The organism is Lentibacillus sediminis (assembly GCF_002763455.1).
GTDB lineage: Bacteria > Bacillota > Bacilli > Bacillales > Amphibacillaceae > Lentibacillus_D > Lentibacillus_D sediminis_A.
Genome location: NZ_NIXK01000005.1, coordinates 57672 through 115342 on the forward strand (window position 1 = coordinate 57672; position 57671 = coordinate 115342).

Sequence of the window (57671 nt, forward strand, 5' to 3'; positions counted from 1 at the left end):
TCTGATCATGATGAAAGTAAACCTTCTCCCCATTTTAAAAGCGCTTACATTTATAGTTCTTCGGAGGAAGAAACATGCTCTGCCCAAGCACCTCTCTCCTCCTATTGGTAACTGTGCCATATATGCCCCTACGGCACAGGTTCAACGAATCAGTTCTATACGTGATCTCTTCCTAAGAACTTGCAGCAATCCGATTCACAAGCCGCCCGACTTTTTCTATCTCGCATACAATTTCATCGCCTGGTTTCAGCCAATTTTTTTCTTCCATTCCGACAATTACACCCTCCGGCGTCCCAGTGAAGAGCACATCTCCTGGCTCCAGGGTCATGATCTTAGACAAATCACTGATCATCTCGGCAACGGTAAAGATCATCTTGCTTGTATTCGAGTTTTGCCGCAACTCCCCATTTACCGAGCATTTTAAGTCTAAGGTTTGCGGATCACCCACTTCATCTGCTGTAACAAGATAAGGCCCAAGTGGTGCGAATTTATCAATTGCTTTGCCGTACATCCATTGACTATTCCGAAATTGAAGATCCCGTGCTGATAAGTCATTGCCGACAGCATAGCCGAACACATAGTCCAATGCCTCTTCCTGTGGGATATTGTATGCCTGTTTGCCAACCACCACCGCCAGTTCCACCTCATAATCAACTTCTGTGGTCACCTCAGGTGGGATGACATCCTCCTGATGAGCTGCCAAACTGTTTCGGAACTTTGGAAAATAAATTGGATTATCCGGTACATTTAATTTTGCTTCGGCCACATGGGCTCGGTAATTTGCACCAGAACAAAGGATTTTTCCTGGTGTCTGCACAGCCGGTGCATAAGTTACCTCTTCCTCCGGGATCGTCTCATTGGCCGTTTCTATCACTTGCCGCAATTGTTCAATGCCTTCTGCTCCCCTTGTAATCACTTCATCCACTGAATTCGCTGCAGACACCCCGGCTTTAGCCGCTGTCTTCTGCACATCCACAATCCCATTATCCGTTTTTACTCCTAAGCGGACCCCATCTGACGCCAAAAAAGAAACTAATTGCATCTGCTTCACCATCCTAAAAAAGTAATAAATTTTTAAGTATCGCCAAGTTTTCCTAATAAAAATACTCAATTTTGTAAGGGTTTTCAATAAAGTTATTACATAGTTTTCCTCCCTCTTTGATATTAACTTTTTGGTATCATTGTTCTATGGTCTTACCATACACTTTAGCATGAATTTTATAATAGTCAAGAATTTTTTTATAAATATCGATCGCTTTTTAAGCGAGGTCTTCTTGGTAAACTGAGAATTGATAAGGAAAGCGTTTACGTGTACAATATTCAAAATGAAAATATTCAAGGGGAGATGCCATGATGAACTACGGATTTCGAATTTTGCCTTCTCCAAGCCGCCCGGACCTTGCTCTTGTGGAAAAATTCCAGCATATATCCACCCCACTAATCAGTGACAGCATGAACCGGCTTTCCGGTGTTGATGCGTCCATTCGTTCATATCATCAGGCGGGAAAACTGGCAGGAACAGCTTTAACTGTGAAGACTCGTCCAGGAGATAACTTAATGGTTCATAAAGCAATTGATCTGACGAAACCCGGCGATGTCCTCATTGTCGATGCTGGTGGTGAATTGTCTCATGCCATTATTGGTGAAATCATGATGCGGCTGGCTGAGAAAAATGGTGCTGCAGGAATTGTGATTGACGGAGCGATTCGTGATGCCGGGATCATCAGCAAGGGGAATTTCCCCGTCTATGCAAAAGGAGTAACCCACCGCGGGCCATATAAAGACGGACCTGGTGAAATTAACGTTCCTGTGTCAATTGGCGGCATGCTAATAAACCCAGGCGATATTATTGTCGGGGATGAGGATGGCTTGGCGGTTGTTCCTGCAGGTATTGCTGAGGAGGTATACTACCTAGCCAAAGAGCGGCAGTCTGATGAAACTCGCATGCTTCAAGAGATTGAAGATGGCACACTGGATCGCAGGTGGGTTGATGAGGTTCTAAAGGAAAGAGACTGTGGCGGGTTGGGCAATTAGGCGGAGAGTGGTATTAACTAAGGGCTTGGAAAATCGGGTTAAATAAAAGAACAGAAAGACCACCCGGTCTTTCTGTTCCATCAAACACTATTATCACCTCTCCGGTGCCAACTCCACCGCCTGCCACAGCGCCTCAAGCATACTCCGCTCATCCACTACACCCTTACCAGCAATGTCAAACGCAGTACCATGATCCACACTTGTCCTAATAATTGGTAATCCTACCGTGATATTCACGCCGGCTTCCAGACCTAATACCTTGATTGGCCCGTGTCCCTGATCATGATACATGGCCACTACAATATCGAAGTCGCCCCGCTGGGCACGGAAAAATAGTGTATCTGCAGGCAGTGGGCCTTCCACATGGACCCCTTCTCCTGCTGCGTGTTCAACGGCGGGGATGATTTTTTCCTCTTCCTCTCCGTAGCCGAACAATCCATTTTCTCCAGCATGAGGATTAATACCGCACACGCCTATTTTTGGCTCCTTGATGCCTGAGCTGTGAAGCGTATCGTGAGCAAGCTGAATTACTTTGTGAACCCGCTCCGGATTTATCATATTGATGGCATCGATAATTCCTACGTGAGTAGTGACATGAATCACTTTCAGCTTAGGCGATGACAGCATCATGGAGAAGTCTTTTGTCCCTGTTAATTCAGCAAGGATTTCCGTATGCCCCGGATAGACATGGCCACCCTTGTGCAATGCTTCTTTATTTAAAGGAGCCGTACAGATCGCGTCAATCCGGTTATTGTTTGCCAGTTCTATCGCTTTGCTTAAAAATTCAAATGCTGCATGACCTGCTTTTGACGATACCTCACCAAATGGCAGGTCCTCCGGCAGCAGATCCAGATCATAACAAGCTACTTCACCATAAGTTGTCGTGAAATCCGATTCAGGATCAATTGGTTTTATCGTCAGATCGGCATTCAGAAGTTTTGCTGCACGTTTAAGGATTTTGGCATCACCAATGACCACGGGATGTGACTCTTCATACACACGCTCATTCTGGAGACTTTTTATAATTATTTCTGGCCCTACTCCTGATGCGTCCCCCATTGTAATGCCAATAATTGGTTTTTTGCTCATTATTTCTGAACTCCTTTCAATTCCTGCATCGCTTGATAAATAGAATTCTCTTTTCCAAATGCCCCCGCTTTTGTAACTACGGTATATTCGACATCTGAACCGATCAACGCGCCTAATGGAATGCCCGCTTCCACTTGTTTAATTAGACTAAACCCGATTCCACCCAGATGATACGATGCAGCTTTTGCCGTATCCCCACCTGTGAGAACCAAACCAGTCAGCTCTTTATTCTTCGCAGAAATTTCAGCAACTGCTTCCCCAATCGCATCCGAAATTCTTTTTCCAATCTCATAGCTAGTTAAGCTTAGCTTTTCCCCGACATGCTTGACTTTCTCACGGATTTCCCGATTGGAAGGGACATAAAGGACAACATCCTTCCCTTCATCAAATCCTTCAAGCACATTGGCAATAACATCCTGGCTGTACATTTTCCAGTCATTACCGAAAACCTTCATCGTATCAAGTTCTACCGCTTTAACATTCGGTTGACCAATGGCAAAACCCACCTGATTCTGTGTAATTTCCGATAAACTTCCGCAGACTGTCATAACCTGTCCAGAGGCAGGAAATGCTCGTTCCACCTTATCTTGTGTAATAACAAGAACTTCTGGAACTTCCAGAGCTAACCCGGCAGAACCCGCCCAGATCACATCTTTCGTAACGGCAGCCATTTTCTGCGCTGCCTTTTGAAGGTCTTCTTGAACCTCGGCATCGCAAACAATATAATTTATATTATTACCCTTAAATTCATTTATTTTACGTTTGAAACCAGGTAGATCTGCTTCGATGTCTTCCTTTTTCAACAGGCCGACTGGTTGGCCAATTTCTTTTTCCAGCATGGCAGGTATAAATGATTCGGTAACCGGATGATTCGGGTCTTGGGAAATTTCCGTCTTAGCAATTTCCACTCCATTAACAAAATGGACGCCATCCCTGGTTGTCCTTCCCACCTGAGGAAAAGCCGGAGCAATAAAGACGAACTCCGGTTTAAACACATGATATAGTGCCTGCAATTCCGTGCCGATATGGCCTCTCAGCGTAGAATCCATTTTTTTATACACATATGAATAACCAGCTTCTTTTAAAAATCGGCCTGCCTTCTCCGTGATTAACGCTGCTTCTTCCTGAGTCAGTGCTCGTGAATTCGTGTCGATGACGATGCCGCTATCCAGGTTTTTCTGGCTGTTCGGAATATCAAATAGTACTGATGTGTTAATTCCTTTTTCTATAAGCTGGACGCCACTGTCGTTGGCTCCAGTTAAATCATCCGCAATAATCCCAATACATTGTTCCATAGTTACTCCCCATTTATATAAATTATTCTGCTACATAATCATCCGGTACTTTGACGCCTTTTTTCTCCAGGCGTTTTACCAGGAATCCAATATAAAGTGGGAGCAGAATCGCCGTTGTAACGGTTGAAGCCGCAACCTGTACTGTTGCCAGGTCAACGTGGGCTGCAAAACTTGCACTGGCAGCAGCAATGGCAGCAGGTGTAGCTACCGCATTACCAGCAGTTGAACCTTCAGCTGCTCCCGCAATAGGATTCCATTTGAATGCTTTAAACACAAAGTATCCAGCTGTACCTGTTAAGAATACCGTTGCCAATCCAAGAATAATTCCTGAAAGACCACCATTAATAATCGCGTTAAAATCTATTCCCATACCTAATGCAAAAGCAAAGAATGGAATGAGCATAGCACTTCCTTTATCAAGGAACGCCCTCATTTCTTCATCCAGATTACCTAATACCATACCAACAATAATTGGCAGTAAAACAGCAACGAATGAAACAAAGGAGAACAACCCGTCAACAAATCCCATTGCACCAAAAATAGACAAGGCTACCATGGTAAAGAAAGGACCATCATTCAATGCAAGCAATGAATAGGCTGCACGGTCTGTTTTATCCCCATATTGACCAACAAGCGCAACATATAGACCACCATTACTGTTCGTCATGGCAGCAATAATTGCAATCGGTGCCAATCCCAGCCAAAGGCCACTTTCACCTGCCATCATATAAGCAATCAGACCAAATCCGGCACCTACAAACCATTTTGTTGCAAGCAATGTTGCACCTTTTCCAAGACTTACCCCAACATTACGGAGATTGATCTGGGCTCCGGTACATAATAGAAATAGTGCAATAAGCGTATTTGCTCCATCTACAAATAAGGCCTGAGTTAAGTTGCCAATTCTTAATAGGTCAGGTGCAAAGGTATTCAATATTGCAGCAAGCAACAATGGTACGACCATCATACCCCCAGGAATTCTCTCCAACGTCGCTTTTATTTTCATGTTTTCTCCCCCTCATATAAATTTTGTTTCAATATAAAACACCAGGAAAAATATAAAGCGTTTTCAGCTATTATATTAAAACATATCAACATAAATTGCAACACTTTTTTATTATTAATTTATGGAAATACCATTAATTCTATTCATTTGTTGCAAAATAAAACAAAAAAGAGATCCTTTCATAGGATCCCTCTTTCTGTTTTATCTATTCTTTTAACTTTCGCCATAGTGTTGATCGGTTTATACCTAATCTTTTTGCTGCATTTGACTGGTTGTTTCCTTCATCTGCAAGAACCTGCTTGATGACTCGTTTTTCTATATCTTTTAATGTACCTTCAAGAGACACAGGTGCGGATCTGCCTTCTATTGCTGCAGCTGACTTGGCGTCATGTTTGTCCATCAATTCCTTGACATGTGAAGCCTCAATATAATTTGCTGAAGTGCTCATGCTTAATTCCCTGATTACCTTTTTAAGTTCTGTTAAATTTGCCGGCCAGTCATAGTGCTTAAGGGAGTCAATGGCTTCCGGTTTCATTCCAACCGTTTCATTACCTTCCTCCGCATGAAATTCAGCCAGAAAATAATCAACAAAACTTCCGATGTCCTCTTTTCTTTCCCGTAGTGGGAAAAGATGCAAGGTGGGGACGAAAAATTCCTTGTAAAGTCTTTGATTTTTTAAGTCATCTGTCATTCTTGCATTGGCAACTATTTTAATTGTTTCTGGTAAAACGTGAAATATATCTAATAATGTGTCTTGCATCTCCTCAGATAAGGATTCCATATTTTTTATGATGACGGTCCCTTGCTGAATAGCCTGAAGTGTAGCTGACAAAAAATCAGTTTCCTCACCTTTTAAAAGAGACCCTTCAATTACGATAATCGGCGCTTTTTGGCCATACCTTTCAAAATGAATTTGTTTTGCTGCTGTATATTTTCCGGTCCCAGCTTCACCGATGATACACAGGGTTTCTTTGGTAGTTGCAAATTGTTCGATATTCATCCTTAGCTGACTTGCTTTAGTACTCTCACCTATAATTGGTATATGCCCCGGACTGCCGATAACACGGACAATTCTCTGCTTTGTTTTTCCCTTGGATTTATGAAATAGAATCCCGACGATAGACTCAGACTCACTCCCTAAAAAGGCAAGTACCTCATATATCGTATTTTCATCCTCTATTTCATCCACCTGGTTTATTTTGTATTGAAGAACTTTTTTGGCTATCCTTGGAAGGTGAGGTGATTCTGCAACCTCCTTTTGCGAGATCTCCCGGTCGAACGTCAAGTTTTTTTCGACGATTGTATCATTCTGCATTAAAATAACTGGGAATGGGAGGGAGTTGAAGGTTTCTTGAAAATAATAAAATTGACTATTTACTCTTCTAAAGAAGTTATAAGACCGCCTTCCTTCCTCAAAAGCATCCATAATCGCTTCTTTTCCCGAGGTGATCAATACTCCTCTGAGTCCAACCTGTTCGGCAACTTGGACAGTAATCACATCGCCGATCACAACCGAATATCCCTGCTCTTTTAGATTAATAAGGTGTCCTCGCACTTCACCTCTTGACTCGATCGTGACCATTTTAACGTCAAATTCCAGGATATTGCATATGGTAGCCGCTCCCTGAGAAATATTAGCATAACCTACCAATGCTACACCCTGTTTAATCCCACGCAGGAGAGTGAAAACACGCAGCATATCATAACCAGTTATATCAATATGAACAACAGGTATGGAGACAGCATTCTGAATCATCGTTGCCGTACCACCACGGCTGATAATTAACTCATAACCCTGTTTCTCCGCCGCTGTTGCTGCCTTGACCCCTTCATCCAGGTTTGCAACTGTTACATCCAGCTCGATATCTTCCGGTACATTTATTTTTTTGACAGTCTCTGCAAGCCCCTGATACGGAGCAATCATAAGTGTCTTGATCATTTACGGTCCTCACTTGTTGCATTTTTCAACAGGTTTATTATTACATATTTGGGTGGGGATGTCTATTGGGGGTGCCTGTCACTCCCCGAATTTTGTCGATTATTAGAAATAAAAAAGGCTTACATATAGGTTAGTAAAAATTAACCAGCCCGGGCACGGATATTTTCATATTCTCTAAGAATTTTCTCCCTTTGAAGTTGGGATATTATTCTCATCTCTTTTGGATCTGGACCGTATTATTACTATTAAATGAAAGAGGCAATGAGAGGGAGATACATCTACCCCAACATAAACCCATAAACACTCTCTCCAATCTCCGCCAACCCCCGTCTAGACTCCAAATCATCCGCCCCGCAGGAAAGAACCGAAACAGCTATACACTCATCCCCCACAGAAAAGATCCCCACATCATGCCTCACACCAGGAACCCAGCCAGTTTTATTTGCAAGTTCCCATCTTGCACCTTCCTCGAAGTGTTCTAATTCTTGGTATGGGAGATCACCAGCCAGACAGTCTCTAATTTGCTGTCTTTTCATAATATCGATCATTTGATTAGAAGCTTCAGCAGAAACCACTCCCCCTTTATGGAGTTTTTTCAAGAACACTCCCACATCCCGTGATGTAAGCTCATTTTTTACTTTGCGATCACCAATCATCATCTTATGATAAAACGAACTCTTCTCCATACCTATTTCCTGCATGGTTTTTTGAATGTTATCCACACCGACCAGATCGATCAAGACATTCGTTGCGGTATTATCACTTTGAATGATCATGAGCATCATCAGGTCATAGATTGCCAGATTTGGATTTTGCGTCATATGCTGCAAAACACCAGACCCTCCAACCATATCTTCTTTTCGAAGTGACAGCGTACCGTGAATATCGATATTACCTTTCTCCGATTCAGCGAAAACCGCAGCCATTATTGGGAGCTTGATAACACTTGCAGCATAGAATAGATTGTCCGCATGGTGCTCCCACTTTTCGCCGGTATTTAAGTCTTCAAGTACAATCCCCCATTCGCCGCCAGTCGCCTGAATGGTTGATTGAACCTTTTCGATTAGTTTTTGCATATGGCATGCCTCCCATAATTTAGGTTCACTTGTACCTACTTTCGACAACCATCCTTGGACTTCCTGCCCGAACAGCTATCTTTTCTAATCCAGCTGACTCTATTAAACCTAACAATCAACGTTCAGACATCTCTTCATGGTATGTTTCATTATTTGTATAATTCACTGCATTGGTATATTATGTATATGAGGTGGTTATCCATGGACGATAATTCCACGACAAATAACGAAGTGGACAATAAAGACCCGTTACATCAACTTATTGGCCTGGTAAAAGACACCTCCAAGCAGGGTTCCACAAAACATGATCTTGATATTTATTTAAGTGACCAAGCGTAAAGCTCAGAGCATATCAAACACTCTGAGCTTTTTTGTAAGTAATTTTATGATCAAGCACTCCGAGCATGCACCGCTACCGAACAACCTGCTCATACCTGTAATAATCCCTCGCCATCATCACAGCCTCATTCGCATCAACATACCCCCACTGATCATCAAACATCGCCGGAGCCGTAGTCTGCAAAATGCTTTTCACATCATTCGGACTCAAGGCGGGATTGGCTTCAAGCATCAATGCAACGACTCCTGCACAAATGGGAGTTGCCATGGACGTGCCGGATAATTGGATATAATGCTCATCGATAATTTGTTCTGGCAATTGGGTTTCCAATGCGGATCCTGGTGCTAGAAGCGAAATAATATCCGTACCTGGTGCATAAATGTCCGGCTTTACAAGTGAGTCAATCGTTGGCCCGCGACTAGAGTATTCCGCAATTTCATCATCAGACCGTTCCTCGGTATTTTGATCCACCGCTGATCCAACCGTGATGATGAACGGATTAATGGCCGGCGTACTGATTGTCATTGCCGCTGGGCCGTCGTTTCCTGCAGCTGCACAAACAACGATTCCTTGATGCCATGCTTCCTGAACAGCTTGTGACAACGGATCGTCCCGATAAGATTCATAAGCTGGCGCTCCTAAGGAAAGGGAGATAATCCGGATATTGTAGTCCTCTTTGTGCTCTATACACCAGGTAATGCCTTGTATGATGGTGGACAGCCTTCCACCGCCATTTTGATCCAGCGCTTTGACCCCGATAAGCGAGGCTTCTGGTGCCGGACCGGCATATTCTCCCTCTGCTTGATAGCCATCACCAGCCGCGTCCCCGGCGCAATGTGTTCCGTGCCCATTATCATCATAGGCTTCCTCGTTATCATTGATAAAATCTTTAAACGCCACGATTCGATTCGCCTGCTCTGTTAAATCTGCATGCGGATAAATTCCCGTATCAATTACCGCAATACCGACATTCTTCCCGGTAAAGCCAAGCTGTTCCTGTACGTTATTAGCGCCAATATGTCTTGTGGCAATGTCAAGAAACGCTGAAACTGGACGATCGTAATAAATCCGGTCAACCGCCTCATGATCTTTAATGTTTCTTATCATCTTTGGTGTCAGGTGGCCACTGACATTATTCCTGATCCCTATCGCACTATCAATCTTGTTGTTTGCTTCCTTACGACAGATCGCCTGCACATCATCCATCTTATTTTTCTCAGTACCCTCAGCAAAATAGACAATGACAGGGATGCTCTCCTCACTTGTTTCGTACGGATCTTGCTTTCGTCTGTGATGCAGCTGCTCCCTTAATCCCTGATCCAATTTCCGGCCGGCTTCTTCATACCATACCCTTTTTCGGCTACTCATTTTTGTTTCCTCCCCGTGATTTTTTAAAAATCTACTTCCTGAGACAACATAGTAGAGTATTCCGTTTATGGAAGCATAGCAGGGTTGTGTAGATTTTACAATATGCCAAATTGACTAAAAATATAGGCTGGTATTGGCAGGCGATTACATACATTGAAAAAGGCCATGTTACCTGTAACTAACACTTTAGAAGCCACCTGACCATTTTCATTACACACAGCACCTCTTCTCCTATATAATAAATATACGATTATTTTACATGGAGGTCCCCCAATGCGCTCAATCCTGGATCAAATCCAATTAAATTACCCGACACTAAGCAAAACGGAGAAAAAAGTTGCTGATTATGTCAGCCAGCACAATGAGGATTTGCTAAATATACATATTCAAGAATTAGCTGACAGGATTGATGTATCCGTGGCTGCTATTACACGCTTCTGCAAAAAAATTGGTGCAGCCAGCTTTGTTGAATTTAAAATCCTACTGCGTGATGCGGTAGAACAAATTGATGAAACGCACGATGCGATCCATACTGTTAATCATATTTATCAAAATGTCATTAAGTCGACCAATTCACTTACCAACATCGATGTATATGAAAAAGCCTGTGAATGGATTATCAAAGCCGATCGGATCCATGTTTTCGGAATTGGAAGCTCCGGTTTATCCGCTGAGGAATTAAAGCTGCGTTTATCCAGAATGGGCTTTCCCGTTGATACGCACACCGATTCTCATGCCATGATCATTGCTGCTTCCATTCTTAAAACAAATGATATCGTCATTGCCATTTCCAGTTCCGGTCAAACAAAAGAAATTATCGATGGGATTGAAGTTGCAAAACAAAAGGGATCTAAAGTCATTTCCATTACAAGCTATTCTTCAACACCACTGGCCGATAATTCCGATCTTATGTTATATACATCAAGCATAATCCCTCACCAGTTAAAAGGATTTTTGAACAGCCAACTATCGATTTTATATTCTGTGGATATCCTGAGTATGCTGCTGCTGCAGAATCAGGAACTGAATAGAAAACACACACAAACACTCAGCGCCTTAAATGAATACAAAAAAATTTAGGACTGGCGATGATAGCCAGTCCTATCTGTTATTTGATTGCTTCTGCAAATCCTTCTGTAATATTTTTTGGACGTGTAATCGCACTGCCCACCACAATAAAGTGTGCACCCAGTTCAAGCGCTCTTGCTGCCTTTGCAGGTGTATCCAATTTTCCTTCCGCAACCACTGGTATCGATATTTTGCCCACCAGTTGTTTTAAAATCGAAAAATCGTTATCAGCAAGGCTGGTCCCTTCCGTTTCAGAAGTATAACCAATTAATGTGGTCGAAACACAGTCAAATCCTAATTCCTCCGCATTGATCGCTTCCTCCATCGTCGACACATCCGCCATCAGCGAAACTTCTGAGGCATGCTCCCGTACGTAAGCAACGAGATCTTCCAGTTGCTCACCGTCGGGCCGCTTTCGCCTGGTCGCATCCATGGCAATCATATCGACTTCTGCATCAAGCAATTCCTTTACTTCCTTTATTTTGGGTGTAATATAAATAGGACTGTCAGCATAATCCTGCTTGACAATGCCGATGACCGGCAAGTCCACTTGTTGTTTAATCTCCATAATGTCCACTGCCGAATTGGCCCGAATGCCAGCCGCTCCTCCTTGAAAAGTAGCCAGTGCCATACGTCCCATAATAAACGAGGAGTGTAATGGCTCATCCTTGAGAGCCTGACAAGACACAACGAGTTGTTTTTCCAATTGGTTTAATACATTCATCTTTTAATTATCCCCTAACGCTTCTTCCACTTCATTTTTTATTCCGGAAACTTCAGGTCCGTAGACAACCTGAACACCATTTCCGCTTGCGATAACACCTTTTGCACCTGTTTTCTTTAAATCATCTTTATTCACGAGATCCGATTGGTGCACGCTGACACGTAAACGAGTGGCGCATGCATCAACATCTTTAATATTTCCTTCACCGCCTAGACCGTCAATAATGGCATTTGCGCGCTCTGTTTTGGTGAAAGTAAATTCTTCCATTTCCTCATCTTCACGGCCCGGTGTTTTGAAATTGAATTTCTTAATCATGAACCGGAACGTGAAATAGTACAGGAAGAACCACACTACACCTATGATCGGTACAATATACCAGTTTGTTTTATCGGCTCCCTGCAGGACTCCAAACAACATTAAGTCAATAAACCCACCGGAAAATGTCTGGCCGATTGTGATTTCAAAAATGTGAGCCAGCATAAAGGCCAATCCATCATAAAATGCATGAATCACGTATAGTACAGGCGCGATAAACAGGAATGAAAATTCAAGTGGTTCGGTAATACCTGTCAGAAATGACGTTAAACCGGCTGACAGCATAAGACCTGCAACCTTCTTTTTGTTCTTCGGCTTGGCTGTATGATAGATGGCAAGCGCTGCACCAAGCAGGCCAAACATCATTGTAATATGACGCCCGGACATAAAGCGAGCCGTACCAATGAAAAATTGATCAACAGCTTCTGGATTTGCTAATTGTGCAAAGAAAATCCGCTGTGTACCTTCTATCAGTGCTCCATCGACAATCATCGAACCACCGAGGCTGGTTGTCCAAAATGGCAGATAAAAAATGTGATGCAGTCCAAATGGTCCCAGCAGTCTTAAAATAAATCCATAAATTAATGTACCAATATAGCCAGTCGCTTCTACCAGTCCGCCTAAAGAGAAAATACCTGATTGAATGATTGGCCACACGAAAAATAGGATAACCCCTAAAATAATAGCTGCAAACGACGTTACAATCGGTATAAAACGTGATCCGCCAAAGAACCCTAAAAACCTTGGGAGTTCAATTTTGTTGTAGCGCTGATGCATCCAATAAGCTACCAATCCTAAAACAACACCACCGAACACACCTGTCTCCAGTGATTGGATACCTAAGGTTACACCTTGACCGGCTTCTGCAATATTCTCCACAGCCAGATCCCCGGTTATCGTCAGCATCGCATTGATAGTAGCATGCATCACCAGAAAACCTAATACTGCCGCAAGACCGGCTGTACCTTTATCAGCCCTTGCCAACCCAATAGCTATCCCGACAGCAAATATGAGAGGCAGATTGGCAAAAACAATATTACCCGCCGAGCTCATAATGGTAAAAATAGCTTGCAGCCAGGCTACATCAAGAAATGGATAAGCCTCTATCGTAGCCGGATTGCTGAAAGCACCGCCAATCCCGAGCAATAACCCCGCTGCAGGCAGAGTTGCAACCGGTAACATAAAAGATTTACCGAAACGCTGCGCCTGTTCAAAAAACGCTTTTCTCTTCATTATTATTCCACCCCGCTTATTTTTGTAAATGGTTTACATATATATAATAATATTGTTAACCATTTTTATCAAGGGGTTCAGCTTTTATTTATTGAATTATTTTGGTTCTCGACGTGCCTTCCTATACAGGATCACTACCTTAACATATCAACAGCGTAAAATTAGCGTATGAATTGATATGTTAAAGTTGGTGAATGCAGAGGAGGAGATGCTACATCTGAAGAAATAAAGAGTTCTATTTACTTTCAGCTGTTTCAAATGCAATTCATAAATGCTCGAAAATCTCGAGGTTTTTAACAGGTTAAGTCTAAGAAGTCTCCCCACAACAAAAACACCTCCAGACTAAAAATTTGGGGTGTTTTTACTTCAGTCATTCTATCAGGAAATAGGATTTCATTCACCACTCGCCGTCACCGAACCAAAAGGAAACACAGAAATAATCACTTCCCCTTCTATATTCTCCCTATGTACATTACCAACCTCATCACTCCTGCTATCCAAACTCTCCCCAGGGGTACGGTTATCCCCCATGACAAAATATTCTCCTTTATCAACGGTTGTTTTCTCCATATCATCTGGCGTGCCTTCTATATAACGCTCATCAATTGGTGCACCATTGACCAGAACCTCTCCATCCGAAATCTCAACAGTTTCACCAGGCATCGCGATGACTCGTTTCATTACACCAAACCCCTGATCACTCTGAAAAATAATAATGTCGTTTCTCTCCGGCGTATAAAACAGATGACTGGTTATAAGAACATCATTACTCTCAAATGTTGGTTCCATCGAGTCGCCGTTGACCACAGTAACGCCAATGACAAAACGAAAGAAGAATAGAATTCCAGCTAACAGAAGTATAAAGTAAACCCAACTGAGAATTGCTGATTTTTTCTTTTTGTCTGGCTGTCTGGTATCCTCAACTGTATTTGCGGTCATATCGATAACCCCCTATTCATTTTCAGGCTGCTCTGTCTCACTTGCTTCTTCATTCGTTTCCAATGTAGCACGAACATGATCCATTTTATCCTTTGCCTCTTGAATGATCTGTTTGAATTCTGCTGCCACATTCTCCTTCTCCTCCGTGCCGTCCAACTCAATATTCGCGATTAATTGATCCGCATGCCCCTGTATTGCCTGGATACTTTTTGCTTTCTCCTGGTCCGTGAACGCATTTAATTGCTCATTCAATTTTTCAATTTCCGGTCGCAATGCTTCCTGCAATCGTTGAGTTTGCTTTTGCTGTTCTGCATCTACCGCTTCCTCAATTTCGCCAATCGACTCTGTTTTTTTCTGGTCAAACCAATTGGTTAGCAAGGATTGAATGTTCTGGTCGGCAAACACAACGTTCAAACTGCTGCCAAAGAAGACGATTAAAACAGCCGCTCCAAGCAGCCACTTTCTTTTCTTTCTATGTGTTTTTCTGTGCATTTCGTTCCTGCTCATTATTAACTCTCCTTGGGAAAATCAGGGCCTCAGACTTGAGGCCCTAACCATCCATTGTTAATTATTCACCAATTCCTGCTACTACTTCATCGAGCTTATTAATCGCTTCATTTTCAAGTGCATTAGCGGAAACAGTGATGATTGTTTGCTGTTCTTGGACGAGATCTTCAAGTAGTGTATCCAATGTGGCACGAAGATCACGAATGGCAAAGTCAATTTGTTGATTAAGATTATAAGTAAGATTGTCACCTCTACTATCCAACTCTGCTTCAATTTCACCCCGCGCATTCTCAATCGCATCTTCCAAATCGGAAACTGCTTGATCTCTAGCGGCGTTCAAATCCGCTGTTACTTTGTTGACAGCTTCTTGTCCTTTAGTTCCTGTATGTGCTGTTAAGTCACCTGTAGCATACGTTTGTGCTTGAACAGCTAATGCTTCAATTTCAGAAGATCCTTCCAAAAAGACATTATAGAACTGTAGTCCCATACCCTCTAATATTTCATCTCTCGTACTTTCTAAGTTTTCTATATGGCTGGTTTTAGCACTTTCAATCGCTGCTTGCGCGCTAGCCGTTTCACTGTCCCTGGTTTCATTAATATCTTCTGTGGCACCATCTTTCATCCCGTTATACTCCGCTGCTAATTCCGGAAGAAGACTTTCCCCATATGCCATGGATTGTTCTTCTGCTGATTCAACAGTTTCTCCAAACGCCTGGTCATACCACGCCTGCAACTGCTCCCCAGCATCCGTGTTCGCAAAAACCAATCCCCCGCTCGTTACAACGCCTACCGCTACTGTACCTGCAATAATTTTTCCTTTTAATGAATTCAATTTCATGTGATTAACTCCCATTCTTTGATTAATTTAGTTGGTTTCGGTTAATAGATCTTCCAGAAATAACCCTACATCCTCGGATATTTCTGCATTAATTTCTTCCTTTTTCGCCCGTTCAAACTCGCTGAAATCCTCATTCAGCAAGGTCTTCTTTGTTTCCTGCAAACGTGTCAAATAGCCGTTCTGGTACACCTCGATGTCTTCCCCGGTCTTCTGAAATGTTGCTAAGTAAAAATCTTCCAAGCCTTTTGCTGCCTTGTCTATCTGTGCATCCCACGATTCCTTCCATTCCTTCACGCTTTCCTGTACAATTATATGTACTTTCTCAGCGTACGCTTGATAGGAGGATTCCCTATTGAGGTTCTTTTCTGCTGAGACGTTTACAGCAAGAGTTGTGCAGATCAACAAAAGTGCAGCTGCGATAACGAATAATTTCCGCATAATCACCACCAGTCCTTTTACATTGTAAGAGCATCTAAAGCCATCCATTGCAGTAGGGTGTAGATGCCCCCTTTGTTCTTTATATAATATATTTTATTCTTTATAAAGAACAACTAACAAAAGTATAGATGGATATATTCAAAATGAAAACCCGCAAATATGCTTAAATTCTTTATATAGAACAAAATACCTTCCAATCCCTCAACAATCCTTTGTTTTACTTATAATTACGATTTTTTGACCATAATTTGTTTACTTTAAAGAACGATATGCACGTCTTCACAACTACAATCGCAGGAACGCCGGATTCGGTGGCATAGAATTTTTAATAAACCATGCCGCTTTTCTCCTCTTTATTTCGATTTATAGAAAAAAGGCTATGTTCCTTACCAGACTTTTGATAAAATAAAGAAAACAAAACGAAAGGGCGGATGAATTGATGCTCGATTTACTAAATAACTACTCATCATGCAACAAAACCAAATGAGGTAGATTATTTAGCATCGTTCGGTGAATCACCCTCATTTGGCATTTTTAAATAAAAGTGAGGGACATAATGAAATTACTATCGAACAGCGCGTTTCTGATGTTATTCGCGGGACGGATTTTAACCAATATGGCGGATAGCATTTACTATATCGCTGCCATGTGGATTGTTTACGATTTGACCGGAAACGCATTTTATACGGGGTTAGCCGGCTTTTTAACATCGCTGCCTTGGGCGTTGCAATTTTTCACGGGGCCACTTGTTGACAAGTGGGCCACGAAATCCGTTCTTGTGTGGACACAGTTCATCCAAGGGATATTGCTTGCCGTGATCCCTTTGTTGGCTATGCTGGATTGGCTAACCGTTACAGCGGTTTTGATCTTGCTGCCGATCATCTCGATGACTCAGCAATTTGTCTACCCGGCACAAACCAAAGCATTGCCGCAAATCGTGAAAAAAGATGAATTGGTGACAGCTAATTCCTATTTTTCTTTTGCTTACCAGGGTATTGATTTTATCCTAAATGCAGCAGCAGGGGTGTTTGTCGCTCTCATTGGCGTGATCGCGCTGTTTGCGGTGGATTCCTTGCTGTTTATCATCGCTGCCATGTTATTTATGATGCTTCGATTGCCAAAAAGGGCACAGAAGAAAGCCGAAAAAAATAGGTTAGCAGAAAGTTTGAAGCAATACAGGAAGGACTTGCAATCAGGCTTTCACTATGTCTTCCGCTCCGTACTCGGCTTATTTACACTCGGCGCCATCATTACCAACTTCGCCATTGGAGGCATTATGGCTTTGTTGCCAGCATTCGCCGATCTTCAAGGCGGGGCTGCACTTTATGGGTATTATCTGGCAGTCATGTCGGTTGGCGGCTTGCTTGGAGCGTTACTTGCCCCTCGGGTGCGTGGTATACGAATGGGTGCTTTTTATATTACCGCTTTTAGTTTGGCGGCCATGTGCTGGGCTGTTTCGGCGACAACCACTTCTCCAATGGTTAGTTTAATTTTCTTTGGGCTTGTCTGGGTTCCTGTCGGTGTATCCAATGTGATTGTTCCGACTGCCATTCAAACGGCAGTTCCCGGGACTTTTCTGGGCAGAGTGAATTCCGTATCCGTCAGCGTGAGCAATGTTTCCATGCCGCTGGGTTCCCTTATTGGCGGGTACATGGGCATGGTATTGGATATCCGAATTGCCTTTTTGCTTTTCGGGCTGGTGTTGGCGCTTGAGGTTGTGATTTGGCTAAGTCATCCGACGTTGCGCGGGTTGCCAAAGATGGAGGAGCTTTCTGCGGAGAGTTTGCGGTTGCCGGGGTTTGATGAGCGAGGATCTTGAAAAAAGTAAGAAAGCACCTGTTTATGATAGAAGACATTCATGAACAGGTGCTTTGATTATTAGACTTGAGAAAAGGCAACAGTACCACTTCCAGGAAAGGTACTCCTATCGGTACTTTCTCACTAAAATTATGTTGATCATGGATATGATAAGAGCAATACCTGATATGGTTAGAGCAAGTGCTATCATGAGAATCACCCCTTGCAGTTGATTTTTTTGAATAAAGAAGGTATGATGGACATAGAATGATGGATAGGAAAGGGAAATTAATCCCTTTCCAGTTGGTAGAGAACTCTAACGTTGATGGCGTTTAGAGTTCTTTTTCTTCTTACGCCTTTGCTCACCCGTAATCGCAATCAAATTGACGATTGCAACAAACAGATTCACAATAGACGCAATCAGAATTAAAACCTGTTCCATCTTCTATCACCCCCTTCCATAAAGGGAATGGAAGGCATCATACCTTCAACTTTTATTATATACAACTACACATAGACAATCAATCATAAAAATGGCATTTATCTGCAAATTCATTTTGATTTTTATAAAAAGCACCTTTCTTTGGGATTAATCGCGGAGAAAAACAGGGCTCAGCTTGGATGAAGTGAAAGAATTAGTTAAGGAGTCCCGAAAGAGAGCGTAGAGATACGCTTTCTTTTTTTGTGGATTGATGGCAGCTCTGTCCAATTGTCTTTTACTTCTGCTTATTGCAAATAAACGATCCATAAGGAATAATACGCTTACCTTCTTTCCATTGATTTTCTTTAATCGGAACAGAGCTGAACATCACTAAATTTCCATGAAATTAACTGCTTTAAAATAGAACGTATTTTCCTTTTATGCTATAATACAAGTATCCCCCAATTGAAAGGGGGTGTTAAATATGGAGATTGTGGCATTAGTCGCAGCTATTGTTGGTTTGTCCACAGCGTTGGTTAATCTAATAATCACGCTACTCAACATCAAGAGAAAAAAAGACCATCGCTCTAGCCAGCGATAGTCAGGACTGTCCTTGAGCGAGGGAATTAATTTCCCTTGCTCCTCCGTATTATACTTTTATTATAACTGGTTTATACATAAAAAACAAGAAAGATGGGATGTATTATGACAACCTGGGCAATTGTATTGTCATTTTCAGCCATTTTTATATCACTAGTATCTCTACTTATAACGCTCAAAATCAACGCGAATAAACATTAAATAGAGAGACAACCGACAAGAAATACATTGTCTGCCTCCATTGTAGGTTTTTATCAAAAGATAGAAAAGGACAGAGCTACACACCCTGCCCCTAAACCATTTAAACAAACATACTCAAAATCAATGCCACTCCAAATCCGACAAACCCGATAATGGTTTCCATTACTGTCCAGGTTTTCAGTGTGTCTTTCTCGGACAGGCCGAGGAATCGGTTGACCAGCCAGAAACCGGAATCGTTTACGTGTGAAGCAATCGTTGCACCGGAGGCGATCGTGATTACCATCAATGCAAGCATTGGACCTTCAATCCCGAGTGTGTCAATAACAGGTGAAACCAAACTTGCTGCGGTAACCATCGCAACTGTTGCCGACCCCTGTGCTATACGAACAGCTCCGGATACGATGAATGCAAATACTAGAATAGGCATGTTCAGGTTGGTCATAGTATCAGCTATAATATCTCCAATGCCAGTTTCAACCAGTACCTGACCAAAAACTCCACCAGCACCAGTAATGAGAATGATGATACCAGCTGGTTCCAAGGCTTTAGTTGCAATCTCCTGTATTTCATCTTTCGAATAGCCGCGGCGTGTACCAAGCAAATAGAATGTCAGTAATGCGGTGATCGTTAAAGCAACACCAGGGTTACCAACGAATGTCAGCGCTGACCGCAGTGTACTTCCTTCTGGAAGCGAAGCACTTGTAAACGTGTTCAGCAAAATCAGGAACAATGGCAAAAGAATCAATGAAGCAATCATCCTGAAGCTGGGCAAGTCTTTATCGTATACTTTGCCGCGCGCTTCATCAGCCATGTTCTTCAGCATTTCTTTCGGGACTTCTACATGAATTTTTTTGGATATATACGTCCCAAAAATCGGACCGGCAATGATTGCTGCTGGAATACCTGCAATTAAACCGAACAGGATAACCCAGCCAAGGTTCGCGCCCAAAAGCGACGATACTGCAATCGGTCCTGGGGTCGGTGGCACAAAACTGTGTGTTACCGCAAGACCGGCAAGCAGCGGAATTGCGAAGAACAGCAGTGATTTTTTCGTTTTCTGTGCCAGACTGTATAAAATAGGGATTAAGATAACAAATGCGACATCGAGAAATACCGGAATCGAAATAATAAAACCGGTCAGCATCAGCGCCCAGTTAACGCGCTTTTCGCCGAATTTGTCCATCAGTGTCATCGCCAGACGCTCGGCACCACCGGATGCTTTCAAAATTTCACCGAACATTGCGCCAACACCGATGATAATTGCAACTTCAGCGACTGTGCCTCCCATTCCATCACTGACAGCCTGTAACACTTCTTCCGGACTCATGCCGGACAATAACCCAATTAAATAACTGACAACAAGCAGTGCAATAAACGCCTGCAGTTTTGTTTTCATAACGAGGAATAGCAATAACGCTACTCCAAATACAGCAAGTAAAATCAGCCCTGTTGAGGACATGTCTCTTCTCCTCCATTTTCATTAATTTTTTCTATTCTCCTCAAGTTACCACTCTGCAACCGTACCATCGGTATTCCGCCAAATCGGATTCTTCCACTGGTGCCCTTTTTTGGCCGCTTCCATCACCCGTTCTTCATCTATCTCTACCCCAAGACCCGCGCCATTAGGAATTTTCACGGAACCCTTTTCATATTCAAATACGCTTGGGTTAATAAGATAATCCAACAGGTCGCTCCCCTGATTGTAGTGAATGCCAAGGCTTTGCTCCTGAATGATGCAATTTGGTGTACAAGCATCCAGCTGAAGCGATGCAGCAAGGTTGATCGGGCCAAGTGGTGCGTGTGGTGCAACCGCCACGTCAAACGTTTCTGCCATGGCAGCTATCTTTTTCGCTTCCAAAATTCCACCAGCATGCGATAAGTCCGGCTGGATAATATCGACCACTCCATCTGTCAGCATTTGCTTAAAGCCCCAGCGCGTATAGTTGCGCTCACCAGCAGCAATCGGTGTTGCCGTGTAGTTAGCAATATCCCGAAACGCTTCCACATTCTCTGCAAGGACTGGTTCTTCGATAAACATCGGCCGGTATGGCTCCAGTTCTTTCACGAGAATCTTGGCCATTGCCTTATGCACGCGCCCGTGAAAATCAATGCCGATGCCAAAGTCATTTCCGACTGCCTCACGAATCGCTGCAACACGATGGACCGCAGCATCCACCTTCGAATAGCTGTCGATATAATTCATTTCCTCGGTACCATTCATTTTGATTGCTGTAAAACCGGCACCCGCCTTTTCCTTAGCGGCAGCTCCGACATCCTGTGGCCGGTCCCCGCCAATCCATGAATAGACTTGGATACTGTCACGGACCGCTCCGCCAAGCATTTCATAGACCGGCATATGGTAATACTTCCCCTTAATATCCCAGAGTGCCTGCTCTATTCCGGAAATAGCACTCATCAAAATGGGGCCGCCACGATAAAAGCCACCGCGGTATAATACCTGAAAATGGTCTTCAATATTACGAGGATCCTTGCCGATGAGGTAATCCATCAATTCGGTCACAGCGGCACCAACCGTATGGGCACGGCCTTCGATAATCGGCTCTCCCCATCCGCTGACCCCTTCGTCTGTTTCGATTTTTAAAAACAACCACCGTGGTTCTATCTGGTACAGTTTAAAATCGGTAATTTTCATCGTTACACACCTTCAATCGCATCGATAAATTGCTTCGCTTTTGCTGTCAATTCTTTCAAACGCTCAGCTGTCTGCGGTGAACCGGTCTTAACCAGTGCACCGCCAAGTCCTGCTGCCACAGCACCTTTTTCAAAATACTGCCGGACATTGGAGAGGTCTACTCCCCCGGTCGGCATCAGCGGGATGTGAGGCAATGGACCATGGACATCTTTTATATATCCGGGACCCATGGCACCTGCCGGAAAAACTTTGACAAGATCTGCTCCATGCTCATATGCCGTCAGGATTTCCGTCGGTGTCATCGCGCCAGGTATACTGACCACCCCATACCGTTTCGTCATTTTAATGGTGTCGGTATTAACGGTCGGGGAAAAGATGAACTGAGAACCTGCCATAATGGCGGTTCTGGCTGACTCTGGATCCAAGACAGTACCAGCACCAACAATCATCTCCCCATCGAACGCATTCGCTACTTCACGGATGACCGTTTCCACTTTTGGTGTGTCCATCGTTATTTCCATGATGCGAATTCCGCCATCAAATAGTGCCTCAGCTATTGGTATCACCTCGTCCGGATCCGCACCGCGAACCACTGCAACCAGCTTTTCATCCATGATTTTTTGCAATGTATTTTTCATTAAAATCGGCTCCTTATCGTTCGACATCGCCATGTTCCCGGTTATCCATAAAGTCCAGGAGGCGTTCTTTTTCCGGTAATCCTTCCACATCACCAGCTGCCATCGTCACCATTGCTCCAACGGCATTCGCTCGTTGTACTGCTTCAGGTACATCCAATCCATCAAGCAATCCCGATAGAAAACCGGCAGAGAACCCGTCCCCGGCACCGACCGGATCGACAACCTCGGAAACGCTGAACCCTTCTGCATAACCATCCATATCCCGGTCCAGATAATAAGCACCTTCCTTGCCCAGTTTCATAATGACAACGGTTGGGCCATGTTCCTGAAATCGTTGCGCCAATTTTTCCGGCGAACCCTCTCCAAAGAGAAATTTCGCCTCATCCATTCCCGGCAGTACGATGTCGGCTTTTGAACTCAACTCAAGCAAAACGGTCCTTGCCCTTTCTTCCGGCCAAAGTTTTCGCCTTACATTCGGATCAAAAACGACAGTCACATTATGTCTTTTCGCATAGTCAATAGCAGTTAAAACGGATTCATAACAGCTATCACTCAGAGCTGGTGTAATTCCAGTCACATGCAAAAATTTCGCACCGGCAATGTAGGATTCATCGATATCTTCCGGCTTCATTTTGCTTGCCGCTGAACCTTTCCGGTAATACTTCACCCGCCATTCACCGGGGCTGAGTTTTTCCTTGAAAAAAAGACCGGTATCAGCCGTTTCATCAAAGGTTACCCGACTGACATCAACACCTTCCCCGCGAATAAACGCACGGATTTTTTTACCGAATTCGTCATTGCCAACTCGGCTGATCCACCCAGACTCAGACCCGAGACGTGAAAGGCCAATTGCCACGTTCGATTCGGCACCAGCAATCCGCGCTGAAAAACGATCAGCATACCGCATTGGACCGGGACTTTCCGGGCTGAAAAGCGCCATGGTTTCGCCAAGTGTCACAACATCCATCAACATCACCTCTTTCGCTGGCCGTCAATCCTCACCTAAATGTTTTTCCTGAAACGCTGCGATGCTTTCATATTCCTCGGTCAAGAGCCGGGAAAGCCGGATATAAATTGGCAGCAATTCCCGGTAAACATTTGTTGTTTCCGCCTCCGGATAATGTGTGTTCGTCTGACCAATCATTTCCGAAACAATGCTGAAATCGTCAATTTCACCGGTCGCGTACATGCCAAGGACAACAGCACCGAGACAGGAACTTTCAAAGCTTTCCGGAACAATGACGGGCTTGTCGAAAATATCGGCCATCATTTGCCGCCACGTTTCCGACCGGGCAAAACCGCCTGTAGCCTGAATACTTTTCGGCTCACCGGTCAATTCTTCAAGCGCCAAGAGCACCGAGTACAGGTTGTAAAGGGTACCTTCCAGCACCGCCCGGATCATGTGCTCTTTCTTATGATGAATGCTCAAGCCGAAAAACGATCCGCGCGCATTGGCATTCCAGATTGGCGCACGCTCTCCTTTTAAGTACGGGTGAAAAATCAGCCCATCCGCGCCGGGATTCACACCGGACGCAATTTTGGTCAGCACATCATACGGGTCAATCGCCAACCGCTTGGCTGTTTCCACTTCCGCGGCAGCGAACTCATCCCGGAGCCACCGTAAAATAATCCCGCCATTGTTGACCGGTCCGCCAATGACCCAATGTTTTTCCGTCAGCGCATAGCAGAAAATCCGTCCTTTTGGATCCGTTTTTGGCTCACTATAAACGGTCCGAATGGCTCCGCTCGTCCCAATGGTGACCGCAATGACACCTTCTTCCATCGCATTCACCCCGAGATTTGACAGAACGCCATCCGTTGCGCCGATAACGAACGGAACATCCGCATCAATCCCCATGTATGTACGGTATTCTTCATTCACTCCGCTCATCTGATGAACGGTCGGAACAATCTCCGACAACTGCTTTGGTGAAATACCCGCCAAGTCAAGTGCTGCCTCATCCCAGTCAAGCGTTTGCAAATGAAACAATCCGGTAGCAGATGCCATCGAATAATCGACCACATACTCTCCAAAAAGTTGATGAAAAACATATTCTTTAATCGAAATAAATTTCCGTGCCTTGCTGAAGATCTCGGGCTCCTCATGTCTCATCCAAACCAGTTTTGCCAGCGGAGACATGGGGTGAATGGGGGTTCCGGTCCGCAAATAGATCTCATGGCCATCATGTTCTTCTTTAATCTTCCGGGCATAGTCAGCTGCCCGTGTATCCGCCCATGTAATGCTGTTCGTCAACAATTCATCATTGTCACCAATCGCAATCAAACTGTGCATGGCCGAGCTGAATGAAATCAGACGAAGTTCACCGGCAGAAACATTGCCTTTCCAGACTGTCTCCCGGATCACTCCCAGCACCGCATGGAATATCTCTTCCGGATCCTGTTCAGCCACCAGCGTATCCGGTGTATGGAGCGGATAATTGATGGTATGGGACGCCTCCACTTCCCCGCTTTTCCGGTACAGAACCGCTTTTGTACTCGTGGTTCCAATGTCCACGCCCAGATATAAGTCTTGCTGCTTCATCGGTCTTCCTCCTTGCTACTTCTTCACAACTTCATGTCCGCCAAACTCATTGCGCAATGCTGCAACAACCTTTCCCGAAAATGTATCATTTTCCTGTGAGCGGTACCTCATCATCAGTGACAGCGCAATCACCGGGGCTGCCGCCTGTAAATCGAGTGCTGTTTCGACCGTCCACTTGCCTTCCCCGGAGGAATTCATCACACCACGAATGTCGTCCAGATTGGCATCTTTGGCAAAAGCGCTTTCCGTCAATTCCATCAGCCAGGACCGGATGACCGAACCATGGTTAAACACTCTGGCAACCTGTTCATAATCATAGTCAAATTCACTTTTTTCGAGGATGTCGAACCCTTCTCCAATTGCCTGCATCATGCCATATTCCATGCCATTATGCACCATCTTCAAAAAATGTCCGCTCCCGCATTTTCCGGTATAAAGATATCCATTCCCGATCGAAACGTCCTGAAACAGCGGCTCAATCTCCTTAAATTTTTCCGCATCGCCGCCAATCATGGTGCATGCTCCTTCTCTGGCACCGTCCACGCCGCCACTCGTCCCGCAATCAAAGAAATAAATTCCCCGTTCGCCTAAGATTTGAGCACGCTTCAATGTGTCCTTATAATTGGAATTTCCGCCGTCAATCAGCATATCGCCTTTTTCCAGCAGTGGCGTCAATTCATCGATGACTGCCGTGGTAACCTCTCCAGCCGGAACCATCAGCCATATTTTCCTGGGTGCTGGCAGGCTTTCCACCAATTCTGTCAGTGTCGCTGCCAGATGAAAATTATCATTGGTGACGCTTTCAGATGAAGCCGTATTCTTATCAAAACCGATCACCTTATGTTCGTGATCCAATAAATTCAATGTTAAATTAAGACCCATCTTGCCGAGGCCTATCATCCCTATTTCCATGATGTCCTCCAATATTTGTGAAATGAATTTCCGTATATGAACGATTATATCAAAAAAAATTCCGTATGCAAGGGTTTTAAAAAAATAATTTTCCTTTATAATGAAAGTAAATGTGAAACGTGAGGAGAAATTCTTATGGCAAACAATAACCAGCACTGTCTTGCAAGCATACGAAGCAATTATGGTAAATTCAGGGATAAGGAAAAATTAATTGCTGACTATATTTTAGAGAATCCCCAAAACATCATTCACCATACCATTAACCAGGTAGCCGAAGAATTGGGTGTGGCAGAGTCCACCGTTTTTCGTTTCTGCCAGCGTATTGGCTTCAAGGGGTTTCAGGCCATGAAGATTGCTCTTGCTGCAGAGGTAGTCACACCAATGAAAGATATTCATGAGAAAATAGATGAAGATGATAGTACCGGAACCGTCACGGAAAAAGTTTTCCGCTCCAATATCAAAACGATTGAGGATACGCTTCACATATCGGATGAAGCGATGATTGAAAAAACAGTCGAAGCCATTATTCGGGCCAGGAAAGTGGAATTCTTCGGCAGTGGCGGGTCTGCCCTTGTAGCAATGGATGGATATCATAAATTTATACGCAGCGGCATTCATGTCAATGCAACGCTCGATTCCCATATGCAAATTATGTCCGCATCCCAGCTGAAGGATGAGGATCTTGCCATTGTCATTTCACATACAGGTTCCACAAAAGACATGCTGGATGTCCTGCAAGTTTTAAAGGAAAATGAGGTAATGACCGTAGCAATAACAAATTTTGCAAAATCTCCTCTCACCGAGGAAGCAGACATATCATTATATACGGTTGCAGAAGAGACCGACTTTCGATCTGAAGCATTATCATCCAGAATCGGCCAGCTGTCCATCATCGATGCGCTTTACACCAATGTCATGATTGCGAATAAGGAAGTGGGGAAAAAGGCGCTACAGAATATGCGGAGCGGGATTAGTTTGAAGCGGTTGTGAGAAGACAAGCGAATATAGGTGGTAAGCAAAATTGATGAGCGAACTTCTTTCATTAAAATTTGCTTATTTTCCATTAAATATTTGCGGACGTAATTTACAGCGTTCAAAATAGAACATATTTTCCTTTTATGCTATAATAAACGCATCCCCCAACTGAAAGGGGGTGTTAAATATGGAGATTGTGGCATTGATCGCAGCTATTGTTGGATTGATCACAGCGTTGGTTAATTTAACAATCACGCTACTCAGCACCAAGAGAAAAAAGACCATCGCCCTGGACAGCGATAGTCTGCATCTTGCACGAGCAAGGGAATTAATTTCCCTCGTTCTCCATATTGTACTTTCATTATAACGGCTTTATACATAAAAAAACAAGAAAGATGGGATTAATGATGACAACCTGGATCATTGTATTGTCGGTTTCAGCCATTATTATTTCACTGGTTTCTCTGTTCATCACGCTCAGGAAACAACACAAATAAACATGATAGTTAACTTCATTAAACAAAAGATGGCTCTATTATGAGATTTGATATATTAACGTTACCCACCATGCCCTTTCTTAATTTCCTTCCGATCTTTTCAGTGCTGGATTATATAAATCTACCCAGTTAATATAAACCCAAAGATTATTCTGCTGCCGCTTAAAAATTCTTCAAACTTTTGATCAATTTCATCCGTTTTTCCTAATTTAAATAAGCTTTCTCCTTTCGCAATGATTGACTTCACAGGGAGCGATACATGTGAATCAGGAAAGTGTTTCTATCATAGAGAGGCGTAGATGACTTTAGAGTGTCACTCATTCGGGCATCCTCGCAGACCATAATCAGCACATTGAACGCTAGCCCACGATACTGCATATATTGCTATATAGGGAATGGGAAAAGAGGGATGTTTATGAACAATCAATTTAACGATGAGCCGCTTAATAATGAAACGCAGCAGCTAGTCTCTTATCAGCCGAATATGATTGATTGGAATGCACCTTATGGTTATTATCCAAGTTATCGTTTAGAGGATGGCGCCCCTGTTTACAACGATGAGCGCTTCTGGTTTGCGCCATTTGTTGGTGGTTTGGCCGGTGGATTATTAGGTGCTTATTTGTTTCCGGGACAGCCCGGGCCACCCGGGCCGCCCGGACCTCCTGGACCACCAGGTGGTTATTATGGGCCGTATCCAGGTTACTACTATTATGGGCCTGGGCCGTATTATGGTGGGCCGTATTATTATTATTGAATTGTCCAGAAAAATAATAGCGTTAAAAATATCCGACCATCGTAAGGATGATCGGATATTTCTATTATACTTCTTGTGCATAGTTGAACCGTGCCTTCTATTCATCCCCATGACAAACACACCATGTTCCTCCTCCAATAAACAACACATACAATAGTAACGAATCAATCATTTATTGGAGGTGGAAGGGTGTAATTTTTAAAACCTGTTTCTGATGAGGTTCGTTTATTCCAAAGTAAATTCAGTGTCCACAAAAGAACGATGAAGCTCATTTTAGTATCTATTTTTGCCTGTTTTGCTGCTGTTTTTCAGTCAGCTGGCGGCTTTTTGCCGGGGATCGGGTATTTTTTAAGTCCGCTTGCCACTGCGCCTATTCTGTTATGTGCTATGTTTTCCATTCCGTTTGGGGTCATGGCCTATTTCCTGACAATGATGCTGTTATTCATCCTGCAGCCGACGGAGCTGATTATATTTCCTTTTACAACGGGATTATTAGGGCTTGGCATCGGGGCCTCTTTTTCCTTTTTCAGGAAGAGAATAAGTATCATTGCTGCTGGCGCTATTGTTTTAGTATTGGGGATTATGAGTCTCTTGTATATTTTTCATTTTCCTATTTTAGGTCCAGTTGTTTCTGGGTCCTTTTCATTTCTTGCAGCTGGAAGTATTTTTTTATTTACTTTCCTTTACAGCTGGTTATGGGTTGAAATTTCTTTCATCCTCTTTCACAGGTTAAAAAGGATGATGATTTAGTCATGGTACAATTTCAAAAACAGTGCCTTGGTTAAAATCCGTCACATTCATCGATCCATAAACGCCTAAATATAATCGGCTCTGGTCCGGATTCGTTCCCAGACTGACAAAATAAGCTGATTCAGACCCAAAATCATATTCGGTATCAATCACATGAAAATCACTCTGTTTACCATCCGGACGCGCCTTAGTATAAGCTAAAACCCCTCTGGCAGGAGTTTGGGAGTTATCCGTCCGGAAAATATCGGTAAATACAACGCTTCCCGTTAAAGCGGTAATGTCTCTCCCCATATAGGCTTGAACCCCTGTAAGTGCAGTTCCCGCAAACTTGTCGGGTCGGGGGTCCTGATGATAATAGCTGGTTAACGGCTGAATCCGCTTCACTGACGTCTTAATTGCTTCATCGTAATAAGCAATGGTTTTCTCATCTAAATCCGGATTATGATTGCACTCCCTTAAAATCATCGTTGGCAAATCACCTTCCCATCCCCGCCAGCCAAGGTTGATAAATCCTTCCAGATCGAGTTCTGCGTTTATTCCCGAGGCTTGAACAATATGGGAAACAGGGATTGGTTGATAAGACGCGAATGAAAAAATGGACTCTACCAGCTCCTGTCCGACATTCCCCACATATTTCATATACTGATCATCATACCTTTGAAAAGAAATACCCGGTGAATTGCGCACCCCCTTGGCAATCACCGTAAGTGTCTCCTGAACCTGAGCAGGCAGTTCATGAAAACGTGTGACGATGGGTGGATGTTTGACAGATGTAAGCTGAGCTACATCAATTTCAATTATTTTTCCGCATATTTCCCTATCATCCTGGCTCAAATTGAATGGATCATAGCCTGATCCGCCATCCCCGGTTGTTAAAACAAGTTTTCCTGTCTCAGGTGAAAAGCTTAAACTATTAACACCATTATGATTAGCGAACGGTCTTCTTACGTTAAGTAATGTCCGTCGCATTTGCGGCTGACCATTTGATTGCAATCCCCATTCCTCAACGGTATCAATATGGTCATACTGCGCCTCTCTATTTGTCCACGTGTTGTGCAAGTTCTCGGGATCACACGGATCAGGAATAAAAGATGCAAGAGGCGCACCCGGACCTTGTGTTCCAGCGGCAGAATAATGAAGGTAAAACAAACCGTTATAATAAAATGCCGGATGAAACGCCATCCCGAGCAACCCCCGCTCATCATACCCGCCATTAGCTGTACCAAGTTCCAGGACCCGCTGCCTGATATCCAAAAACGTTCGGATTTCTCCGTTTCCTATGCAAAAGATTTCTCCTACCTGGGTAGCAATAAATAACCTTTCCATTGCGTCACCTGGAAGCATAGCTGACTTCATAACGGTGGGTAAATTTATATTGCTTACAATGGGCCGTAAGCTAACCTTCACGTTTTTCAAGAAGTTGACCTCCTTCTTATGGGCTCTTTATCAGAATATGATTGGGATTGTTTTGTAAGTACTGGATATTGGGTGGGGTGGGGGAAGGAGGAAATTTTGATGGGAGATGGATTGCGGTCAAAATATTTAAAAAAGACAACCGCTAAGACATATAATGGTATGCCTCAATAGGGGATTCTTGTTTCCCTGTATGTTAAAATGACTAATTAATCAACTTCAGCCAAAAAGTGGTAATACCCTTCTTAACTTTGTTTCAATTATAGTAGTGAAAGGGGATAGTAATATGGAAGCTTAATACCGCTGAGTAGAGTTAAAGTTATGGAAAGGAGTAAAAACCGTGGCTGACATTATGACCAAAGAACAAAGAAGAAAAAACATGAAGGCTATAAAATCTATTTCCAAGCTTGAAAACAAAGTCTCAAGTGAACTATGGAAAAAAAGATTTAGATTCAGAAGAAATACACAAAATCTTTTCGGAAAACCTGATATATCAATAAAAAAATACAAAGTAGTCATTTTTATAGACTCTTGTTTCTGGCATCAATGTCCTATTCACGGAAACATACCAAAAACAAATACCGTTTTCTGGAAAAATAAACTTGAAAGTAACGTGGATCGTGATAAGAAGATCAATAATTATTATGAAGAAAACAATTGGAATATAAAAAGAATATGGGAGCATGAAATAAAAAGTGATTTTGACAAAGTTATTGAAGAACTCTCTCAGTTTATAAAAAGGGCTCAAATATAAGCCCTTTATTTGCCAGGTGTTATTTCAAACCTGCGCATACTCCTTAAGTTCGCTCTTATCTTCTTTTATCATTTTCTTTAACTTCTTTGTCTCTAATATAGATTCGCCAATGACTGCCGCCAATTTTGGTGGTACAGCATTACCAATCTGCCGGTACTGATCATTGCGTCCACCGTGAAAAACGTAGTCATTCGGAAAAGATTGCAACAACTGTGCTTCGTACGGGGTAAGCGTCCTGGGTTGGTCTGGATGGATAAATTTAAGACCATCCTTTTCCATATGGGCCAAAATTGTATTAGATGGTTTATCCCAGCAATGCTTTACATAAGTATCCTTATGCTTACTTTTATCATAAGGGTAAAGATAGTCCAACAACTCATTATAATCATCGGACTTAGTATTCATAAAACGTGATGAATTACTTCCCGGCTTAGTTTCAATAAAGATTATAACATCACGAAAATTATGCACCCTTGACTGATGATTAGTTAACAATTGATCCTCTTCAAAATTATTAATCCCATATTCAATAATTAATTCGTTATATAAATTTAAAAACCTTTTCAAACCCTGTATTTTATAGTTTCGTTTCCCAACAATTGATACAAATTCCACATTTAGTCTTTGATACAGTTTTTCTAACCTCAGTTTATTATCTGCATCTGCCTCGTTTATTGCCAAGTCCCCTATTTTCTTCATAAACAATTCAAGGATCTTTTTGTAATTTGATTTGAGAACATCTATATTTTTAAGGTTTTTCGGGAGCGAAATTTCAGGCAAACGTAGGGGTAAATGCCTGATAGCCTTAACTGTATTGTACGGTACTCTTTTACCACCGTGAGTAGGTTTAATATTGGGATTATCCAAGCCTAATCTATTAGCAATTATTATTATCCTTTTTCTATGTTGGGGTACTCCAAAATCTGCCGCATTTAAAACTTGAAACCTGTCCAATATGCTATTTTCAATATTTGTTGTATAACCTTTGGATCCCAATTCATCACAGATTAACTCAATAACTTGTACCTGTTTACCTTTTAATCCAACTTCCTCAACTTTCTTTGATAACATGCCCTCTACATTCTCAAACACAACGAAATCTGGTTCTAGTTTATCAACTATCTCAAAAAAGTGTTTGTATAATGTATTCCTGGGGTCATTCTTCAATTTTTCCCTCATTTCCTTAGTACCAGACCTCGCCGGACCCGCTAACGAAAATGTCTGGCATGGAGGGCCACCAATAATAACGTCTATATCAGCGCAAGATTTATAGATTTCCTCCTTAACCGAAGAGCAAGTGATGTCGCCTTGAATGACTTTGTCAACGCCCAGATGCCCACGTAGAGTGTCACAGGCTGCAGGATCAATTTCAACAGCCTTCGTGATTTCAAATTTATAATCTGGCTGATTCTGATTTACTTGTAAAAAACCGGTGGAAAACCCGCCACCACCCGCAAATAAATCAAGTACCTTTAATGTTTTTTTCATAATTTTCTTCCTTTAATTTTACTTATTAATCCGCACTATACCTATCTTCTCCTATAATAACAGGTTTAACAAGAAAAGTCCTAATATCTAATATACTTTTTTAATTTGGTTATTCCTTAGTAATGAATGATATTGCATCCAAATTTCACGGATAACATCATGGTTTTCAATAACAATCCCGGTTTCAATATTTCTCATAAACCCGTGATAAGAAAAATTGGCTGAGGTAAGAAATAATTTTTTTTGATCGATAATTAAAAGCTTGGCATGCAGACTTGCATAATCATTCTGGTCCGTGCCCTTCCAGCTATAAATGTTTAGTAAATACTGCTCTTTACTCCAATTAAGCCTAATTTCATTATAATTTTCTTCTTTATCATTAACTATTATGTTGATTCGGCATTTTCTTTCAGCAGCACTTTCTAACTCTTTTAACAACGTTCGAATAATTTCTTGCTTGAATGAGAAGTTATAGCCTACAATAAATATCTCGTTCTTCGCAGAACCAATCAATTGTTTTACAGTTTCATATGTTTGAAATTGGATAAAACTCGTATCAAAAGTCGGACCTGTCCAAACTGGTGTAATCCCAGGCTGAGAATTCAACTGATAAACTGCTGCTTGATAGGCAATCTCTAAGCTGTTGACTAAATCTGAAGATTTCCACCCATTTTCATTAGCTTCCTCAAAGACTTCATATATTAAATAATCCAATTCAAAAGGAAAATTTAAGGCATAGCAAATCTGTTCATAACCTTTTGCCAGCTCATTCTCTTTCAGTTTTAGAACTAATGTGTCAAATAGTTGTTGATTATTATTTTTGACTAACACAGATACAAAATGAACTATTTTTTTCTGCAGTTTTTTACTCGTTCTCATTCTTAAAAAACTCTCTTTGATAATTTGCAACAGTCTCTACCATTATTGAACGATCCAAATACCTGTTTGAATTCTCACAGGAAGTTTCGGCTATAAGCATACAGCTATGGCATGCTGCACCATTTACATCTGTTAATGCCTGAGCATCGTGTTCAGCGCATTGAGGATCCCCTGAGCAATATCTAGCAGCAGCCAAAGCCCTTGCCATAATAGATTCAAACTTGTCAGTACTTCCCAACTCTACAAGGCCTCCAAGACTTCCTTCCGAGTCAACAGTAGATGTATATATCAATATACCAGCCATTCCGTTTTGGTTGTCTGAATATATTCTTTCTTTCAACGCAGATGAAGAATATCCCGAATGAAGAGTTAATTCTCTCATCAATGCATGTGAAAGAGTATGTAACAGTATATAACGTATCCCTTGAAATGGAGGAATTGCTTCTTCCGGCATATCCCGTTCCAAATAGATTTTTCTATGGGCACGCTCCACAGAATTCTCGTACTCCTCAAATTTTCGCTCCCAATCTTTCAATCTATCATTATTAAGCGTCAGGAAGATACCTTCTCCGTATGTTTCTACTCCCGGCAGCCAATTAAGCCTTTCAGCACTTAACGGTGCAAACTTTACTTGTTCATTTGATTCATCGTCTTTTTCATCATATTCCTTTGACAACCTTGCAGTTACGTCTGGAGCTGGGTGAATTCGTGTAAATCCTTTTAACACCATTACTTCCTTTAACCTTTTTACTTTTACCAAATTAGAAATTAAACCACTGTACCTGTATGGTACGTCTTCTTGTTTCGTTTCAAAATCAATACCTTCGTAATTATATTGTTCCATCAACAAGGCTTCGTACTCCGGTTTTTTTAAGTCTTCCTCTTCAGGGGAAGATACATTTTTAAGTCTCTGAACGATTCCCCAGACCTTTTCAAGACCAATCCTGTTAATGTCCGCGTTTCTCTTGTAATATTTATTAAAAAAGTCCCTGTCATTCATAAGTTCTTCATCATTAAAATCAATATTATCCTTCACAAATTGATCAAGATTTTCATCCGCCTTTGAAGAAGGAATAACAATGGAACTTTCCAAAGAAGAAAAATAAATATTTGATGCCCCGCGTAGTAGTAATTTTCTATTCTTCTCACAATCTGGTTCTTTATCTTTCAGCCATGGCCTTCTTCCTGTACATTTTCCCAAAATCTTATTATTAGACAGTGCTTCGCTAATCGATCTATCTTTCTCACAAGTTGTACACTGCACTATCAGGTCTTTCAAAGATCCTGTTTGACCACTATCTTCCAAATAGAGTTTACATTTCTTGGCATCGTAATTTGTTCCTTTGTGTACATAAAACTCCCAGGGAAAATCATCAACATGTCCATTCTCACATGCAGTTATAAAACGTACCGGATGTGTTTTAACCTTGGGACAGGGACCATTTTCCCTATCAGGGTTTTTACAATATAGCGCTCCGTCTTGCTCAAAAAAGTCATTTCCATTCCGCTTTCCCAACTTCCTGCAATTTGGGCAAACATGATATTCCGGGAAACGATAGGAAGGTATTGTTCCAACACTGTGCCCATCAGAACCGGTATTTGTTGGGATAGACTTTATTTGATTTATCTTTAACTTTCTTTTTATTCTCGGTTCATCTATATCCTTTGACTTGGAAACATCTATATTATCCCATTTATCAGTACCTGCAACCATAACGGAATAATCAGGCAAATCAACGATTGAACCCGGTCCAAAAGTAGTTATAAATTGGCTGGGTCTTAATTCACCTACTTTATTTCTCATACAATTCAGCCCCTTCTTTTATCCAAGATAAATGCCTGCTGTTGCTTCTACATCTCTCATCGAATTGGGTGTTTTAAAAGTTCCTTCCGTTTCTTTACCGCCAATTGGATACAACAGGTTGGATTCTCTCTCCGATTTAGAATTACTATATTTTAACTTACTTCTGGTTGCATCATCCTCCCATTTTCCAATAAGTTCTTCAAGGTGTTCCTGAATGGCATCTGTTGATAAGTTCATTTGGTCGGCTCTTTTTATAAACAGGTCCAAAATCTTATCAGAAACACTGTCTATTTTTTTAAATTCACCGGCTGATTTGTTTTCGGTCAATTCACTTTCACCAAGTCTTAACATGGAAACCAATACAGCCGCCAAACCTCTATCTCTGGCACGTGATGCAAAAGGGGTTACACTTATTGGTTCCACATACCTGTACAGGGCTGAATGGTAAGCATAAAACTCTTCATAATGCGATATATCCCGCGGTCTTGCCCAATTGTAGGTTGTTATAACTAATCCCGGATTTTGCCTCCCAACCCTACTTGTCGACTGAATATACTCAGCAGTTGCCTTAGGTTGCCCATTAACCACCATTAACCCAAGACGGGATACATCAACTCCAACTGATATCATATTACTGGCTAACAGAACATCAATCGGCTTCATTTTTGTTTCTTCTTTATTATAATAAACCTGTTGTAAACGTGATAACAATTTCGGTATATCCCCTGAATCAATACGACTCGTCAGTTCCGGTACATCACGTTCCAATGGTCTTTTGGAAAATTGATAACTGTTTTCAGGTCCAAACTGATTTTCAAGCGTATTCATTCTTGCAGGCACGTCATCTTCAATTAAGCGAACAGCTCCTCCAAGTTCTCTTAAACTGTTAAAATAGCCAACCAGCGTATAATAGGGATCTAAGTGTTCCGGTTTATATTTTTGGTCCATTTGGGTAACACTTGCCAGCATGTTTGCGTAGGCCCTCAGCAATATTGTCTTCATACTTCTCCCAGGGGCAAATAATCCAACATACAAACGGCCTGGCATCTCACCAATTGGTCTTTGCTTAGCGAAGAACGAATCCTTATGAGTAAGTCCCGGGCTGGGAAAAATCTGCGTTTCCCTGCAGTATAGGCCTTCTATTTGTTTATTAGCATTCCTGATGGTTGCCGTTGAAGCAACTATTTTTGGGCCAATTACATTATTACCCGATTCTACTGAACATAAATAATCAACTGCAGTTTCATATAGGCCAACCATAGTACCTAATGGCCCTGAAATTAAATGGAGTTCGTCTTGAATAATTAAATTCGGCGGATGGATCACCCTCTCATTTACTAAATCCAATGAACCTGCAACGTTTCTAGCATTATCTTTTTCATTTTTTGAATGTCCATTGGAAATAAAACCCCATTCCGGAATTTCTCCTTTTACCTTACCAAACAAATTCTGTATTTCCGGCTGCCAAGGCATTCTTGCAAATTTATCAACGGTCCCTATAACCAAATCGGGTAACAGACGATAGATTTCTTCATCCGTGACCAATACCGGCAACCCCTCATTATTTGAATTGAGCCTGTGGAAAGAACACTCTCTATTTGGGCAGCAGATAAAAATCCTTCTCTTTTTATCTTTATATTTGTATGTGCTCAAAAATGTTTTTGGCTTTTTGCCATTGATAAGTTCATATCCGCACCAAGGGCATGTTACAAGCTGTACCGGCGTTCCTTTTGACTGATCTACATAAAAGTCCTTCTGTCCTTTATTAATTGCATCTACCCTTGTACTTATCACCTTTTTTGCATCGTCAAAGTTATTGGGCACACTCTTTTGGCCTACCCATAAACCTATTCTAAATGGCGTTTCCCCCCATATTTCAGGAGACTTCCTCCGTATTTCTTCACAAGCACAAATCATTGCAGTAGCTCGTTGAAATTGCTGTACAGTCAACAGCCTTAGCGTGTATCTCATAATAACAGAAACACCAACATCTGTTCGATAATCATTTAACTTCATTAATCTTCTATATCCTAAGGTAAATGCTGCCAACCCCAGATATGCCTCTGTTTTACCACCACCAGTAGGAAACCATAGTAAATCAGCAATTTTCCTGTCCTCAGATTCAGGGGCAACAACTCCTTTTATATTTTGCAAAACAAACGCAATTTGAAAGGGACGCCATGTTGCAGAAACTTCGGATGGTTTAATACCTTGTTCTGCGGCAACAGTATGTGCACGCTGTGCGGCCATCACCTTATTTGCAAAAATAAAAGACGAAAATGCATCTTTATCATTCTTTAGTTCTGCGAGGCCTTTTTCCATTCTACTCAATGATAATTGACACTTTTTTATGTGTTCCCTTGCTGTTTGCCTGTGGACTTCTTTTATCTCTTTTACTTCCTTTGTTCTATCATCTATCCATTGCCCGTATGCATCTAATAACGGACGAAGGGCATTCACTATCTGCATGGGGGAAGTCTTTTCTGCAAGCAGTCTCATGTCCAAAGTTCCACCTAATTTCCACTTAGGAGGAATAACCATTGGCACTTCATATGCAGGAATAATTTCTGTTTCCAGTTTTCCCGATCTTTTTAAAGTAGAATCAATATCATACCAATTAACCGCTATATTATGGCCAACACCATAAACCGCTTCATCACGGTAAAGCAATTCGTCAGACCTTGTATCGCCATCCTGAAATCCCTTCTCATTGTTCGAAAATGCACTTCGCTGCATAATCGATTTGTCAATTTTACTTTTAACAAGTAATTTTGGCTGAAACACACATTTATGATCAATTGTGTGTTCGTCCGGTTGCTGTGTGTAACGGTTCACAATAAACATACTCACTGCATAACAATTCTTATATTTTCTTACCAACCACTCAAGTTTAATGGATTCTTTTGTTTTATCATCCTTGGAATCAAGACGGTTAACACAAACAAAATCCTTACTACCCAATCTATTTGTCAAATCTATTTCAAAATTACTTAGTTCATATACGTACCTTTTCCAATGATTGTCTCCGGTTTCTTCATACATTCCAAAACTGACATCTATCAATAAATTAGGGTTCTTTTTATCCACTAAAAATGAAATACCAATAGCTGAAGGATTCATTGCCTTAGCCAGTGGAGCTATAGATTCAACAGTTTCTTTCGAAGTATCTCTTCCTAAAATATTTTCATTCTCATCTTCAACAGTTGCAATACCCGATTTCATCGGCCACAAAATTCCAGCCATGTATTTTTGCAATGGTTTAATTTTCAACTCTTCTTGTTTGCTCTCCGGTCCAATAAGGTCATATCGGAGGCGATCTAAAAGTTCCCCTCTTGCATTTTTTTCTGAAGACTTCACTTTACCACTCCCTAATTTATCGTTTCTAAAACTATTTTACCAAATTATTAGTACTAATAAAGGGCTTTTTTTGATATTATTAAAATTAGAAGAAATTTTTATCACCTCTTTTCAAAGGATGTTCAAAATGAATAAAATACTTCTGGAACTGAATCAAGAACAAAGAAATGCCGTTGTGTTTAACGGGAAGTTCCTGGAAATAATTGCCGGTCCGGGCACTGGTAAAACAAAAACTTTAGCCGCGAAAATCCTCTATACACAAAGTGAACTGGGGATTGATATTGACAAAATACTTGGCATCTCTTTCTCCAGGTCTGCCAAAAGCCAGTTAATAAATAAACTGGACGAGTTCTCCGATATTATTGGTTATGGTGGAATGCCTGCAGTATTAACTTTTCACAGCCTTGCCCACCGTATTCTAAAATATGGCGTTCACCACGGAGAGTCCCGTTTTCGCAACGGCATAAAAATAATGGAAACAGAAGATTTTATTAATCTGGATCCCTCTCTGACCAAAGGACTTTGTAACGATTACGCAAACAGAATAGCTGTAAACAAAGCATTATCTGCTGCCTACAATCAGATCAGGCAGGGAAGTCGTCTGGAGAACCATCCTCTCCATAATTACAATGAAATTAACAATAACAGTGTTTATTCAGTAACTACTTACGAACAAGGGCGCATACTCGTAAAAGGGAATGAACTTAAGACTTTTTGGACCAAAATAAATAGATTGGAAAAGGTCAAAAACATTACCGATTATCAGGGATTAATAACCGAAGCTATCAGATTATTACAATTGAAACAAAAAACATACAATGAAATAGCGGAAAATTATACCCATATTTTTATAGATGAATATCAAGATACTTCCCTTGCTCAGGAAGAATTACTTCTTTCCTTGATAAATGAAGCTCATCATATCACAATTGTTGGTGATCCAAATCAGACAATATATACCTTTAACGGTTCTAATAGCCTGAACATGAAAAGGTTTGCCGATTATTTCAGCAACAAATCACCAAGCGATTTCTCAAAGGTTGAACTTATCCATAATTATCGATCAACCAGTGAAGTGGTTGCCTTGGCAAATGATTTTATAAAAGAAAGTAATATTGTTTCATATAACGCCAGAACAGGCTTTAAGCCCGCGGTGGTAGAAACACATTCCATTGACTTGGCAACAAATTATATTGCTGAAGAAATAATTGAACTTACTAAAAATGGGGATTACGGATTGTCTGATATATGTGTTTTATACCGAAAAAACTCTGAGTACTCTCCTCAAGGTCAAAAGGTGATGGAAGCATTAGGAAGGGCCGGGATCAAATATACGGCAACGCATACGAATAAAGAAAGGAATGTTTCATTACTGGAACAGGTAAATAACCTTTCATTTATTTATGAAGATGAACCAGTGCAGGATATCATTTCAAAACTTATTAAAAAAAATGAGGATGAAAAATTGATTTCTTTTGTTAGGGATGCTATGAAACAAGGGGCAAAAGACACAGACGACTTGATAGATTACGTAGTAGAATCCTCTGATACTGTAGAAGATTTGCAGGAAGAAAACGAAAATCAAGATGTCATTGTAAAAACAGTTCATGACGCCAAGGGGCTTGAATATCCGGTAGTCTTTATTTTATATTTAGGAGACAGACAGTTTCCCCACAGTAGCCGGCCGGATATTGAAGAAGAAAGCCGCCTTTTTTATGTTGGCTTAACAAGAGCGAAGGACCAATTATACATTCTTGGCCAAAAAGGCATACTTCAGCAAAGTTTTATGGAACAATGTCTTCAATCAGATGTTATTTACGAACAATATCATTCTGCCAAATCAGAAATCAGAGATAAGCAATTTAAAGATAAAGAAAAAGATGTAATCGATAAGACAGGTAAGCAATTAGAAAACGAAGAAGCCAGGCAAAAAGAAGAATTAAGAAAGCTGATGGATTTTTTCTAAGAAGGAAGTGAAATAACTATGATTCACCAATCGAAGACTGAATTGTCCACTCCCCAAAAAAACTGTGTTCAATTTAAACCTGAGGGCGACTTACTTATTCAGGGTATACCAGGTAGTGGAAAATCCACTATTTTACTAGCAAGAGCCAGTTATCTTGCGGAAATAAACCCGGAAGAATCAATACTATTATTAACATTCAGCAGAGCCTTGACCAATTATATGGGCCAACTCGCACTCAAAACATATAATATGTCATTATCTGCCAAAACCTTTCACCAATGGGGGCAGGAGTTACTTGAAAAAACTGATTATCCATACACACGTCTCATCTTAGGAGAAAACAGGAAAAACACTATAAACTTTGCTAAAAATATTGTTAAGAAACATAATAAAAATTCCAGCTTCCCCAATATGAACGTTGAAAAACATAAAAACAGGAAACTATTAGAGTTTCTATGTGATGAAATTGAGTGGATAAAAGGTACGGGGATAACTTCAAGAGAAAAATATTTAAATGTTAAACGCTCAGGAAGAGGTGGTGATATAAGAGTTACAAAGGAAAATCGTCAAACGATTTATGATGTTCTTGAGAAGTATAATGAATTACTGAAAAACCATCCAAGGCATCAGGGAATCGACGGAGACGATCTCGCAAGAATCCTAGTTGAGAAAAACGATCAGATACCTGACAACCTCAGACCTGATCATATTTTAGTTGACGAAGCCCAAGACCTATTTACAATGCAACTAAAGGCAATCAGTTCCACAAGTAAAAAAAGCGTGACTGTTGGTGCGGATAAGGGTCAGCAGATATACCGCCGGACTTTTACCTGGAAGCAGGCCGGTATAGATGTTATGGGAAATCGCAGTCGCTTTCTTAAACAGACTTTCCGTTCGACAAAACAGATAATCGAACTTGCTAATAACTTTCAGGAAAAAGATAAACTGTATGTAGAAGACCCTGATTACCAAAAAGCAAGTTTACCAGAAATAGAAGGTAAAATGCCTGAATTGATGTTTAGTCCTGACATGAGTATGGAAAAACAAGCAATTATTGAGCAAGTATCTAAAATTCGCAGTAATTACCCGGACGATACTATCGGCGTTATAGCGACCTCCCATGATAAACTTGATAAATTTGGCAAATTATTAGATGAAAGAGGTGTCCCAGTATATAAAGTAAAAGAAGATGAAGCAGACTTTATTTCGCCCGGAGCAAAATTGATTACTTTTCATTCCTCAAAAGGTCTGGAATTCGACCATGTCATCATCACAGGTCTGACAAAAGGGAAACTTCCATATAAACACCTTTCTCCTGGTGAAGACCAAGAAGAGTTTATGTCCAGAGAAAGAAAAAAGCTTTATGTGGCTATGACAAGAGCTAAAAAGACATTATTACTAATAGCAGTTAAAGAATATTCACCATTTGTGAACGATCTTATTCCGGAGCTTTATGAAACAGTAAATTTAGAATGATAAATCCGGATTTTACATAGGTGTTCAAGCCTTTATTATTATCTGAACAATACCGGTAAAGGGAAGTTTGTAATCCATTCCCCTTCTACGGTATTGTTCAAATACAGGACCCAGAGATCTAACCTTGAGTATAACGCCTTATCAAGTCAAGCCCTCTTTTATAATTATCTTTTGCATGCAAATATTGTTCATCAATATCAGAATTGGCAAGAATCCCTTTTTTATCCCCGGATATTCCATAGTGGTGTAAGATAATCATGGCTTCGAATCCCCCACCGCGGGGTGGCGCATCCATTTTCAAGATTTCACTTTGTATTTGTCTGTGGCTTTTAGATTCATATAAATATGCTTTTAAAACCTCAACTATTTTGTTCTGAGAGTATTTTTTTGAAATGTCCATAGAAGTCTCCTCTCATGATTGATTGCGCAACTATTTCTTTCCTCGTCCTGTTACTAATATTATATAAAGCTTTCAAATCTAAGCTTTCTACATATGTGCGGGATCATTTTTTCGTTTCACCCTACGATAATGAAGCCAAACCCCCTAAACCCCCGCATACTCCGAAGCTTTCCTAAATTCCACACCTGTATCAAGAGCTTCAAAATGTTTCTCACCACAACGAATCTTGGCTCGTTCATTCGGCCGAAGTTCTTGTTTTGTAGTGTCGCCTTTTGTTTCCACAATAAAATAGAGTTTCTCTTTACCGAATTCTTCTTTTAGCAATGCCCAGTCTGGGTTGTAATCACCAAGTGGTGTTGCAACTTTGAACCATGATGGCAGTTTAATATAGAACTTTACGTCTTTATCCTGCTCACACTGTTCAGCAAACTTCTTTTCAACTCCAGAATCGCATACCGTATAATTGTATATCGTTCTTGCATCAACAGACTTAACTACATCACCAGTATAGCTTTCTATCAGTTCATCATTTACTAAAAGACTCTGGTCGTAGACAACGCCCTCTTCCATTCGTTCATATTTAATTCCATCGACCATCATTTCCCTCTTTGCCGCATTCAGGATGCGCGCTGTCTCCATCATGTACATTTGCGGATTGCGCCTAAAATCGCGTAATGTATCACTTTGTTTTAACGTTTCGATAATTGTACGGCGTGTCAGATTCGTTTCATTTTGTAAATAAGATAGGATGTCAGGAGCTTCTTTATATTGTGCATCCGATACTGCAAAACTGGCATAGCTTTCTTTTGCTACTTCAATACCAGAAGCTTTGTTTTCGAGTTCTGCTTTGTGATATTGCAGCTTAGCAACCCGGACTTCTAAATCCTCTGACAAGGTCGCAGCCGCCTCCTGAATAAATTTCCCCGTATCAAAATTCAAGGAATATGTTGTCTGATACTTTATTTTATCCCATAATTCAAGGAATGGTTCTGCCAATGCCTCTTTCTGCACTTTGACCGTTACTCTTTCACCGCGGTCTTTTATATTGACTTTGCTACTGTCAAACTGCATCTGGATCCGATCACTAATTTGCCCTAAGATAGTATCGCTAATCGTAGCAATATCATCCGGTATTTCCAATGTCCCTGCTTTCATCGCGCGTGCCAATGTTTCCGTGCCCTTATTTTGCTTATTCAGATATTCCTTATCCTTGAAAAAGCGAACAAGTCTTTCCGAATTCTCTTTGCCGAGCACTTTTTTCAATCCTGTATCTTCATCATAGTCTATAATAATTGTACTGAATATATCATCCTCAAATACACCGAATGTCATACCATCTTCTTCATACTCCTGCTGCAACCCACGAGCAAATTCTTCATAACTTTCATTTGCCATCACTGTCAATTTATTCACATCGAATCCTGGTACACGGTCACCTTCTTGATTGACAGCAATTCTCAAACCACGCCCTATTTTCTGGCGTTTTGTAATCGTATCCTTAGATTCTATCAATGTACAAATTTGAAAGACGTTTGGATTATCCCAGCCTTCTTTTAATGCAGAATGAGAGAAAATAAACCGAAGTTTATTTGACCGTTTTGTCTGTCCTTTCTCTTCATCATAAAAAGTAAGAAGTTGCTCTTTGTCTTTCATGATAATTTCATAAGCTGTTTCATCATCAGCACTTGAGCCAGTGGTATTTTTTATTTTCTTTCCGCTCTTATCTGCAGCAAAGTACCCATCATGAACTTCATTTACTGGTACATGATAATCTCGTAATTCTTTATAACGTGGGTTCTTCAAAGCATCGACATATTCTTCTTCAAATATTTGTGCGTACTCTCCCGGTAAGGGATTGTTATCTTTATCGTACTGTCTATAATTATCAACATTATCAATAAAGAAAAGACTTAAAACTTTAATCCCTTGCTTATTCAGACGAAGTTCACGATTCAAATGTTCATCAATCGTTTTACGAATTTGCCCTCGTTTCACTTGGCTGTCTATCGCATACATATCGCGAAGGCGGATGAGTGAAGGCTTTCCGGAAAACTCGATATATTCATTTCCCGGCTCTGCAGATAAATTTTGCACAAAACCGACCTTTTCATAAGCAGCAATTCGTTTTGATTTTATGTAAAGCTCGTCCCCTTGTTTCAGTTTCACTTCTTTTTTTATAACGTCATTTTTGGATTTTACGTACATCTCTACCGTTGCAGCGATGCCAGATTTTAAGGACTTAACATTAATTAGCCGAATATGAGCATCATTACCGTAAGAATCATTCCGTATGCCTGCAACTTCAATCTGTTTGACAAGCTGCTGGTGATAAGACTCCACTGGGCCGAGCTTATAAAGCAGTGGATAGCTTTTTTGGCGATGTGTTGCGGAATAACGAAATACTGTAGCTGGCTTTAACGCTTTAATAGCTGCTTGGGCATTCTCAGTATTATCAACACTTTGCGGTTCATCGATAATTACAATCGGATTCGTTTCCGCGATCAAATCAATCGGAGCCACCCCGCCCATTGACTCAATATCGCTACGATAAATAATATTTTTTGTTCCTTTTTTATCTTCTCTTTTGGAAAAAGCCTGAATGTTGATGACCATTACTTCGATATTGTCATTCTGGACAAAATTTAAAACACTTCCAAGATCCGAGCTGTCATAAGAAAACGCATTGTATCCTTTTTCCATCAGTATGGGGTGGAAAACATCCTTGGTTATACGATACGTCTTCATGACTCCTTCACGAATGGCTACAGATGGAACAACGATGACAAACTTTTTAAATCCATAAATTTCATTCAGTTTAAGTATCGATTTCAAATACACAAACGTCTTTCCTGTTCCCGTTTCCATTTCAATATTGAACTGTGGAAAAGGTTCTGGGAGTTTATCAGACGTTGGAATCTCATTATCTATCTGGATTTGCTCGACGTTTTGCAACATCTTTGCCGGATTACGAATGATGTTATTTGCGATACCATATTCAGTAAATAAATTTCCCTGAGGGTCATTATTTGTAATTGTAAATCGCGACTGACGGATCTGATGTCCTTCAAATACACGTGTGATCGATCTAATTGCATCCTCCTGATAGTCGAGTTTATTGAATTGAATTTGCAATTTGTTTACCCCCTTCCTATATAGACATGAGCTGTTCATCTTGGTAACCTGCGTCTTGTAACAGTTTAAAACAGTTCAATTTTTCGGAATCGTTTCCTTTGAAACCATAATCTGCGAACACGACAGTACTTGTTTCAATGCCATAATTCTTCCGTTTATCAATAATTGCTTGGGCAATTGTTGTGTCAATATTTTCATTCAAACAAATAAATAAATTGCCGAATGCAATATCATATATGTTCTTTTCCTCAACTTGAAAGGTGTTTATCGGATAGGTTAATTCAAGACCATACTTGAGCATGATCTCATATACAACATCGAGCTCGTTACGCCCCGATACAAACATATTATTAAAAGCGGTAATTTGATCTTCCAATTCCTCAAAATCAACGTTCCATTCACGTATATTTGATTTATCCAGCTTCAGCACTTTAAAGCCAACATCCAAACGGTCTGCCTTTTCAGGATGTTCTTCCTTTACCTTCTCACCAGCACGGCGGATTCGTTCCTTCCCAATTTCACAAATGTTTTTATAACCTGCTTTGTAAGCTTCCGACTTCTTATCAATTTCTTCCGGCAGCTGCACCATGATAAATTTGTGATTTACCCCTTCTTCAGCGTTTAGTTTCATAAGAGCATGGGCAGTTGTTGCGGAACCGGAGAAAAAATCTAATATAATGCTTCCATCTGTATCCCCACTAATCATTTTTGCTAAATATTTAATTAGTCTTGTTGGCTTCGGAGTGTCAAAAGGTACTTTTGAAAATAACTCCTTTAGTTCATTATTTGCTTCACGAGTAGTACCAACGATATCACCAAAAAGAACATTTTCTGGTGTACGCCCTTCTTGATTTTTCAAATATATCTTTCTTATAATCTTAGACTCATCAGAAGAAAAAATAATTTCACCGGTTTGTATTTTTTTCTCTATAGTTTCTTTCGACCATCTCCAACCATTATCTGGTGGAACAATTAATTTACCATTTGGTGTCCTAATATTAAATTTTAAAGTCTCTCTTAAACTAGGACTTCTAACGTCACCACTTCTCCAATCTCCCTTTGGATCGTTATCTGGGTTTGAATATGCTTTATTATCTTCTTCAGTTCTCGAAACTCTTATTTTCGATAATTCTGGTGATTTTCTATACACTAAAATACTATTATGATGCCTGGAAAAATACGGTTCGTCATTCTTGCTTTGTTGTGTATGCTTCCATATTATATTAGTAATAAAATTTGGTTCTCCAAAAACCTCATCACAAATTTTCCGTAAATTGGCAACTTCTGTTTCATCTATTGAAATAAAAACAGCCCCACCATCAGTTAGTAGCTTCCTTGCTAACCTCAACCTCGGATACATCATATTCAGCCATCTAGTATGTTTTCTTCCACCGCCTTCTATCTCAGTGGCCATTTTTCTCCCTTCACCATCAACTTGCCCTGTCTGTTCCAAATAATTTTGGATATTTTCTTTATAATCATCATGATAAATAAAATCATTCCCAGTATTATACGGTGGATCTATATAAATCATCTTCACTTTTCCGTTATACGATTTCTGCAGAAGCTTCAATACTTCAAGATTATCCCCTTCAATATACAGGTTTTCTGTTGTATCGAAATTCTTACTGGCCTCTTTGTCTGGTCGGAGAGTTTCATTGGAGGGTTGCTGGGATCCTAGAAGTGATGCCCTTTTTCCATGCCATGTAAAACTGTAGCGTTCATCCCGATCATCCACCTCTTCTCCAAGCACCGTTTTCAGCATGTCAAAATCGACTTTTCCTTCAGTGACGATTTCCGGAAACAGTTCTTTCAACTTTTTAATATTATCCTGTATCAAATCTGCCGAGCTTGACGGAATGCGATTGTTGTCCATCATGTTTCCCCCTTGATCCATTTTTCTTTCTTCACTTTTAACTCATTTACTTTCATTTGCCATTCAATCCGTTTATTCATTTGAACTTCCTTTTTGGCTTTAGTGATACAAGAGGAAATTTCTTTATCCAGTGCTTTGATTGCTTCTAAACGAGTGGTACTTTTCTCCAAGCCCGGTCCAGTATTAGATCCATACGTTTCACTCAACTCGATTCGTACCATTTGATGAAGGAGATTTTCATAAAATGCTTTTAGATGATACGTGTCAATCTGAGCAAAAGCCCAGCTTTTCAAATACACGCGTTCATTAATCTTTGGATTGGTGGTGTAGCACTTCTGCATTTTAAGTAAGCCAGACTTTGCAATTTTTTGATGGATTGCTCCTATCCATACAGTTTCGCTTCTTGTAACAAAACGAATTAGCAGGGGATAGGGCATTGCTTCTGCTATTATTCTATAAACCCGCTTTACCCATTTTAGGTCTTTTATCTTGATTTGAAAAAAATGTATCTCCTGAAAAATTGTTTCCTCATCTTCATATACTGGTATGTTTGTTGTTTTTGTGTTGACCGTTGCAAGTAAGCGAACACCATGCGTCTCTACTGTCTTCTGAAAAAGCTTCATATTTTCTGATGTTAATTGGGGAGCCAATCTATTGAATGGAAAATTGCGCTGAACATGAGTTTCTCTTGGTAGTTTAAGTGCTTGCAGAGTTTCTTTTTCATCTATCATGTCTCCTCCTTAATGATAAGGAAAGAGATAAGCTCCAATTCATCAAAATCCAACTGTATGTCTGTCTGCATGGAAGTCGAAGTCCCTCCGGGTGAGAAAAAACTTTCAAATGCATCACTGTCTTGTTTGTCCTTTACTATATCAATAGATTGCTGCAGCAAGTCAGTATATCGCTGCATATCTTCTCCATCGTTAGTTTCTTCATTGAATTGTTTTACTAAATTTTTAAAGGGTTTGTTCACCCCAAGTGAAAGTTTTCGATAATAATCTAGAATCTTTTTTGCATTTGTGAAATGGAGATGAACGTCTCCTTCTTCTGTCAAATACAATAAAATGTACGGTGCTAAACTGTTATTAGTCATATCAAAATTCTCTGTTTGCAGGAAACAAAAAATAACCCCTGGTTTTGCATCTTCAAACTCTTTAGTTGTTGCAAGTGCATACATGCCTTTCGGGGCTTTCTGTAAATCATTTCCATTTTCCTTTAGGGCAACGCTTAAATCACTTTTGAATTCCGTATAAGTCAAATCAGTAATGGAAATTGCCCCTGAGACATCTTCTAGGTTGACTACCTCATCCTGAAGGTGTTTTAGCTGATTGCGACGGTATTCTATATCGTGCATTTCTTTGCTCGAAATGTCGAGTATATCTTCTTCCCCTGTTGCGGATGTACTTAATATCTTCATTCGTCCTTTTACACGATCTTCTAAATTAATATATTCATCAATTTCCATATTTGGCCAGAAGTTTACAAGCTTAATATACTTGTTTCGTGAGCCAATTCGATCAATCCTTCCAAACCGCTGAATCACCCTGACAGGATTCCAATGTATATCATAATTAATAAGATAATCGCAGTCTTGTAAGTTTTGCCCTTCAGAAATACAATCTGTTGCTATCATTATATCGATTTCTTCTTGGAGCTTTTCAGCTATATTATCCCGTTCTTTAGAGATCGGTGAAAAGTTGACCAGAATATCATTAATATCCTTTGTTCTTATTCCTTTTAATGTTGTTTTATTCTCACCTGAACCTACCACAAGCGCTGTGTGTAAACCACTTTTCTTCAATTCATCAGCCAGTTGTTTATATAAGTATTTAGCTGTATCCGCAAATGCAGAAAATATGATGATTTTTTGATTGCCATGATTGATTGGGTTTTCTATTTTTTTCTGGATCAATCCTTTTAGCATATCTAATTTTTCATCTCTGCTAGCAATGATTTGAGACGAACGTGAGAGTAATTCAGTCAAGATGCTTAAATCATTTTCCAAATCATCCAGCCATTTCACATGGTCGATATCAAATAACTTGATTTTAATCTTTTCACTTCCTACAGTGATTGCTTCGATTGCATCATCATCCATATCCTCGATATCTTCAGTAACATAGGATCCTGGACTATAGGTTCTATTATTTTTTTTAAGTAAGTCTATTGTTTCTTCCAGTCTACGAACAAGCCTTTCAAGCGTCTTATTAAATGAATGAATGGAGCTTTCCAAACGTTTGAATATATTCACTTTCATTAAAGACGCTACGGCAGATTCGCGGTCTGTTTGCTTAAACACCCCTGAACCTCTTCCGACTTTTGTGTCGTACAATTCTTCATAATGCTTCCTCTTGGCGGGTAGAATATAATTCATTGGTTTATAGATGCCAAATGTCAATGATTCAATCCGTTCGTTTACCTCATCCATCTCTATAAACTCTTTACGGTTATCTATATCTGCCTTCATATTGTCAGGTTTTAACCGTTGAGGAAATTCACCTATTTCCTCAATCCCGTAATATTTTTCAATATGCTTCCTGCTTCTGGCTATGGTAAGTAAGTCAAGTAACTGAAAGTAATCCGGATCAACCATATCGAGGAAGTTCTCTGTTGTACGTTTTTCAGTTGGCAATTCCGACCACTGATTGAAAACGGTTTGTGCCATTTTTAATGTATGTTCAATTGATTCAATACCATCATTGTTTAAAGTGTTATCTTTATCCTCCGTAATAAAGGCTATTTGGTTTTTAATGTCGCTCATTTTATTATTGACCGGAGTAGCAGAGAGGAGAAGCACCTTTGTCTTAACCCCTTTTTTAATGATATCTTGCATCAACTTCTGATATCGTGTTAATCGATCTTTTCGCGGATTGTTATTGCGGAAGTTATGTGACTCGTCAATAACGACTAGGTCATAATTGGACCAATTGACCATATCAAGATTAATCTCCCCAGAGTGTCCACCCTCACGACTAAGATCCGTATGATTCAGTACGTCATAATTGAAGCGGTCATCAATTAGCACATTTCTTTTATCATTTTGTGTGTACACTGTCCAGTTATCCCTTAGTTTCTTCGGACTCAGAACAAGAACACGATCATTTCTCAACTCATAATATTTAATGACAGCAAGTGCGGAAAAAGTCTTTCCAAGTCCAACGCTGTCAGCAAGAATACAACCGTTATGCTTTTCAATTTTGTCGATAATCCCAACAACCCCATCACGTTGAAAAGCGTAAAGCTTATTCCATATAATTGTGTTCTTGAAGTTTGTTCCCTTTTTAATAATTTTCTCTTCATCAAGACTTTCCAATACATTTGAAAAAATATTGTACAATGTCACAAAGTAAAGCCATTCAGGGGAGTTTTCTTTATAAATGAACTTAAGTTGATTAAGTACTTCATCTGTTACATCTTGTACCTTCTCTTCGTCATGCCATATTTGATCAAATTCTTTCATGGACTGGCTGATTAATTCAGCATGGTTCAACACAACCGGAAAGCTGGCAAAGCGATTTGATTCCGTAATGCCAAGGCCATCCGCTGTGAATTCAATTTCGGATTGCAAAGACAAGCTTTCTTTTCCGTCTGCTTGTTCAACAAGGAGTTCTTTCGGAAACTGTGTTTCACCAATAATTGTTTTGAATTGTGCTCTTTCTTTTATCCATTTTGTCGCCTTTGCAGCAATATGGTTCGATATCATTTTGTTTCGCAACTGGATTTCAAAATGATTACCATCAAATTTAGGCAGTTCTGCTGTTTCTTCCTGATTCTGACTGATCCTATATTGCCTTTTTAATTCAGTTTCTTTTTTATAAAATGTTGGTTTTGTATATAGAAAACGGAATTCCCCGGTCTTCTCCAGTTCCCTCTTTAATTCATAGTAAGCAAACAAACTGAAGTAAGCAGATGCGATTGCAACTTTTGACCCGCCTTTTATTTCAGCTTTCAGCATATTTATCAGGGTGTTTTGCCCTTTGTTATCTACCATTTTGAAATCCATATCGCTCGCCACCTATATAACTTGTGATCAATGAAAAGAGTGTACTAAGTCTATCTTACCATTTTTAGAAATATAGAACAAAATTGTTCTTCTTTTAAATCACTGTGTATTATTAGCTTTTGCTAATAACTTTTCACACTTACGTAAAAGGTCTTCCGTTTGCTCAACTAATATAATTAATTCTGCTAAAGCAAAATTATTCATAAAATCCTGTACATGAGCTAAATCATTTCTAAGGCCCTCAAGTTTTTTAAAATATTTATCACCTTTATTTTTAGAGCCGAATGGAAGTAGAGGAAGAATTTCTTCGTTTTTTAAAATAATATCTCGTTTATCGCATAATTGAAGGCAGTCGATCAACTCAATTTCTTCATTCGACTGTTTTCGTTGATTGTATATTTCTTCAGTCTTCTTTATTCTATTATCTGCCAAATAACCTTTCCAAGACCTATTTGTCGAATTTCCCTTAATTAATTTTAGTAAATACATTTCCACCATGGAAACTAAGCCAAATAACAAAAGCTGCACCGGCGTTTTCTGAAAATCTGATTTTGTTACTATTTTTGTGACTTTATTCCCTTCTAACACAAAAATTCGGCTGGTCCCTTTAAAAAGGTATAAAGCATTAATTAGTGGTGTAGTATCTGATACGACTTCTCCTGGAATGAAATCTTTTCGATATTCCCCACATTTATTACTTCTTTCTTTTTCTAAGTCTTCATAATCAATATACCCTATAATTTTCCCATCCTCTTCTACCCCAACGTTATCGAAGTCATACTTATTCATATACTCCCATGCCTGGTTTATAGAATCATTAGAATTAAATGTTTTCATATCTTCTGATATATGATTTACATTTATATCTTTTTCAAATAAATTACGTAAGCTTTTGTGCGGTGTGATTTCTTTATTTACAATCATAATAGATTCGCCTCCAATGAATAATTTATATTTTATTTTCTATCAATAACAAGGTTTGGAATTTGCTATCACTATACATAAAGCACCCTCTCCAAATAATCCCCATACCCATCAAAAACAGCCACTCCCTGCCCCTTCAACTCCATCCAAATCTCCCTATCAAGCGCATATGGACTCCGGTTCTTCAGTGACTCAACATCCTCCTCACTCAATGTCATTTCATAATATTTCTCACCATTTTTCACAACAAACACATAATCCTTGAACTTCATAATATTAACCTCAAAATTGTCATCCCATTCTTTTAACTGACGTTCAACACAATTACCCCCTACATGAAGCAAGAATTCCTCAGCCTTTAGATTTTTTGACATATAACCCCTGATCCACCCACTGCTGTTCATCATTCAACATCCTTTCTTATCAATATTGAATTTTATTTAGGAAAAGCCCTTCATCGCAATTGATTGCAACAAAGGGCGCCAACCGTTTGCTATCATTCAAAGCCATGCCTTTGTGGAAGGAGCAGATTTCTGTGAATTCTTTGAGCTAGTACTCTCGTTCACTCTTAATAACCATACGATGATAATACTGTAAAGCTTATGCTAGCCTGTAATCTCCATTACAAGTTCTTTCCTTTCAATTTCCCGCATCACACGACGCAAGCCTTTCACATTATTAAATACACCTTTAATCAGCTCCACGGTTTCATAGGCTGCTTCAATATCCAAAGACTCTTCATCCGTATGTTCATTCATATACCCTACAGAAAGGTTAACACTTTGAATGCCATGTTCTGCCCAGATTCTCGTATCACTGCTACCGCCATTTGTACAATTCCAACCAGTCAAACCTTCCCCTGCAGCTACTTCTTCAAAGAATTCCCCATACGCTCCATCACAAAATGGAATGGATCCACCACACGATGTCACAATATCACCTTTACCACGGCGATCGACAACAATTGCCGCACCTGTTCCCCATAGGAAGTACTCATCCATATTGCGTGCTCCTACAAGGCCAGACTCTTCCTCTACCGTAAAGATATATTTCACCTTACCACTAAAGTTTGAATTCACCAGATACTCCGCAACGTTTAGCAGTACAGCTACACCGGCTCTGTCATCCGCTCCGAGTATTCCTTTGTTACTTGACCATATCGTATCAGCCTTTATAATTTTGCGGTCAGATTCTATTTCAAAAGCAGTATCCAGATGAGCATTCAGTAAAATGGTTGGGTCACTTCCTGATTTATATGTCTTTTCAGCCAGTATATTTCCATGTCGATCGGTTGAAATAAAATCTACAAAGGGGTGGAGCTTATCTTTCACAAATTCACGCACTTGGCTTTCATTACCGCTTTCTCCAGGTATTGATAAGAGCTGCTCAAGTGAAATGTAAAACATCTGCTCTTTGATATACTCTATTCCTAACTCAAGCCAATTTTCTTCAATGACACTCATTTTTTCAGCCAAATCAAGCAGTTCGTTTCGCTTTAAATGCAAAGAAACATGAAAATAATCTCGCTGTTCACGATGGTATACCCGTTTCATTCCTAATGCAAAAAGCAGCTCTGCCATCTGATTGATATCTCTTTCCTTCGTCACCAAGACATGAGGTACCCTTCGCTCATGCCCATCACAAGAGCCTGTCGTATGAAACCCAAGTCGATTTAACTGGCGCACGACCCCGCTTATATACGTGTCCAGCTCCTCAATCTTTGGTTCCTCCTGGCCCGGTTCGAACCACAGACCTTCAACTCTTCCCCGATTCGGAAATTTAAGGCATTGAATCCATTCCTTTTCACCAATAGGTTCTTCTGCAAGAACCAAGTTTTTATCTTCCACACAGTAAGATACTCTAGCCTTTTCCAGACAACTTATTAGGAACGCCAAATTCCCCTTCGTTTCCATTTCACAGTTAAAAACATTTACCGCTTCTTCCTGCAGCTTCCACCCATGCCGAACAAATAATTGATCCCACGTTTTCATAAAAGATCATCCCCTTTTGATTTGTGAATAAAGTATCTCCAAAAGCGGATGACACCCATGTCATTGATCCAATATAAACGTGCTATCAATGCGATGCATGATGATGTAAGGTATGGAACGTGTATAAAAATATACAGGCTCATTGTTTAATGAATCACTCCTAATAACTGTTTCAGGTACACCTTTCTCTCCCATTTTTCTCTCCAATCGGCGCACATTCTGTGTGAATGTGTTATTAGGAATTTCGCCAGTTTTATCATTAACTGAAAAAATCTCCGAAAAGTGATTCTTAGTAGCAGGAGATTGCTCCGTTGTATTCAGCAAGAAGTATCGCAGCATTTCAGCTTGATTCACGGATAACTTTATATCTTTTCCATTATAAATGAGGAAGTGCTCGCGATCGGAAAAATAAAGAATAATTGTGTCCAGCAAACTCTCGTCAATGGCAATGTCCTCACATTTTTCCTTCGTACATCGGCTTTTTCCATCTGGGGTTACCATTGTAAAAGCGTTAGCTTCCAAATATCCTTCATTTTGTTGAATAACTTCATATAGTGAGGACATCTTAAGCTTAGGTGCATGATCCATATAAATTCCACTATCTAAATCCTGCAGCGCTTGATTAGCTTCTTCCGCAAGATGTAGCGCACTATTAGTTAGATACATCTGCGTATTGTACAGCTGCTGATTCGTAAGTCTGTACTCGGAATTACTGTAGACATCATGATATTTAGCTGCACTCCGGAAATGAAGAATTGCCGACACATAGATTTTCTTTTTATAATCCAAAAAGCCTAAACGATAATGAGCAATCGGAATTTTCCTGTCATACTTGAGGGCTCTCCTTAGGCTTGATTCAGCTACGCGGTCATCTTTTTGATATTGTGTTTTCAAATAAGTTCCATAATGGACTAGATAAAAAATGAGTTTCTTTTTGATATAAGATAAGCTTGAACCATATTCATTTTCATTATCAGCATTAATTCTTTTGTAGAGTTCTTCATATACGGATATGACTTCAGAATGGTAGTTATACGTTTCCTCCTCCAGCAACTCAACAAGTTCTACTTCCAAATCAAAAAGCTCGTGAATTGTCTTCGTTCGTAAAGACATGCTTCAGACCTTCTTTCGTTTTACTTTTAAAAGCACATTATTTCTAATTAAAACGACTACATAAACTAAAGTAGATTTTTGATGAGGTGATAATTGAGTTCCGGCATATATTGACCATTAGATTACGAGTTGCCACTTTGTGACTTCATGCACTCAACAGATAGGGTAAGCATCCACCTAGCGGCATCTCTTTATAATGGACCCAAGATTTTAGACACGAGAAAAAGAGATGTTAATTTAAAAACTCTCTTGCCCTTTCTTCTACTAAGAAATTTACTAAACTGTATCATGTGCAGTTCTACCATGAATAACTATACTTTTAAATTAAAGAAGTCCCCTTGTCTTACAATGCGAACCATATCCAATTCTGTATCACCCTTTACCTCCACATCCCCAACACAAAGCATTCCACTCACATCAACATTCCCATCAAGCATGTATGCCCCCTTGCGATCTTTTACAAAATGGAGATAATCCAGCAACTCCTCCAGCCCAGTAATCGCATATTCCATTCTAGCTGTATTTTTCACTTCACCTATTACTATTTTTACAAGTTCATCTGTTCTTTTATCAACTATCTCCAAAAGGAAGTCTGGTCGCCCTCGCCATAAATCATCGGATTTCTTTTTACCGAATATCTTTTCCGTTATTTCATTGGCTGTTTTCATTGATTGGAATTTTTGCTTCAGATATAGATTGTCACTTTCTTTAATCTCACTGCCGGCAATACGAAACAATACTGTACCAGAGCCAACAGAATCATGATAAAGCTTATAAACATAGTCTTCCTTATTCCATGAGGCTGCCATACTTTGCGACCCATCCATGAGATGCAGCTGACTTTCCGCTGCACTATGTTTTATCAGTTGGATAATCCAATACAACTCTATCAAAACATCCTTATTGTCCGGTGCGATAAATGTTTCACGAAGCAGGGTCCTGATATCTTCTTCACTATAAAAACCATCCACTAACCTGCGATAGGATAAAAGCAACTCTGCCGCTTGACGGTAAAGCTTGTTACGATGAGTTACCATTTTTTGTACAACTCGATCTGAAACACGCACCTCATCCACTCGCTGCAAATAAATATTCCTCTTATACGCATGCAGAATGTTTAATTTTAACTCCTGCCATTCTTTGAACCAAGATGTTTTCTCAAACCCTGCAATATATTCATTCTTAAATAAACTGCTGTAGAATACCCCTAACAATTCTTTCAGGATCTGATTTTCAGGAATATTATAAGAGCGAACATTTTCATTTGTCGAAAATATAGTTCTATCCTTATAATTTCGCGCTAAGCGTTCTTTTGTCGTCTGATCCCAATCAATCTGCCCTCTCACTTCCCCCATAAAAGTTTCTGTTTTCATATTGGTTGTCGTCTTGAAACGTTTAAGTAATAAAGGCAAATCCCTTACAAAATCTTTCGCTTCTGTTCTCAGCAAAAAACGAAGGATCAGCAGTTGTTCCAGGTTGGCTATATTCACATTTATTTTTGATAAAAATGAATTGATACTCAAGAACCCCGATTTCAAATACCCATGAAGATAACCAGAGATTTCTTCAAGCAGTTCTTCTTCACTCATTTTCATTCAAATGCACCCACATCGAAAAAATCATTAGCAAAATCATCAAGATGACTTTTTTCAATTACTGCATCTGTATCTTCTGTTACCTGTGCAATAAACTCTTTTATTCTATGAACAGAAAGACCCTCGAATTGCGGCAATACGTACAGGATGATAGCAGAAGTGAAATCATCATTATCCTGTGTATGCATGGCAATGTCCCTAATAATAGCCGGTCCTATTTTCCGGTAAGCATTAATAAGTTTCCAGATGGCTGTCAGCGTTTCTACATTTGGATATGTTTCCATGTCCCATACTTCCAGGTACTCTTCAATCAGGTCATTCGTGATCGTTTTCGGAATACCCACTGGGATGAATGCAAACCGCCGCATAAATGCATAGCTCATCTCGTACAAAGAAGCTTTGTCTATCGTGTTCATCGTTCCAATAATCCGCCAGTCTTTTGGGATGATATAGGTATGGTCTTTCGGCTCTACAGCAACTTTTGTCCCCTGTGGTTTCATTTGTATCATTTCGCCACTCTTTGATTCGAACGGAAGTGTAATTTCGTCCCC

Annotated in this window: 47 protein-coding genes (1 of these 47 only partly in view); 11 read left to right on the forward strand and 36 right to left on the reverse strand. The window is 40.4% G+C overall.

Going from position 1 to position 57671, the window contains the following annotated elements:
• Nucleotides 1-172: 172 nt before the first annotated feature.
• Complete coding sequence (locus tag CEG13_RS09280; protein WP_100011603.1) at nucleotides 173-1042, reverse strand: fumarylacetoacetate hydrolase family protein; 870 nt, start codon at nucleotides 1040-1042, stop codon at nucleotides 173-175.
• Between the two features lie 308 nt (nucleotides 1043-1350).
• Here CEG13_RS09280 and CEG13_RS09285 point away from each other — a divergent pair, with 308 nt between their 5' ends.
• A complete protein-coding gene (locus CEG13_RS09285) occupies nucleotides 1351-2034 on the forward strand; it encodes an RraA family protein (protein WP_204758485.1) in 684 nt (227 codons plus the stop codon).
• A gap of 93 nt (nucleotides 2035-2127) precedes the next feature.
• Here the strand turns inward: CEG13_RS09285 and pdxA are convergent, their stop codons facing one another.
• The 5 genes from pdxA to CEG13_RS09310 all read right to left on the reverse strand — a co-directional run bounded on the left by pdxA (nucleotide 2128) and on the right by CEG13_RS09310 (nucleotide 8439).
• Complete coding sequence (gene pdxA / locus CEG13_RS09290; RefSeq protein ID WP_100011604.1) at nucleotides 2128-3123, reverse strand: 4-hydroxythreonine-4-phosphate dehydrogenase PdxA; 996 nt, start codon at nucleotides 3121-3123, stop codon at nucleotides 2128-2130.
• Complete coding sequence (locus CEG13_RS09295; RefSeq protein WP_100011605.1) at nucleotides 3123-4418, reverse strand: four-carbon acid sugar kinase family protein; 1296 nt, start codon at nucleotides 4416-4418, stop codon at nucleotides 3123-3125. Before CEG13_RS09295 ends, pdxA begins: the two co-directional genes overlap by 1 nt.
• A 22-nt stretch (nucleotides 4419-4440) precedes the next feature.
• On the reverse strand, nucleotides 4441-5424 hold the full coding sequence (locus tag CEG13_RS09300) for a 2-keto-3-deoxygluconate permease (protein ID WP_100011606.1): 984 nt from the start codon (nucleotides 5422-5424) through the stop codon (nucleotides 4441-4443).
• 205 nt (nucleotides 5425-5629) lie between these two features.
• Complete coding sequence (locus CEG13_RS09305) at nucleotides 5630-7363, reverse strand: sigma-54-dependent transcriptional regulator (protein ID WP_100011607.1); 1734 nt, start codon at nucleotides 7361-7363, stop codon at nucleotides 5630-5632.
• Between the two features lie 278 nt (nucleotides 7364-7641).
• Nucleotides 7642-8439 carry a serine hydrolase gene (locus tag CEG13_RS09310; protein ID WP_100011608.1) on the reverse strand — a complete coding sequence of 266 codons (798 nt, stop codon included), beginning with the start codon at nucleotides 8437-8439 and terminating at the stop codon, nucleotides 7642-7644.
• 201 nt (nucleotides 8440-8640) lie between these two features.
• Here CEG13_RS09310 and CEG13_RS18735 point away from each other — a divergent pair, with 201 nt between their 5' ends.
• Entirely contained in the window at nucleotides 8641-8778 is a 138-nt protein-coding gene (locus tag CEG13_RS18735) for a hypothetical protein (RefSeq protein ID WP_158234667.1), read from the forward strand.
• A gap of 73 nt (nucleotides 8779-8851) precedes the next feature.
• Here CEG13_RS18735 and CEG13_RS09315 read toward each other — a convergent pair whose 3' ends face one another.
• Nucleotides 8852-10147, reverse strand: a complete 1296-nt coding sequence (locus CEG13_RS09315; protein WP_100011609.1) for a S8 family peptidase — start codon at nucleotides 10145-10147, stop codon at nucleotides 8852-8854.
• A gap of 273 nt (nucleotides 10148-10420) precedes the next feature.
• Between CEG13_RS09315 and CEG13_RS09320 the strand changes: the two genes are divergently transcribed.
• Nucleotides 10421-11227, forward strand: a complete 807-nt coding sequence (locus tag CEG13_RS09320) for a MurR/RpiR family transcriptional regulator (protein WP_100011610.1) — start codon at nucleotides 10421-10423, stop codon at nucleotides 11225-11227.
• A gap of 28 nt (nucleotides 11228-11255) precedes the next feature.
• On the opposite strand, the gene CEG13_RS09325 is transcribed toward CEG13_RS09320, so the two are convergent.
• The 6 genes from CEG13_RS09325 to CEG13_RS09350 all read right to left on the reverse strand — a co-directional run bounded on the left by CEG13_RS09325 (nucleotide 11256) and on the right by CEG13_RS09350 (nucleotide 16209).
• The gene (locus tag CEG13_RS09325) at nucleotides 11256-11939 is read right to left on the reverse strand and encodes an N-acetylmannosamine-6-phosphate 2-epimerase (protein ID WP_100011611.1); all 684 of its coding nucleotides are present in this window, start codon (nucleotides 11937-11939) and stop codon (nucleotides 11256-11258) included.
• 3 nt (nucleotides 11940-11942) lie between these two features.
• Nucleotides 11943-13487, reverse strand: a complete 1545-nt coding sequence (gene ptsG, locus CEG13_RS09330; RefSeq protein ID WP_100011612.1) for a glucose-specific PTS transporter subunit IIBC — start codon at nucleotides 13485-13487, stop codon at nucleotides 11943-11945.
• A gap of 393 nt (nucleotides 13488-13880) precedes the next feature.
• The gene (gene lepB, locus CEG13_RS09335) at nucleotides 13881-14426 is read right to left on the reverse strand and encodes a signal peptidase I (protein ID WP_100011613.1); all 546 of its coding nucleotides are present in this window, start codon (nucleotides 14424-14426) and stop codon (nucleotides 13881-13883) included.
• 12 nt (nucleotides 14427-14438) lie between these two features.
• Nucleotides 14439-14933 (reverse strand): hypothetical protein, encoded by a 495-nt coding sequence (locus CEG13_RS09340; RefSeq protein WP_100011614.1) that lies wholly within the window; start codon nucleotides 14931-14933, stop codon nucleotides 14439-14441.
• Nucleotides 14934-14994: 61 nt separating this feature from the next.
• Nucleotides 14995-15771 carry a hypothetical protein gene (locus CEG13_RS09345; protein WP_100011615.1) on the reverse strand — a complete coding sequence of 259 codons (777 nt, stop codon included), beginning with the start codon at nucleotides 15769-15771 and terminating at the stop codon, nucleotides 14995-14997.
• 27 nt (nucleotides 15772-15798) lie between these two features.
• On the reverse strand, nucleotides 15799-16209 hold the full coding sequence (locus CEG13_RS09350; RefSeq protein WP_143469660.1) for a hypothetical protein: 411 nt from the start codon (nucleotides 16207-16209) through the stop codon (nucleotides 15799-15801).
• A 556-nt stretch (nucleotides 16210-16765) separates the two neighbouring features.
• On the opposite strand from CEG13_RS09350, the gene CEG13_RS09355 reads away from it, so the two are divergent.
• Nucleotides 16766-18028: an MFS transporter gene (locus tag CEG13_RS09355; protein ID WP_100011617.1), complete on the forward strand. Its 1263-nt coding sequence runs from the start codon at nucleotides 16766-16768 to the stop codon at nucleotides 18026-18028.
• A gap of 294 nt (nucleotides 18029-18322) precedes the next feature.
• Here CEG13_RS09355 and CEG13_RS19250 read toward each other — a convergent pair whose 3' ends face one another.
• The 7 genes from CEG13_RS19250 to gnd form a co-directional block, all read right to left on the reverse strand.
• Nucleotides 18323-18448, reverse strand: coding sequence for a hypothetical protein (locus CEG13_RS19250; protein ID WP_275661803.1), 126 nt, complete (start codon nucleotides 18446-18448; stop codon nucleotides 18323-18325).
• A gap of 880 nt (nucleotides 18449-19328) precedes the next feature.
• Nucleotides 19329-20687 (reverse strand): GntP family permease, encoded by a 1359-nt coding sequence (locus CEG13_RS09360; protein WP_100011618.1) that lies wholly within the window; start codon nucleotides 20685-20687, stop codon nucleotides 19329-19331.
• Nucleotides 20688-20732: 45 nt separating this feature from the next.
• Nucleotides 20733-21881, reverse strand: a complete 1149-nt coding sequence (gene dgoD / locus CEG13_RS09365) for a galactonate dehydratase (RefSeq protein WP_100011619.1) — start codon at nucleotides 21879-21881, stop codon at nucleotides 20733-20735.
• Nucleotides 21882-21883: 2 nt separating this feature from the next.
• Nucleotides 21884-22519 carry a bifunctional 4-hydroxy-2-oxoglutarate aldolase/2-dehydro-3-deoxy-phosphogluconate aldolase gene (locus CEG13_RS09370; RefSeq protein ID WP_100011620.1) on the reverse strand — a complete coding sequence of 212 codons (636 nt, stop codon included), beginning with the start codon at nucleotides 22517-22519 and terminating at the stop codon, nucleotides 21884-21886.
• A 13-nt stretch (nucleotides 22520-22532) separates the two neighbouring features.
• Nucleotides 22533-23486: a sugar kinase gene (locus CEG13_RS09375; protein ID WP_100011621.1), complete on the reverse strand. Its 954-nt coding sequence runs from the start codon at nucleotides 23484-23486 to the stop codon at nucleotides 22533-22535.
• Between the two features lie 24 nt (nucleotides 23487-23510).
• Nucleotides 23511-25061, reverse strand: a complete 1551-nt coding sequence (gene gntK / locus CEG13_RS09380) for a gluconokinase (protein WP_100011622.1) — start codon at nucleotides 25059-25061, stop codon at nucleotides 23511-23513.
• A 15-nt stretch (nucleotides 25062-25076) separates the two neighbouring features.
• Entirely contained in the window at nucleotides 25077-25973 is an 897-nt protein-coding gene (gnd, locus tag CEG13_RS09385) for a phosphogluconate dehydrogenase (NAD(+)-dependent, decarboxylating) (protein WP_100011623.1), read from the reverse strand.
• A gap of 135 nt (nucleotides 25974-26108) precedes the next feature.
• On the opposite strand from gnd, the gene CEG13_RS09390 reads away from it, so the two are divergent.
• From CEG13_RS09390 to CEG13_RS09405, 4 genes are all read left to right on the forward strand, one after another.
• Entirely contained in the window at nucleotides 26109-26963 is an 855-nt protein-coding gene (locus tag CEG13_RS09390) for a MurR/RpiR family transcriptional regulator (protein WP_100011624.1), read from the forward strand.
• A 172-nt stretch (nucleotides 26964-27135) separates the two neighbouring features.
• On the forward strand, nucleotides 27136-27315 hold the full coding sequence (locus CEG13_RS09395; RefSeq protein ID WP_100011625.1) for a hypothetical protein: 180 nt from the start codon (nucleotides 27136-27138) through the stop codon (nucleotides 27313-27315).
• Nucleotides 27316-27860: 545 nt separating this feature from the next.
• Nucleotides 27861-28199, forward strand: coding sequence for a hypothetical protein (locus CEG13_RS18740; protein WP_100011626.1), 339 nt, complete (start codon nucleotides 27861-27863; stop codon nucleotides 28197-28199).
• Between the two features lie 261 nt (nucleotides 28200-28460).
• Entirely contained in the window at nucleotides 28461-28949 is a 489-nt protein-coding gene (locus tag CEG13_RS09405; RefSeq protein WP_239984611.1) for a hypothetical protein, read from the forward strand.
• Here the strand turns inward: CEG13_RS09405 and CEG13_RS09410 are convergent, their stop codons facing one another.
• On the reverse strand, nucleotides 28950-30365 hold the full coding sequence (locus tag CEG13_RS09410; protein ID WP_100011627.1) for a PQQ-dependent sugar dehydrogenase: 1416 nt from the start codon (nucleotides 30363-30365) through the stop codon (nucleotides 28950-28952).
• Nucleotides 30366-30702: 337 nt separating this feature from the next.
• On the opposite strand from CEG13_RS09410, the gene CEG13_RS09415 reads away from it, so the two are divergent.
• A complete protein-coding gene (locus CEG13_RS09415) occupies nucleotides 30703-31116 on the forward strand; it encodes a very short patch repair endonuclease (protein ID WP_100011628.1) in 414 nt (137 codons plus the stop codon).
• Nucleotides 31117-31140: 24 nt separating this feature from the next.
• Here the strand turns inward: CEG13_RS09415 and CEG13_RS09420 are convergent, their stop codons facing one another.
• From CEG13_RS09420 to drmA, 4 genes are all read right to left on the reverse strand, one after another.
• The gene (locus CEG13_RS09420) at nucleotides 31141-32604 is read right to left on the reverse strand and encodes a DNA cytosine methyltransferase (protein WP_100011629.1); all 1464 of its coding nucleotides are present in this window, start codon (nucleotides 32602-32604) and stop codon (nucleotides 31141-31143) included.
• A gap of 87 nt (nucleotides 32605-32691) precedes the next feature.
• Nucleotides 32692-33483 carry a phospholipase D-like domain-containing protein gene (locus CEG13_RS09425; RefSeq protein WP_100011630.1) on the reverse strand — a complete coding sequence of 264 codons (792 nt, stop codon included), beginning with the start codon at nucleotides 33481-33483 and terminating at the stop codon, nucleotides 32692-32694.
• The gene (gene drmB / locus CEG13_RS09430; RefSeq protein ID WP_100011631.1) at nucleotides 33470-35287 is read right to left on the reverse strand and encodes a DrmB family protein; all 1818 of its coding nucleotides are present in this window, start codon (nucleotides 35285-35287) and stop codon (nucleotides 33470-33472) included. Before drmB ends, CEG13_RS09425 begins: the two co-directional genes overlap by 14 nt.
• A gap of 18 nt (nucleotides 35288-35305) precedes the next feature.
• Nucleotides 35306-38644, reverse strand: coding sequence for a DISARM system helicase DrmA (drmA, locus tag CEG13_RS09435; RefSeq protein ID WP_204758486.1), 3339 nt, complete (start codon nucleotides 38642-38644; stop codon nucleotides 35306-35308).
• Between the two features lie 127 nt (nucleotides 38645-38771).
• Between drmA and CEG13_RS09440 the strand changes: the two genes are divergently transcribed.
• Nucleotides 38772-40610 carry an ATP-dependent helicase gene (locus CEG13_RS09440; protein WP_158234668.1) on the forward strand — a complete coding sequence of 613 codons (1839 nt, stop codon included), beginning with the start codon at nucleotides 38772-38774 and terminating at the stop codon, nucleotides 40608-40610.
• Between the two features lie 18 nt (nucleotides 40611-40628).
• Entirely contained in the window at nucleotides 40629-42086 is a 1458-nt protein-coding gene (locus CEG13_RS09445; RefSeq protein ID WP_100011634.1) for a 3'-5' exonuclease, read from the forward strand.
• Between the two features lie 118 nt (nucleotides 42087-42204).
• Here CEG13_RS09445 and CEG13_RS09450 read toward each other — a convergent pair whose 3' ends face one another.
• From CEG13_RS09450 to CEG13_RS09500, 11 genes are all read right to left on the reverse strand, one after another.
• Complete coding sequence (locus CEG13_RS09450) at nucleotides 42205-42486, reverse strand: hypothetical protein (protein ID WP_100011635.1); 282 nt, start codon at nucleotides 42484-42486, stop codon at nucleotides 42205-42207.
• 144 nt (nucleotides 42487-42630) lie between these two features.
• Nucleotides 42631-45618 (reverse strand): restriction endonuclease, encoded by a 2988-nt coding sequence (locus CEG13_RS09455; RefSeq protein ID WP_100011636.1) that lies wholly within the window; start codon nucleotides 45616-45618, stop codon nucleotides 42631-42633.
• 16 nt (nucleotides 45619-45634) lie between these two features.
• Nucleotides 45635-47497, reverse strand: a complete 1863-nt coding sequence (locus CEG13_RS09460; RefSeq protein ID WP_239984612.1) for a site-specific DNA-methyltransferase — start codon at nucleotides 47495-47497, stop codon at nucleotides 45635-45637.
• Nucleotides 47494-48225 (reverse strand): DUF4391 domain-containing protein, encoded by a 732-nt coding sequence (locus CEG13_RS09465; protein WP_100011638.1) that lies wholly within the window; start codon nucleotides 48223-48225, stop codon nucleotides 47494-47496. Before CEG13_RS09465 ends, CEG13_RS09460 begins: the two co-directional genes overlap by 4 nt.
• Nucleotides 48222-51497, reverse strand: coding sequence for a helicase-related protein (locus CEG13_RS09470; RefSeq protein ID WP_100011639.1), 3276 nt, complete (start codon nucleotides 51495-51497; stop codon nucleotides 48222-48224). The genes CEG13_RS09465 and CEG13_RS09470 overlap by 4 nt, the downstream gene beginning before the upstream one ends.
• A 99-nt stretch (nucleotides 51498-51596) precedes the next feature.
• Nucleotides 51597-52421: a CBS domain-containing protein gene (locus CEG13_RS09475; RefSeq protein WP_100011640.1), complete on the reverse strand. Its 825-nt coding sequence runs from the start codon at nucleotides 52419-52421 to the stop codon at nucleotides 51597-51599.
• 71 nt (nucleotides 52422-52492) lie between these two features.
• The gene (locus tag CEG13_RS09480; RefSeq protein ID WP_143469661.1) at nucleotides 52493-52795 is read right to left on the reverse strand and encodes a hypothetical protein; all 303 of its coding nucleotides are present in this window, start codon (nucleotides 52793-52795) and stop codon (nucleotides 52493-52495) included.
• A 231-nt stretch (nucleotides 52796-53026) separates the two neighbouring features.
• On the reverse strand, nucleotides 53027-54268 hold the full coding sequence (locus tag CEG13_RS09485; protein WP_239984613.1) for a M20/M25/M40 family metallo-hydrolase: 1242 nt from the start codon (nucleotides 54266-54268) through the stop codon (nucleotides 53027-53029).
• Nucleotides 54269-54472: 204 nt separating this feature from the next.
• Nucleotides 54473-55525 carry a tetratricopeptide repeat protein gene (locus CEG13_RS09490; RefSeq protein ID WP_100011643.1) on the reverse strand — a complete coding sequence of 351 codons (1053 nt, stop codon included), beginning with the start codon at nucleotides 55523-55525 and terminating at the stop codon, nucleotides 54473-54475.
• Nucleotides 55526-55836: 311 nt separating this feature from the next.
• Nucleotides 55837-57120, reverse strand: coding sequence for a hypothetical protein (locus tag CEG13_RS09495; RefSeq protein ID WP_100011644.1), 1284 nt, complete (start codon nucleotides 57118-57120; stop codon nucleotides 55837-55839).
• Nucleotides 57117-57671, reverse strand: partial view of an AAA family ATPase gene (locus tag CEG13_RS09500; RefSeq protein WP_100011645.1) — the end only. The gene runs 1635 nt beyond the window's last position; 555 of the gene's 2190 nt are visible here — the last part of the coding sequence; its start codon lies beyond the right edge, outside the window; its stop codon occupies nucleotides 57117-57119. Before CEG13_RS09500 ends, CEG13_RS09495 begins: the two co-directional genes overlap by 4 nt.

Excerpts from the sequence above, each read along its gene's own strand:
- CEG13_RS09285 (WP_204758485.1), top strand. The coding sequence starts at position 1,351 with ATGATGAACTACGGATTTCGAATTTTGCCTTCTCCAAGCCGCCCGGAC.
- gnd (WP_100011623.1), bottom strand. The coding sequence starts at position 25,973 with ATGGAAATAGGGATGATAGGCCTCGGCAAGATGGGTCTTAATTTAACA.
- CEG13_RS09295 (WP_100011605.1), bottom strand. The coding sequence starts at position 4,418 with ATGGAACAATGTATTGGGATTATTGCGGATGATTTAACTGGAGCCAAC.
- CEG13_RS09345 (WP_100011615.1), bottom strand. The coding sequence starts at position 15,771 with ATGAAATTGAATTCATTAAAAGGAAAAATTATTGCAGGTACAGTAGCG.
- CEG13_RS09315 (WP_100011609.1), bottom strand. The coding sequence starts at position 10,147 with ATGAGTAGCCGAAAAAGGGTATGGTATGAAGAAGCCGGCCGGAAATTG.
- CEG13_RS09445 (WP_100011634.1), top strand. The coding sequence starts at position 40,629 with ATGATTCACCAATCGAAGACTGAATTGTCCACTCCCCAAAAAAACTGT.
- lepB (WP_100011613.1), bottom strand. The coding sequence starts at position 14,426 with ATGACCGCAAATACAGTTGAGGATACCAGACAGCCAGACAAAAAGAAA.
- CEG13_RS09490 (WP_100011643.1), bottom strand. The coding sequence starts at position 55,525 with ATGTCTTTACGAACGAAGACAATTCACGAGCTTTTTGATTTGGAAGTA.
- CEG13_RS09280 (WP_100011603.1), bottom strand. The coding sequence starts at position 1,042 with ATGCAATTAGTTTCTTTTTTGGCGTCAGATGGGGTCCGCTTAGGAGTA.
- CEG13_RS09325 (WP_100011611.1), bottom strand. The coding sequence starts at position 11,939 with ATGAATGTATTAAACCAATTGGAAAAACAACTCGTTGTGTCTTGTCAG.
- CEG13_RS18740 (WP_100011626.1), top strand. The coding sequence starts at position 27,861 with ATGAACAATCAATTTAACGATGAGCCGCTTAATAATGAAACGCAGCAG.
- CEG13_RS09300 (WP_100011606.1), bottom strand. The coding sequence starts at position 5,424 with ATGAAAATAAAAGCGACGTTGGAGAGAATTCCTGGGGGTATGATGGTC.
- CEG13_RS09475 (WP_100011640.1), bottom strand. The coding sequence starts at position 52,421 with ATGATTGTAAATAAAGAAATCACACCGCACAAAAGCTTACGTAATTTA.
- CEG13_RS09320 (WP_100011610.1), top strand. The coding sequence starts at position 10,421 with ATGCGCTCAATCCTGGATCAAATCCAATTAAATTACCCGACACTAAGC.
- CEG13_RS09420 (WP_100011629.1), bottom strand. The coding sequence starts at position 32,604 with ATGAAAAAAACATTAAAGGTACTTGATTTATTTGCGGGTGGTGGCGGG.
- CEG13_RS09310 (WP_100011608.1), bottom strand. The coding sequence starts at position 8,439 with ATGCAAAAACTAATCGAAAAGGTTCAATCAACCATTCAGGCGACTGGC.
- CEG13_RS09480 (WP_143469661.1), bottom strand. The coding sequence starts at position 52,795 with ATGTCAAAAAATCTAAAGGCTGAGGAATTCTTGCTTCATGTAGGGGGT.
- CEG13_RS09305 (WP_100011607.1), bottom strand. The coding sequence starts at position 7,363 with ATGATCAAGACACTTATGATTGCTCCGTATCAGGGGCTTGCAGAGACT.
- CEG13_RS09390 (WP_100011624.1), top strand. The coding sequence starts at position 26,109 with ATGGCAAACAATAACCAGCACTGTCTTGCAAGCATACGAAGCAATTAT.
- pdxA (WP_100011604.1), bottom strand. The coding sequence starts at position 3,123 with ATGAGCAAAAAACCAATTATTGGCATTACAATGGGGGACGCATCAGGA.
- CEG13_RS09350 (WP_143469660.1), bottom strand. The coding sequence starts at position 16,209 with ATGCGGAAATTATTCGTTATCGCAGCTGCACTTTTGTTGATCTGCACA.
- dgoD (WP_100011619.1), bottom strand. The coding sequence starts at position 21,881 with ATGAAAATTACCGATTTTAAACTGTACCAGATAGAACCACGGTGGTTG.
- gntK (WP_100011622.1), bottom strand. The coding sequence starts at position 25,061 with ATGAAGCAGCAAGACTTATATCTGGGCGTGGACATTGGAACCACGAGT.
- CEG13_RS09405 (WP_239984611.1), top strand. The coding sequence starts at position 28,461 with ATGAAGCTCATTTTAGTATCTATTTTTGCCTGTTTTGCTGCTGTTTTT.
- CEG13_RS09370 (WP_100011620.1), bottom strand. The coding sequence starts at position 22,519 with ATGAAAAATACATTGCAAAAAATCATGGATGAAAAGCTGGTTGCAGTG.
- CEG13_RS09355 (WP_100011617.1), top strand. The coding sequence starts at position 16,766 with ATGAAATTACTATCGAACAGCGCGTTTCTGATGTTATTCGCGGGACGG.
- CEG13_RS09440 (WP_158234668.1), top strand. The coding sequence starts at position 38,772 with ATGAATAAAATACTTCTGGAACTGAATCAAGAACAAAGAAATGCCGTT.
- CEG13_RS09425 (WP_100011630.1), bottom strand. The coding sequence starts at position 33,483 with ATGAGAACGAGTAAAAAACTGCAGAAAAAAATAGTTCATTTTGTATCT.
- CEG13_RS09340 (WP_100011614.1), bottom strand. The coding sequence starts at position 14,933 with ATGAGCAGGAACGAAATGCACAGAAAAACACATAGAAAGAAAAGAAAG.
- CEG13_RS19250 (WP_275661803.1), bottom strand. The coding sequence starts at position 18,448 with ATGGAACAGGTTTTAATTCTGATTGCGTCTATTGTGAATCTGTTTGTT.
- CEG13_RS18735 (WP_158234667.1), top strand. The coding sequence starts at position 8,641 with ATGGACGATAATTCCACGACAAATAACGAAGTGGACAATAAAGACCCG.
- CEG13_RS09495 (WP_100011644.1), bottom strand. The coding sequence starts at position 57,120 with ATGAAAATGAGTGAAGAAGAACTGCTTGAAGAAATCTCTGGTTATCTT.
- drmB (WP_100011631.1), bottom strand. The coding sequence starts at position 35,287 with ATGAGAAATAAAGTAGGTGAATTAAGACCCAGCCAATTTATAACTACT.
- CEG13_RS09465 (WP_100011638.1), bottom strand. The coding sequence starts at position 48,225 with ATGATAGATGAAAAAGAAACTCTGCAAGCACTTAAACTACCAAGAGAA.
- CEG13_RS09460 (WP_239984612.1), bottom strand. The coding sequence starts at position 47,497 with ATGATGGACAACAATCGCATTCCGTCAAGCTCGGCAGATTTGATACAG.
- CEG13_RS09470 (WP_100011639.1), bottom strand. The coding sequence starts at position 51,497 with ATGGATTTCAAAATGGTAGATAACAAAGGGCAAAACACCCTGATAAAT.
- CEG13_RS09395 (WP_100011625.1), top strand. The coding sequence starts at position 27,136 with ATGGAGATTGTGGCATTGATCGCAGCTATTGTTGGATTGATCACAGCG.
- ptsG (WP_100011612.1), bottom strand. The coding sequence starts at position 13,487 with ATGAAGAGAAAAGCGTTTTTTGAACAGGCGCAGCGTTTCGGTAAATCT.
- CEG13_RS09450 (WP_100011635.1), bottom strand. The coding sequence starts at position 42,486 with ATGGACATTTCAAAAAAATACTCTCAGAACAAAATAGTTGAGGTTTTA.
- CEG13_RS09375 (WP_100011621.1), bottom strand. The coding sequence starts at position 23,486 with ATGGATGTTGTGACACTTGGCGAAACCATGGCGCTTTTCAGCCCGGAA.
- CEG13_RS09360 (WP_100011618.1), bottom strand. The coding sequence starts at position 20,687 with ATGTCCTCAACAGGGCTGATTTTACTTGCTGTATTTGGAGTAGCGTTA.